This window comes from Pseudomonas sp. AU11447 (assembly GCF_001672555.2).
GTDB lineage: Bacteria > Pseudomonadota > Gammaproteobacteria > Pseudomonadales > Pseudomonadaceae > Pseudomonas > Pseudomonas nitroreducens.
The window spans coordinates 57,194-114,864 of sequence record NZ_LZDG02000024.1 but is presented as its reverse complement, the minus strand read 5'-3'; the positions used below and the strand labels follow the sequence as shown (position 1 = coordinate 114,864).

At 59.3% G+C, this 57,671-nt stretch carries 53 protein-coding genes (2 of these 53 running past the window's edge); 35 read left to right on the top strand and 18 right to left on the bottom strand.

Annotation, left to right across the window (positions count from 1 at the left end; all coding sequences use genetic code 11):
* The 14 genes from lpxB to rpsB form a co-directional block, all read right to left on the bottom strand.
* On the bottom strand, positions 1-1,126 hold the 5' portion of the coding sequence (lpxB, locus tag A6723_RS06205) for a lipid-A-disaccharide synthase (protein WP_054908154.1). Its footprint begins 17 nt before the window's first position; the window shows 1,126 of its 1,143 coding nt (coding positions 1-1,126); it begins with the start codon at positions 1,124-1,126; the stop codon falls past the left edge of the window.
* A gap of 2 nt (positions 1,127-1,128) precedes the next feature.
* Positions 1,129-1,905 (bottom strand): acyl-ACP--UDP-N-acetylglucosamine O-acyltransferase, encoded by a 777-nt coding sequence (gene lpxA / locus A6723_RS06200; RefSeq protein ID WP_024766075.1) that lies wholly within the window; start codon positions 1,903-1,905, stop codon positions 1,129-1,131.
* Entirely contained in the window at positions 1,902-2,342 is a 441-nt protein-coding gene (gene fabZ / locus A6723_RS06195) for a 3-hydroxyacyl-ACP dehydratase FabZ (protein WP_024766076.1), read from the bottom strand. Before fabZ ends, lpxA begins: the two co-directional genes overlap by 4 nt.
* A 48-nt stretch (positions 2,343-2,390) precedes the next feature.
* Entirely contained in the window at positions 2,391-3,452 is a 1,062-nt protein-coding gene (lpxD, locus tag A6723_RS06190; RefSeq protein ID WP_054908334.1) for a UDP-3-O-(3-hydroxymyristoyl)glucosamine N-acyltransferase, read from the bottom strand.
* On the bottom strand, positions 3,452-3,955 hold the full coding sequence (locus A6723_RS06185; protein WP_054908333.1) for an OmpH family outer membrane protein: 504 nt from the start codon (positions 3,953-3,955) through the stop codon (positions 3,452-3,454). The genes lpxD and A6723_RS06185 overlap by 1 nt, the downstream gene beginning before the upstream one ends.
* A 48-nt stretch (positions 3,956-4,003) precedes the next feature.
* The gene (gene bamA, locus A6723_RS06180) at positions 4,004-6,394 is read right to left on the bottom strand and encodes an outer membrane protein assembly factor BamA (protein WP_054908332.1); all 2,391 of its coding nucleotides are present in this window, start codon (positions 6,392-6,394) and stop codon (positions 4,004-4,006) included.
* A 73-nt stretch (positions 6,395-6,467) separates the two neighbouring features.
* Positions 6,468-7,820 carry a sigma E protease regulator RseP gene (gene rseP / locus A6723_RS06175; RefSeq protein ID WP_054908331.1) on the bottom strand — a complete coding sequence of 451 codons (1,353 nt, stop codon included), beginning with the start codon at positions 7,818-7,820 and terminating at the stop codon, positions 6,468-6,470.
* A gap of 16 nt (positions 7,821-7,836) precedes the next feature.
* Positions 7,837-9,027, bottom strand: a complete 1,191-nt coding sequence (ispC, locus tag A6723_RS06170; protein WP_054908330.1) for a 1-deoxy-D-xylulose-5-phosphate reductoisomerase — start codon at positions 9,025-9,027, stop codon at positions 7,837-7,839.
* Entirely contained in the window at positions 9,024-9,839 is an 816-nt protein-coding gene (locus tag A6723_RS06165; protein WP_054908329.1) for a phosphatidate cytidylyltransferase, read from the bottom strand. Before A6723_RS06165 ends, ispC begins: the two co-directional genes overlap by 4 nt.
* Positions 9,833-10,588, bottom strand: a complete 756-nt coding sequence (uppS, locus tag A6723_RS06160) for a polyprenyl diphosphate synthase (RefSeq protein ID WP_054908328.1) — start codon at positions 10,586-10,588, stop codon at positions 9,833-9,835. Before uppS ends, A6723_RS06165 begins: the two co-directional genes overlap by 7 nt.
* A gap of 16 nt (positions 10,589-10,604) precedes the next feature.
* Positions 10,605-11,162, bottom strand: a complete 558-nt coding sequence (gene frr, locus A6723_RS06155) for a ribosome recycling factor (protein WP_045210004.1) — start codon at positions 11,160-11,162, stop codon at positions 10,605-10,607.
* 1 nt (position 11,163) lies between these two features.
* Positions 11,164-11,901, bottom strand: a complete 738-nt coding sequence (gene pyrH / locus A6723_RS06150) for a UMP kinase (RefSeq protein ID WP_017521181.1) — start codon at positions 11,899-11,901, stop codon at positions 11,164-11,166.
* 206 nt (positions 11,902-12,107) lie between these two features.
* Entirely contained in the window at positions 12,108-12,977 is an 870-nt protein-coding gene (gene tsf / locus A6723_RS06145) for a translation elongation factor Ts (protein WP_054908327.1), read from the bottom strand.
* Positions 12,978-13,102: 125 nt separating this feature from the next.
* On the bottom strand, positions 13,103-13,843 hold the full coding sequence (rpsB, locus tag A6723_RS06140) for a 30S ribosomal protein S2 (RefSeq protein WP_054908326.1): 741 nt from the start codon (positions 13,841-13,843) through the stop codon (positions 13,103-13,105).
* Between the two features lie 319 nt (positions 13,844-14,162).
* Here rpsB and map point away from each other — a divergent pair, with 319 nt between their 5' ends.
* The 3 genes from map (at position 14,163) to dapC (ending at position 19,017) form a co-directional block, all read left to right on the top strand.
* Positions 14,163-14,945 carry a type I methionyl aminopeptidase gene (gene map, locus A6723_RS06135; protein ID WP_054908325.1) on the top strand — a complete coding sequence of 261 codons (783 nt, stop codon included), beginning with the start codon at positions 14,163-14,165 and terminating at the stop codon, positions 14,943-14,945.
* Between the two features lie 146 nt (positions 14,946-15,091).
* The gene (locus A6723_RS06130; protein ID WP_054908324.1) at positions 15,092-17,791 is read left to right on the top strand and encodes a [protein-PII] uridylyltransferase; all 2,700 of its coding nucleotides are present in this window, start codon (positions 15,092-15,094) and stop codon (positions 17,789-17,791) included.
* A gap of 29 nt (positions 17,792-17,820) precedes the next feature.
* Positions 17,821-19,017 carry a succinyldiaminopimelate transaminase gene (dapC, locus tag A6723_RS06125; RefSeq protein WP_054908323.1) on the top strand — a complete coding sequence of 399 codons (1,197 nt, stop codon included), beginning with the start codon at positions 17,821-17,823 and terminating at the stop codon, positions 19,015-19,017.
* 60 nt (positions 19,018-19,077) lie between these two features.
* Here dapC and A6723_RS06120 read toward each other — a convergent pair whose 3' ends face one another.
* Positions 19,078-20,739, bottom strand: a complete 1,662-nt coding sequence (locus tag A6723_RS06120) for a Na+/H+ antiporter (RefSeq protein ID WP_054908322.1) — start codon at positions 20,737-20,739, stop codon at positions 19,078-19,080.
* Positions 20,740-20,909: 170 nt separating this feature from the next.
* On the opposite strand from A6723_RS06120, the gene A6723_RS06115 reads away from it, so the two are divergent.
* The 5 genes from A6723_RS06115 (at position 20,910) to A6723_RS06095 (ending at position 24,679) form a co-directional block, all read left to right on the top strand.
* Positions 20,910-21,260: an ArsC family reductase gene (locus tag A6723_RS06115; protein ID WP_024766089.1), complete on the top strand. Its 351-nt coding sequence runs from the start codon at positions 20,910-20,912 to the stop codon at positions 21,258-21,260.
* A gap of 11 nt (positions 21,261-21,271) precedes the next feature.
* Positions 21,272-21,898: a LysE family translocator gene (locus A6723_RS06110; RefSeq protein WP_054908321.1), complete on the top strand. Its 627-nt coding sequence runs from the start codon at positions 21,272-21,274 to the stop codon at positions 21,896-21,898.
* A 42-nt stretch (positions 21,899-21,940) separates the two neighbouring features.
* Positions 21,941-22,975, top strand: coding sequence for a 2,3,4,5-tetrahydropyridine-2,6-dicarboxylate N-succinyltransferase (gene dapD, locus A6723_RS06105; protein WP_045209996.1), 1,035 nt, complete (start codon positions 21,941-21,943; stop codon positions 22,973-22,975).
* 94 nt (positions 22,976-23,069) lie between these two features.
* A complete protein-coding gene (locus A6723_RS06100; RefSeq protein ID WP_054908320.1) occupies positions 23,070-24,275 on the top strand; it encodes an aminotransferase class V-fold PLP-dependent enzyme in 1,206 nt (401 codons plus the stop codon).
* Positions 24,272-24,679, top strand: a complete 408-nt coding sequence (locus A6723_RS06095; protein ID WP_054908319.1) for a SufE family protein — start codon at positions 24,272-24,274, stop codon at positions 24,677-24,679. The genes A6723_RS06100 and A6723_RS06095 overlap by 4 nt, the downstream gene beginning before the upstream one ends.
* Positions 24,680-24,789: 110 nt before the next feature.
* On the opposite strand, the gene tcdA is transcribed toward A6723_RS06095, so the two are convergent.
* Positions 24,790-25,596 carry a tRNA cyclic N6-threonylcarbamoyladenosine(37) synthase TcdA gene (tcdA, locus tag A6723_RS06090; RefSeq protein WP_054908318.1) on the bottom strand — a complete coding sequence of 269 codons (807 nt, stop codon included), beginning with the start codon at positions 25,594-25,596 and terminating at the stop codon, positions 24,790-24,792.
* A gap of 284 nt (positions 25,597-25,880) precedes the next feature.
* Here tcdA and A6723_RS06085 point away from each other — a divergent pair, with 284 nt between their 5' ends.
* The 5 genes from A6723_RS06085 to A6723_RS06065 all read left to right on the top strand — a co-directional run bounded on the left by A6723_RS06085 (position 25,881) and on the right by A6723_RS06065 (position 31,187).
* A complete protein-coding gene (locus A6723_RS06085) occupies positions 25,881-28,478 on the top strand; it encodes a glycosyltransferase (RefSeq protein ID WP_054908317.1) in 2,598 nt (865 codons plus the stop codon).
* Positions 28,479-28,662: 184 nt separating this feature from the next.
* Positions 28,663-29,820 (top strand): succinyl-diaminopimelate desuccinylase, encoded by a 1,158-nt coding sequence (gene dapE / locus A6723_RS06080; RefSeq protein ID WP_175405527.1) that lies wholly within the window; start codon positions 28,663-28,665, stop codon positions 29,818-29,820.
* Positions 29,817-29,996, top strand: coding sequence for a hypothetical protein (locus A6723_RS06075; protein ID WP_024766714.1), 180 nt, complete (start codon positions 29,817-29,819; stop codon positions 29,994-29,996). The genes dapE and A6723_RS06075 overlap by 4 nt, the downstream gene beginning before the upstream one ends.
* Entirely contained in the window at positions 29,996-30,805 is an 810-nt protein-coding gene (locus A6723_RS06070; protein ID WP_054908315.1) for a putative RNA methyltransferase, read from the top strand. The genes A6723_RS06075 and A6723_RS06070 overlap by 1 nt, the downstream gene beginning before the upstream one ends.
* Before the next feature lie 10 nt (positions 30,806-30,815).
* On the top strand, positions 30,816-31,187 hold the full coding sequence (locus A6723_RS06065; RefSeq protein WP_054908314.1) for a hypothetical protein: 372 nt from the start codon (positions 30,816-30,818) through the stop codon (positions 31,185-31,187).
* A 69-nt stretch (positions 31,188-31,256) separates the two neighbouring features.
* Here the strand turns inward: A6723_RS06065 and A6723_RS06060 are convergent, their stop codons facing one another.
* The gene (locus A6723_RS06060) at positions 31,257-31,466 is read right to left on the bottom strand and encodes a cold-shock protein (protein ID WP_015476243.1); all 210 of its coding nucleotides are present in this window, start codon (positions 31,464-31,466) and stop codon (positions 31,257-31,259) included.
* 574 nt (positions 31,467-32,040) lie between these two features.
* Positions 32,041-32,484: a YMGG-like glycine zipper-containing protein gene (locus tag A6723_RS06055; protein WP_024766717.1), complete on the bottom strand. Its 444-nt coding sequence runs from the start codon at positions 32,482-32,484 to the stop codon at positions 32,041-32,043.
* Between the two features lie 170 nt (positions 32,485-32,654).
* Here A6723_RS06055 and plsB point away from each other — a divergent pair, with 170 nt between their 5' ends.
* From plsB to A6723_RS05955, 22 genes are all read left to right on the top strand, one after another.
* Entirely contained in the window at positions 32,655-35,165 is a 2,511-nt protein-coding gene (gene plsB, locus A6723_RS06050; protein ID WP_054908313.1) for a glycerol-3-phosphate 1-O-acyltransferase PlsB, read from the top strand.
* A 91-nt stretch (positions 35,166-35,256) separates the two neighbouring features.
* Positions 35,257-35,703 carry a low molecular weight protein-tyrosine-phosphatase gene (locus tag A6723_RS06045; protein ID WP_054908312.1) on the top strand — a complete coding sequence of 149 codons (447 nt, stop codon included), beginning with the start codon at positions 35,257-35,259 and terminating at the stop codon, positions 35,701-35,703.
* Positions 35,704-35,852: 149 nt separating this feature from the next.
* Positions 35,853-36,905 (top strand): glycosyltransferase family 4 protein, encoded by a 1,053-nt coding sequence (locus A6723_RS06040; protein WP_054908311.1) that lies wholly within the window; start codon positions 35,853-35,855, stop codon positions 36,903-36,905.
* Between the two features lie 307 nt (positions 36,906-37,212).
* A complete protein-coding gene (locus A6723_RS06035) occupies positions 37,213-37,659 on the top strand; it encodes a low molecular weight protein-tyrosine-phosphatase (RefSeq protein ID WP_054908310.1) in 447 nt (148 codons plus the stop codon).
* Positions 37,660-37,682: 23 nt separating this feature from the next.
* Positions 37,683-39,917 carry a polysaccharide biosynthesis tyrosine autokinase gene (locus A6723_RS06030; RefSeq protein WP_054908309.1) on the top strand — a complete coding sequence of 745 codons (2,235 nt, stop codon included), beginning with the start codon at positions 37,683-37,685 and terminating at the stop codon, positions 39,915-39,917.
* 41 nt (positions 39,918-39,958) lie between these two features.
* Positions 39,959-40,456, top strand: coding sequence for a transcription/translation regulatory transformer protein RfaH (gene rfaH, locus A6723_RS06025; protein WP_064979586.1), 498 nt, complete (start codon positions 39,959-39,961; stop codon positions 40,454-40,456).
* Between the two features lie 131 nt (positions 40,457-40,587).
* Positions 40,588-41,853, top strand: a complete 1,266-nt coding sequence (locus A6723_RS06020; protein ID WP_054908308.1) for a lipopolysaccharide biosynthesis protein — start codon at positions 40,588-40,590, stop codon at positions 41,851-41,853.
* 9 nt (positions 41,854-41,862) lie between these two features.
* Positions 41,863-42,861, top strand: coding sequence for a UDP-N-acetylglucosamine 4,6-dehydratase (inverting) (gene pseB, locus A6723_RS06015; protein WP_054908307.1), 999 nt, complete (start codon positions 41,863-41,865; stop codon positions 42,859-42,861).
* A complete protein-coding gene (pseC, locus tag A6723_RS06010; RefSeq protein WP_054908306.1) occupies positions 42,861-44,021 on the top strand; it encodes a UDP-4-amino-4,6-dideoxy-N-acetyl-beta-L-altrosamine transaminase in 1,161 nt (386 codons plus the stop codon). Before pseB ends, pseC begins: the two co-directional genes overlap by 1 nt.
* The gene (gene pseF, locus A6723_RS06005) at positions 44,018-44,722 is read left to right on the top strand and encodes a pseudaminic acid cytidylyltransferase (protein WP_054908305.1); all 705 of its coding nucleotides are present in this window, start codon (positions 44,018-44,020) and stop codon (positions 44,720-44,722) included. Before pseC ends, pseF begins: the two co-directional genes overlap by 4 nt.
* A complete protein-coding gene (gene pseG / locus A6723_RS06000; protein ID WP_054908304.1) occupies positions 44,719-45,819 on the top strand; it encodes a UDP-2,4-diacetamido-2,4,6-trideoxy-beta-L-altropyranose hydrolase in 1,101 nt (366 codons plus the stop codon). Before pseF ends, pseG begins: the two co-directional genes overlap by 4 nt.
* Positions 45,816-46,310, top strand: coding sequence for a UDP-4-amino-4,6-dideoxy-N-acetyl-beta-L-altrosamine N-acetyltransferase (pseH, locus tag A6723_RS05995; protein WP_054908303.1), 495 nt, complete (start codon positions 45,816-45,818; stop codon positions 46,308-46,310). Before pseG ends, pseH begins: the two co-directional genes overlap by 4 nt.
* 15 nt (positions 46,311-46,325) lie before the next feature.
* Positions 46,326-47,393, top strand: a complete 1,068-nt coding sequence (gene pseI / locus A6723_RS05990; protein WP_054908302.1) for a pseudaminic acid synthase — start codon at positions 46,326-46,328, stop codon at positions 47,391-47,393.
* Positions 47,390-48,781 (top strand): hypothetical protein, encoded by a 1,392-nt coding sequence (locus tag A6723_RS31655; protein ID WP_139092911.1) that lies wholly within the window; start codon positions 47,390-47,392, stop codon positions 48,779-48,781. The genes pseI and A6723_RS31655 overlap by 4 nt, the downstream gene beginning before the upstream one ends.
* Entirely contained in the window at positions 48,768-49,454 is a 687-nt protein-coding gene (locus A6723_RS31650; protein WP_064979585.1) for a hypothetical protein, read from the top strand. Before A6723_RS31655 ends, A6723_RS31650 begins: the two co-directional genes overlap by 14 nt.
* Positions 49,441-50,589: an O-antigen ligase family protein gene (locus A6723_RS31645; protein WP_139092910.1), complete on the top strand. Its 1,149-nt coding sequence runs from the start codon at positions 49,441-49,443 to the stop codon at positions 50,587-50,589. Before A6723_RS31650 ends, A6723_RS31645 begins: the two co-directional genes overlap by 14 nt.
* A complete protein-coding gene (locus A6723_RS05980; RefSeq protein ID WP_054908301.1) occupies positions 50,589-51,698 on the top strand; it encodes a glycosyltransferase family 4 protein in 1,110 nt (369 codons plus the stop codon). The genes A6723_RS31645 and A6723_RS05980 overlap by 1 nt, the downstream gene beginning before the upstream one ends.
* Before the next feature lie 40 nt (positions 51,699-51,738).
* Positions 51,739-53,148: a mannose-1-phosphate guanylyltransferase/mannose-6-phosphate isomerase gene (locus tag A6723_RS05975; RefSeq protein ID WP_054908300.1), complete on the top strand. Its 1,410-nt coding sequence runs from the start codon at positions 51,739-51,741 to the stop codon at positions 53,146-53,148.
* Positions 53,149-53,562: 414 nt separating this feature from the next.
* Positions 53,563-54,978, top strand: a complete 1,416-nt coding sequence (locus A6723_RS05970; protein ID WP_054908299.1) for an undecaprenyl-phosphate glucose phosphotransferase — start codon at positions 53,563-53,565, stop codon at positions 54,976-54,978.
* 175 nt (positions 54,979-55,153) lie between these two features.
* Positions 55,154-56,260, top strand: a complete 1,107-nt coding sequence (locus A6723_RS05965; RefSeq protein WP_082450613.1) for a polysaccharide biosynthesis/export family protein — start codon at positions 55,154-55,156, stop codon at positions 56,258-56,260.
* 7 nt (positions 56,261-56,267) lie between these two features.
* A complete protein-coding gene (locus A6723_RS05960; protein ID WP_054908297.1) occupies positions 56,268-56,924 on the top strand; it encodes a YjbF family lipoprotein in 657 nt (218 codons plus the stop codon).
* Positions 56,921-57,671, top strand: the 5' portion of a protein-coding gene (locus tag A6723_RS05955) for a capsule biosynthesis GfcC family protein (RefSeq protein WP_054908296.1). It continues 26 nt past the right edge of the window; the window shows 751 of its 777 coding nt (coding positions 1-751); it begins with the start codon at positions 56,921-56,923; its stop codon lies beyond the right edge, outside the window. Before A6723_RS05960 ends, A6723_RS05955 begins: the two co-directional genes overlap by 4 nt.

Sequence of the window (57,671 nt, the reverse complement as noted above, 5' to 3'; positions counted from 1 at the left end):
GGGCGAGCACCGCCTCGGCGGCCTGCGCTGACGCATCCTGGCGCAGGGCGCGATGGATGGCGTCGAAGGGTTCGGTCTGCACGCTGCCGTCATCGAGCAGCGGCATCAAGGTTGCGGCCAGAGCCTCGGGCGTCGCCGCATCCTGGATCAGTTCCGGCACCAACAGTCGGCCGGCCAGCAGGTTCGGCAGCGAGATGTACGGGCTCTTCACCAGGCGCTTGAGAATGCGGTAGGTCATGGGCGCCACCTTGTAGGCAACGACCATCGGCCGCTTGTACAGCAGCGCTTCCAGCGTGGCAGTACCTGAAGCGATCAGCACAGCATCGCAGGCGGCGAGGGCCTCGTGGGAAGCGCCGTCGAGCAACTGCACCGGCAAGTCGCGGCCGACGAGCATCTCTTCGATCTGCAGGCGACGCTCGGGACTGGCACAGGGCAGCACGAAACGCAGGCCAGGGCGATCCTGGAGCAGGCGCTGGGCAGTATCGAGGAACAGCGCACCGAGCTTGCCGACCTCCCCTCCGCGGCTGCCAGGCAGGAGTGCCACGACGCTGGCGTCCTGCGGCAGGCCAAGGCGCCCGCGCGCACCGGCACGATCAGCCTCCAGCGGGATGGTATTGGCCAGCGGATGGCCGACGAAGCGCACCGGCACCGCATGCTCTTCGTAGAAACGCGCCTCGAAGGGGAAGAGTGCCAGCATCAGGTCGCAGGCTTGCTTGATCTTCAGCACGCGCTTCTGCCGCCAGGCCCAGACCGACGGGCTGACGTAGTGCACCGTGCGGATGCCCGCCTGGCGCAGCTTCAATTCGATGCTCAGGTTGAAGTCCGGCGCATCGATGCCGATGAACACATCCGGCTTCGCCGCGATCAGCATCTGCACCAGGTCCTTGCGCCGGCGCAGCAGTTCGCGCAGGCGTCCGAGGACCTCGAACAGCCCCATGACAGAGAGGCGTTCCATGGGGAAGTGCGACTCCAGCCCTTCGGCCTCCATGCGCGGGCCACCGACACCGATGAACTCGATGTCGGGGTGGCGCTGTCTGAGCGCATGCATGAGGCCGGAGCCGAGGATATCGCCGGACGCCTCGCCCGCGACCAGGGCGACGCGCAGCTTGCGTGCGGTGCTTTGCATGGTCAGCGGGTGATGCCGCGGGTGGAACTCTGGATGGAGTCGCGGAACACCGCGACTTCCGGAAACTGCGCGGAGGCTTCAGCCAGTTCGGCCAGCGCCTCGTCCACCGTCAGGCCCTGGCGGTAGACCACCTTGTAGGCCCGGCGCAGCGCCTGGATCGACTCGGCGCTGAAACCACGACGGCGCAGGCCTTCGAAGTTCATGCTGCGAGCCTCGGCGGGGTTGCCGAAGACTGTGACATAGGCCGGGACGTCCTTGCCGATGGTGGTTCCCATGCCCGAGAAGGCGTGGGCGCCGATACGGCAGAACTGATGCACCAGGGTGTAACCGGAGAGGATTGCCCAGTCATCCACGTGAACATGACCCGCCAGCGCGGTGTTGTTCACCAGGATGCAATGGTTGCCGATCACACTGTCATGGCCGACATGGACGTAGGCCATGAACAGGTTGTGGTCGCCAATGGTGGTTTCCGAGCGGTCCTGGATAGTGCCGCGATGGATGGTGACACCCTCGCGGATCACATTGTGGTCGCCGATCACCAGGCGAGTCGGTTCGCCCTTGTACTTCAGGTCGGGGGTGTCTTCACCCACGCTGGAGAACTGGAAAATCCGATTGTGCTTACCGATCTTCGTGGGGCCTTTGACCACCACATGCGGACCGATCACCGTACCTTCGCCGATCTCCACATCCGGCCCGACCATGGACCAGGGGCCCACTTCTACGTCGTCAGCCAGCTTTGCGCGCGGGTCGATGATGGCGCGAGGATCGATCAAACTCATAGTTTGCGTTCCGCACAGATGATTTCAGCCGAGCATACCGGCTTGCCGTCCACGGTGGCATTGCAGTCGAACTTCCAGATGCCGCGCTTGACGCTGAGGAACTGGGCATTGAGCTGCAATTGATCGCCCGGCAGCACTGGCTGGCGGAAGCGCAGCTTGTCGGAGCCGACGAAGTAGTACAGGGTGCCATCGGCCGGCTTCACGTCGAGCATCTTGAAGCCGAGGATGCCGGCGGCCTGGGCCATGGCCTCGATGATCAGCACGCCCGGCATGATCGGATGCTGCGGGAAGTGGCCATTGAAGAACGGCTCGTTGATGCTGACATTCTTGTAGGCGCGAATGCGCTTGCCTTCGATGTCCAGCTCGACCACCCGATCCACCAGCAGGAAGGGGTAGCGATGAGGCAGGTATTCGCGAATCTCGTTGATGTCCATCATGTTCAGGGGAGCCTGTTCAGAAAAGGGAAACGCCAAAAAATGCGTGGATCACGCATCTGATGGAGCGTCTCCGCTTGGGGTCACGGCGGCCAGACGCTTTTCCAGCTGCTGCAGACGACGGGCCATGTCATCCAGCTGACGAATGCGCGCGGCACTCTTCTTCCATTCAGCCGCAGGCTGCATGGCGGTACCGGAGGAGTAGGAGCCCGGCTCGGTGATTGAGCGGGTCACCATGGTCATCCCGGTGACGAAGACGTTGTCGCAGATCTCGATATGGCCAACGAGGCCGACACCGCCGGCGAGCATGCAGTGCTTGCCGATCTTGGCGCTGCCGGAAATCCCGCAGCAGCCAGCCATGGCGGTGTGATCGCCGATCTGCACGTTGTGGGCGATCATGATCTGGTTGTCCAGCTTCACGCCGTTGCCCACGATGGTGTCGGATAGAGCACCACGATCGATGGTGGTATTGGCGCCGATCTCGACGTCATCACCCAGGGTGACGCCGCCGATCTGCGCGATCTTCTGCCAGACGCCCTGGTGGTTGGCGAAGCCGAAGCCCTCACCACCCAACACCGCACCCGACTGGATCACCACGCGCTTGCCGATGCGCACGTCGTGGTAGAGGGTTACGCGGGGCGCCAGCCAGCCGCCCTCGCCGATCACGCTGCGCGCGCCGACGAAGCAATGGGCACCGATGGTCACGTTGGCGCCGATCTGCGCGCCTGCCTCGACCACGGCATACGGACCGACACTGGCGGAGGCGTCGACCTGCGCACCCTCATCGACCACGGCAGTGGGATGAATGCCAACCGCCGCCTTGGGCTTGCGGTCGAACTGGTGGGACAGACCGGCATACGCCAGGTAGGGGTTGGCAACGACCAGTGCATTACCGGTGAAACCTTCGGCATCGGCCGCCGTCAGCAGGACGGCTCCGGCCTGGCTATCAGGAAGGAACTTGCGGTACTGCGGATTGGCCAGGAAGCTGAGTTGGTCAGCCCCTGCCTCTTGCAAGGTAGCCAACCCGCGAACAACCAAGGCGGGATCGCCGCGCAACTCGGCATCGAGCTGCGCGGCCAGTTCGGCGAGGGTAAAGGACAGCTCGGTCATCATCAGCGCAGTTGGTTCATGCGCTCGATGACTTGGCGGGTGATGTCGTACTGCGGCTTCACGTCGACCACGGCACCACGCTCGACCACGAGGTCAAAACCACCCTTCTTGATGGTTTCCTCAACGGCCTGGTCCAGCTTCGGCTTGAGCTTCTTCAGCATGTCGCGGTCGGCGACAGCCTTGGCTTCGTTCAGCTCCTTGGATTGGAACTGGAAGTCACGGGCCTTCTGCTTGAAGTCGTTCTCGGCCTTGTCACGCTCGGAGGCGGACATTTTGCTGCCACCGTTGACCAGTTTGTCCTGCAGGGACTTGGCATCGGTTTCCAGTGCCTTGAGCTTGGTCAGTTGGGGGCCGAACTTCTTCTCGGCGTCCACGGCGTACTGCTTGGCCGAATCGGACTCGAGGAGTGCCATCTGATAGTTGAGCACCGCGATCTTCATGTCGGCGAACGCGGGGCTCGCTGCCAGGGCGGCGGTGATCAGGACGAACTGGGTCAACTTACGCACAATGCACTCCTGCACAAAGCATGGTTGTCATTACAACGATACGGCCAATTAGAAGGTCTGTCCCAGGGAGAACTGGAAGATCTGGGTTTCGGCGTTGTCCGGCTTCTTGATCGGGGTCGCCAGGCTGAAGCTCAGCGGCCCCAGAGCGGTGATCCAGGTCAGGCCTACACCGGCAGACATCGCCATGTCCTGGAACTTGATGCCATCGCAGCCCTGGGTAGTGGATGTTGGGCAGTCGGTGTCGAAAACGTTACCGATGTCATAGAACAACACGGTGCGCAGTTGGCGCTGATCCTTCACGAAGGGCAGCGGGAACAGCAATTCGGCGCCACCGGTGATCAGGATGTTACCACCGAAGGCTTCCGGATCCTGATCCGGGTCGGTGTAGCGGCCTTTGGAGTCCGGACCGGAAATCACTGCCCCAGTACTTGGATCAGTCACACGGCTGGGTGTGCTGCGCGGACCAAGCGAGCTGTCCTTGAAGCCACGTACCGAGTTGAAGCCACCGGCGTAGTAGTTCTCGTAGAACGGCAGGCGATCGGTGTCGCCGTAGGCGCCGCCATAACCAAGCTCGGTATGGAAGCGCATGGTGTAGTTTTCAGTGAGCGGCGCGAAGATCTGGCCACGGTAGTCGAGCTTGTAGAACGACAGGTCGCTGCCCGGAATGGTGGTTTCCAGCACCAGGCTCTGCGAGTGACCGCGGTTCGCCAGCACACCCTTGTTCAGGGTCGATTCGGACCAGCCGATGGACGCCTTGAAGTTGGTGAAGCTGTCGCCTTCCTTCTCGATGAAATCGAAGATCTCGTCGACGGTATAGGCGCCGGTGTCGATGTCGTCGCGCTGCACGGTCAGGCCGTAGGTCAGGCGCGAGGTCTCGCTGATCGGGTAGCCGATGCTGACGCCGGCACCCAGGCTGTTCACCGAGTAGCTGGAAACGTCAACGTCGAGCTCGTCGTAGTCGGTTTTGCGGTAGAAGGCGTTGTAGCCCAGGCTCACGCCGTCGACGGTCCAGTAGGGGTCGACGAAGCCGAAGTTGTAGCGGGTCTGGTAGTCGGACTTGGTCAGGCCGATGCTGACCTTGTTACCGGTACCCAGGAAGTTGTTCTGGCTGATCGAGCCGCCAAGGATCAAGCCGGCGCTCTGGGCGAAGCCCACGCTGGCGGTGATCGAGCCGGAAGGTTGCTCTTCCACGCTGTAGTTGACATCGACCTGGTCGTCGGTGCCCGGTACCGCCGGGGTCTCGACGTTGACTTCCTTGAAGTAGCCCAGGCGTTCCAGGCGCTGCTTGGACTGGTCGATCAGGTAGGTCGAGGCCCAGCCGCCTTCCATCTGGCGCATTTCGCGACGGAGGACTTCGTCCTCGGTCTTGGTATTGCCACGGAAGTTGATGCGGTTGACGTAGGCGCGCTTGCCCGGGTCGACCACGTAGGTGATCGACACGGTCTTGTTCTCGTCGTTCGGCTCGGGTACGCCGTTGACGTTGGCGAAGGTGTAGCCCTCGTTACCCAGGCGACGGGTGATGAGGTCGGAAGTGGTGGTCATCACCTTGCGGGAGAACACCTGGCCCTTCTTCACCAGCAGCAGCTTCTTCACTTCCTCTTCCGGTACCTTCAGGTCGCCGGAGAGCTTCACGTCGCTGACGGTGTACTTCTCACCTTCGTTGACGTTGACAGTGATGTAGACGTGCTTCTTGTCCGGGGTGATGGACACCTGGGTAGAGGCGATATCCATGTGGATGTAGCCGCGGTCCAGGTAGTAGGAACGCAGGCGCTCCAGGTCGCCGGAGAGCTTCTCGCGGGAGTACTTGTCGTCGTTCTTGAAGAAGGACAGCCAGTTGGTGGTCTTCAGCTCGAACAGGTCGGTCAGGTCCTCTTCGGAGAAGACGGTGTTGCCCACCACGTTGACATGGGCGATGGCCGCCACGGTGCCTTCGTTGATGTTGATCTTCAGCGCGACACGGTTGCGCGGCTGCGGCACCACTTCGGTCTCGATCTCCGCGGAGTAGCGGCCCTGGGCTACGTACTGGCGTTGCAGTTCGTTACGCACGCCTTCGAGGGTGGCGCGCTGGAAGATTTCGCCTTCGGAGAGGCCGGATTGCTTCAGGCCCTTCATCAGGTCTTCGGTGGTGATCGCCTTGTTGCCCTCGATCTCGATGCTGGAGATGGACGGGCGCTCGACCACGTTGACGATCAGCACATTGCCATCACGGCTGAGCTGGATGTCCTGGAAGAAACCGGTCTTGAACAGCGAGCGGGTCGCTTCGACCAGGCGGCGATCATCGATCTGCTCGCCGACGTTCAGCGGCAATGCGGCGAACACGCTGCCGGCAGACACGCGCTGGAGGCCGTTGACCCGGATATCGGAAACAGTGAAGGACTCGGCGTGAACCTGGGCGATCATCAGCGCGGAAAGGGCCGCGGGAAGCAGAAAGCGTTTCATGGAGTCCTTTTATTCCAACTGACAAATAGAGAATCTGCCGCAAAAGGCGGCAGATCCGAAAATCCAATGGCGGTTACAGTCGACTCAGATCGTTGACCAGGGCCAACAACATGACCCCGACTACCAGGCTGATGCCAATCTGCATCCCCCAAGCCTGGACCCGCTCCGACAATGGGCGACCTCGCACCCACTCGACCATGTAGAACAGCAGATGCCCGCCATCGAGGACAGGAATCGGCAACAGGTTGAGAACCCCCAAGCTGATGCTCAGATAGGCGAGGAAATGCAGAAAATCCCCTACGCCGGACTGGGCTGAAGCGCCCGCCACTTTAGCAATGGTTATCGGCCCGCTCAAGTTTTTTACCGAGAGCTGCCCGAGCACCATTTTCTTTAGAGAATCCAGAGTTAGCAGGCTCATGGACCAGGTTCGGGAGAGCGCCTGCCCCACCGCGGCCACCGGCCCGTAACTCACTTCGCGGAGCATTTCCGGCGGCCACTGACCACCGGCGACACCCGCGCCCAGGTAGCCGGTGCGGGCCTTGCCCTCGCCTTTGGCCGCCAGGGTCAGGGCAAGCTCCTGCTTCCGGCCGGCGCGTTCGACCTCCAGGGTCACCTTGCCCTCCGGCATGGCGCGTACACGCGAGACCACTTCTTGCCAATCCGTGACCTGCTGGCCATCAAGAGTGACGATCCGGTCACCGATCTGCAGGCCGGCTGCCTTGGCAGGGCCCTTTTCGTCCAGCTCGGCAATCAGCGGTGCGACAGAGGGTCGCCAGGGCTGGATCCCGAGCCCACCGATGGGATCGGGATTGTCTTCGTTCTTCAGCCAGGAACTGATGCGCACCTGGTGCACTGCGGGAACACTCGAGCCCTTCTCCAGCACCGTGACGCTCAGCTCGCCCGTTTCACCGAGGCGGCGCACCAGTTGCAGGTTGACGCTGCTCCAGCCATCGACGGCTTCGCCGTCCACGGCAACGACTTCCTGGCCGGACGCCAGGCCAGCGACGGCCGCCGGGCTATCCGCCACCACAGAGCCGATGACCGGCTTGATCTGCTGGCTGCCGAGCATGGCCAGCACCCAGAAGAACAGGATGGCGAGTAGGAAATTGGCCACCGGGCCCGCCGCCACGATGGCGATGCGCTGGAACACGGTCTTGCGGTTGAAGGCACGGTCGAGCAGCTCGACGGGAACATCGCCCTCGCGCTCGTCCAGCATCTTCACGTAGCCGCCCAGGGGAATGGCGGCGACAACAAACTCGGTGCCGTGGCGATCATGCCAGCGCACCAGCGGCGTGCCAAAGCCCACGGAGAAGCGCAGGACCTTGACCCCGCAGCGGCGGGCGACCCAGAAGTGTCCGAATTCGTGGAAGGTGACCAATACGCCCAGGGCGACAATCAGTCCCACCACCATATAAAGGGCGCTCATCGCTACCTCCTCGGGCTCAATGCCCGCGCTCCTGCAACCACGCCTGCGCCGCACCGCGTGCACGTCGGTCAGCCACCAGCACCGCATCGAGCGATTCGACCGGTGTGTGCGCCTCGCGGTTCAGCACTTCGTCGATGATAACCGGGATATCCGTGAAGCGGATGCGCCGCTCGAGGAACGCCGCAACGGCCACTTCGTTTGCCGCATTGAGCATCGCCGGCACACTGCCGCCAGCCTCGGCAGCCTGACGCGCCAGGCGCAGGCAGGGGAAACGCTGTTCGTCGGGCGCACTGAAGTCCAGGCGAGCGATGGAGAACAGATCCAGCGGCGAAACACCGGAATCGATCCGCTGCGGCCAGGCCAGCGCATGGGCGATGGGGGTGCGCATGTCCGGATTGCCCAACTGGGCCAGCACCGAGCCGTCAACGTAGTCCACCAGCGAATGAATCACGCTCTGCGGATGGATCACCACCTCGACCTTCGACGGCGCTGCGTCGAACAGCCAGCAGGCCTCGATCAGCTCCAGGCCCTTGTTCATCATGCTGGCCGAGTCGACGGAAATCTTCCGCCCCATCGACCAGTTCGGATGGGCGCAGGCCTGCTCCGGGGAAACATCGAGCAATTGCTCCAGCGGCGTCTCCCGGAACGGACCGCCCGAGGCGGTCAGCAGGATACGGCGAACGCCGACCTGCCCCAGTCCGCGAGCGTAATCCGCCGGCATGCACTGGAAGATCGCATTGTGTTCGCTGTCGATGGGCAGGAGCACCGCACCACTGGCACGCACGGCGTCCATGAACAGGGCACCGGACATCACCAACGCCTCCTTGTTGGCCAGCAATACCCGCTTGCCCGCCTCGACGGCGGCCAGAGTGGGCTTGAGGCCGGCAGCACCGACGATGGCAGCCATCACCGCATCCACTTCAGGATGCGCGGAAACCTCGCAAAGCCCAGCCTCTCCCACCAGCACGCGAGCCTGCAGGCCAGCGGAATTCAGGCGATCCTGAAGGGCCTGCGCCTGCTCCTTCTCCGGCACCACGACAAAGCGCGGACGATGGCGCACACACAGGGCTTCGAGCTCTGCCAGACGGGAAAAGCCGCTGAGGGCGAAGACGCGGTAAAGATCAGGATGACGCCCGATGACGTCGAGGGTACTGAGACCGATCGAGCCCGTCGCCCCCAGCACGGTAATCCACTGCGGATGACTCACGGAGCCCCCCAGCCCACGGCCCACAACAGCGCGGTGAACACCGGAATCGCGGCGGTCAGGCTGTCGATACGGTCCAGCACGCCGCCATGGCCCGGCAGCAGGTTGCTACTGTCCTTGAGGCCTGACTGGCGCTTGAACATGCTCTCGGTGAGGTCGCCGATGACCGACAGGGCTACCACGATGGCCGCACACGGCAGCGCCAGCAGCAGCTCACGGACAGTCCAATCGCGGTAGATGGCGACGACGACGGTGATCGCCAGGCAAAGCGCCATGCCACCGAAGAAGCCTTCCCAGCTCTTGCCCGGGCTGACGCGCGGAGCGAGCTTGCGCTTGCCGAAGGCCTTGCCGGAGAAGTAGGCACCGATGTCGGCGGCCCAGACCAGCACCATCACCGCAACGATCAGCCAGTTGGACAGCGGCCACTGCTTGAGCAGCACCAGGCCCTGCCAGGCCGGCAGCAGGATCAGCAGGCCAATCAGCAGGCGACGCCAGCGGCCGCCCCAGCTTGACGCGCTGTCCGGATAAGTCAGCACCATCACGATCGCCAGCGCCCACCAGAGTAGCGCCAGGACCAGCACGGCGCCTGCCAGTTGCGGAAGCCAGGCCAGCACCAGCATCAACCCGGCAACCACCGCGGCGTAGCCGACGCGGGCGGACTGCTCGTTGTAACCCGCCAGGCGCGCCCACTCCCAGGCTCCCAGACTGACTACCAGGCCAATGAACAGCGAGAACGCCGCACCGTCGAGCAGGAAGAAACCACCCAGCGCGATCGGCAACAGGATCAGCGCCGTGATGATTCGTTGTTTCAACATGAGGGAGGTGCCTCGGCCTCGACCTGCTCACTGGTCTTGCCGAAGCGGCGCTGACGAGAGGCGAAGTCCTGCAACGCAGCCTGCATGGCTTCGTGCTTGAAGTCGGGCCAGTAGAGATCGGAGAAATACAGCTCGGCGTAAGCCAGCTGCCAGAGAAGGAAGTTGCTGATGCGGTGCTCGCCGCCCGTACGGATGCACAAGTCGGGCAACGGCTGGTCGCCGGTGGTCAGGCAACCCTGGATCAATTCCGGGGAAATATCGTCCGGCGTCAGATGACCCGCCTGCACTTCGCGAGCGAGACGCTGGGCGGCCTGGGTGATGTCCCACTGGCCACCATAGTTGGCCGCCACCTGCAGCAACATGCTGGCGCCATTGGCCGTCAGCGCTTCAGCCTCGCGCATCGCCGCCTGCAATTCAGGGGCGAAGCGGCTGCGATCGCCGATGATGCGCAGGCGGATGCCATTGGCGCTGAGCTTGCGAACCTCGCGGCGCAGGGCCATGAGGAACAGCTCCATCAGCGCGCCGACCTCTTCGGCCGGGCGCTGCCAGTTCTCGCTGGAGAAGGCGAACAACGTCAACACTTCGACGCCAGCCTCGGCGCAGGTCTTGATCACCGCACGGACGGCATCCACGCCGGCCTTGTGCCCGGCCACGCCAGGCATCAGGCGCTTCTTCGCCCAGCGATTGTTGCCGTCCATGATGATCGCCACGTGCCGAGGCACGGGCGTCACCTGCTTGGTCTTTTCCATGACGAGAGCCCGGCCGTCAGACGGCCATCAGATCCGCTTCCTTGGCCTCGAGGGCCTTTTCGATCTCGGCGACGAACTTGTCGGTGATCTTCTGCACGTCGTCACCGGCGCGGCGCTCTTCGTCCTCGCTGATTTCCTTCTCTTTCTGCAGGTCTTTCAGTTGGGCCAGCGCATCGCGACGAATGTTACGCACGGAGACGCGAGCCTGCTCGGCCTCGGCACGAGCCTGCTTGGTGAAGCCCTTGCGGGTTTCCTCGGTCAGGGCCGGCATCGGGACGCGAATGGTGGTACCGGCGGTGGCCGGGTTCAGGCCCAGGTCGGAGGTCATGATGGCCTTCTCGACAGCCTGGATCATGCTCTTGTCGAAGACGCTGAGAGCCAGGGTACGGGAGTCTTCTACGGTGACGTTGGCCACCTGGCGCAGCGGCGTGTCGGAACCGTAGTAGGACACCATCACGCTATCCAGGATGCTCGGGTGCGCACGGCCGGTACGAATCTTGGCGAAGGCATGACCCAGGGCTTCCAGGGTTTTGCCCATACGATCCTGTGCTTCCTTCTTGATCTCGTTGATCATCTCAATCCTCCTCGATCAGGGTGCCTTCAGCACCACCTACAACAATATTCAGCAGCGCGCCGGGCTTGTTCATGTTGAACACGCGCAGCGGCATTTTCTGGTCCCGGCACAGGCAGATGGCGGTGAGGTCCATCACACCCAGCTTGCGATCGAGCACTTCATCGTACGTCAGACGTTCGAACTTCTCGGCATTCGGGTCCTTGAACGGGTCGGCAGTGTACACGCCGTCCACCTTGGTCGCCTTGAGTACTACGTCAGCATCTATTTCGATGGCGCGCAGGCAGGCGGCAGAGTCGGTGGTGAAGAACGGGTTGCCGGTACCGGCGGAGAAGATCACCACTTCGCCGCTCTTGAGGTGGCGCATGGCCTTGCGACGATCGTAGTGATCGGTCACGCCGACCATGGAAATGGCGGACATGACGATGGCGGTGATATTGGAACGCTCCAGGGCGTCACGCATGGCCAGGCCGTTCATCACGGTGGCGAGCATGCCCATGTGGTCGCCGGTGACGCGGTCCATGCCCGCCGCGGACAGAGCCGCGCCGCGGAAGAGGTTGCCACCACCGATCACCAGGCCGACCTGCACGCCGATACCGACGAGCTGGCCGATCTCCAGCGCCATGCGGTCCAGCACCTTGGGATCGATGCCGAACTCCTCGGAGCCCATCAGGGCTTCGCCGCTCAATTTAAGAAGAATGCGTTTATAGCGAGGTTGACGAGCGCTCAGCTGCTGAGCCATGACCTTTTTCTCCTGCGGCGATTGAATGCTGTGCGCCTTGTGGGCGCCTTGCGGAAAGCTTGGACCAGCCAGCCTTACGGCGCCTTTAAACCCGCCTGGCGGGCCTGCGCCGTGGAAGCCAGCCCTTTTGGCTTCCCCAGTTTGGCAAAGAGGCCGCGCGCGTTAGCGGGCAGCCTCTTGCGGGGCGACAGTCGTGAGACTGTCTATTACTGCTTGGAAGCGGCTACTTGAGCAGCAACCTCGGCAGCAAAGTCGGCTTCGACTTTCTCGATGCCTTCGCCTACTTCGAAGCGAACGAAGGAAACGATTTCAGCACCGGCTTTCTTGGCTAGGTCACCGACCTTGACTTCCGGATCCTTGACGAACGCCTGCTCGACCAGGCTGGCTTCGGCCAGGAACTTCGAGATACGGCCCTTGACCATGTTCTCGACGATGTTTTCCGGCTTGCCGGCGATCTTGTCGGCGTTCAGAGCGAGGAAGATTTCCTTCTCTTTGGCAACAGCTTCTTCGGAAACCTGCGACGGATCGAGGAACTGCGGGTTGCTGGCAGCGACGTGCATGGCGATATCGCGAGCCAGTTCAGCGTTGCCACCCTTCAGGGTAACCAGAACGCCGATGCGGTGGCCGTGCAGGTAAGCACCCACCACGTCACCTTCTACGCGAGCCAGACGACGGATGTTGACGTTCTCGCCGCACTTGGCAACCAGGGCTTCACGGGCCGGCTCTTGCTCGGCGATCAGCGGGGCAGCGTCGGTCAGTTTCTGAGCAACGGCCTTTTCCAGGCTGGCAGCCACGAAGTTCTTGAAGTCGTCCTGCAGGGCCAGGAAGTCGGTCTGCGAGTTGACTTCGATGATGGTGGCGGACTTGGCATCGTCAGCCACTTTGGCGGCGATGGCACCTTCGGCGGCGATGTTGCCAGCCTTTTTGGCAGCCTTGATGGCGCCGGAAGCGCGCATATCGTCGATGGCTTTTTCGATGTCGCCTTCAGCGGCTACCAGTGCCTTTTTGCACTCCATCATGCCCTGGCCGGTACGCTCACGCAGTTCCTTGACCAGTGCTGCAGTAATTTCTGCCATTTCGAAATCCTCTTGAGTTGCTCTCAAAACCAGATCGCCCGGATACCCGGGCGGAATGTTCGGGGTGGCAAAAAGGGGGCCTAGCCCCCTTCCTGCTCACCGTAGGACGTCTGGACGTCCTGGAATCAGCCTTCGGCGGATTCGGCCGGTGCTTCTTCGACGAACTCGTCAGCAGTCACGCCACCGGCGTTCTTGCCACGCAGTACGGCTTCGGCCATGGAGCCCAGGTACAGCTGTACGGCGCGGATGGCGTCGTCGTTACCCGGGATAACATAGTCAACGCCTTCCGGGCTGCTGTTGGTATCGACGACGCCAATGACCGGGATACCCAGCTTGTTGGCTTCGGTGATAGCAATGCGCTCGTGGTCAACGTCGATAACGAACAGAGCGTCCGGCAGGCCGCCCATGTCCTTGATGCCGCCCAGGCTGCGATCCAGTTTTTCCAGGTCACGGCTGCGCATCAGGGCTTCTTTCTTGGTCAGCTTGGCGAAAGTACCGTCCTGGGACTGAACTTCCAGCTCGCGCAGACGCTTGATCGACTGACGGATGGTCTTGTAGTTGGTGAGCATGCCGCCCAGCCAACGGTGGTCGACGTACGGCATGCCGCAACGGGCAGCTTCTTCACGAACGATCTTGCCAGCGGAACGCTTGGTGCCGACGAACAGGATCTTGTTCTTGCCCTGGGCCAGGCGCTCAACGAAGGTCAGGGCCTCGTTGAACATCGGCAGGGTTTTTTCGAGGTTGATGATGTGGATCTTGTTGCGCGCGCCGAAAATGAACTTGCCCATTTTCGGGTTCCAGTAACGGGTCTGGTGGCCGAAGTGCACACCGGCCTTCAGCATATCGCGCATATTGACTTGGGACATGATAGTTCCTCGATAAGTCGGGTTAGGCCTCCATGCATCCCAACGGCCAACCCTTCGACTGTGTCGCAGGGCACCCAGGCCATCGTGTCGATGCATGTGTGGGTTAATGCCCCGGAATGGCCGTAGCCTCCGGAGCGGGGCGCTTTATACCACAACCTCGCCCAGAACAAAACCCGGGAGGACGCCCGGCACCTCCCCCACCGCCTCGTTCGAGCAGCTCCGTCGGCCGCCCGCGCTTAATAGAAGAGCACCAAATCTGATAGACTTGCGTATTCCTCTTATTTACCCGCGCGTACGCAGCGCCTGATAGAGAAGTCGCATGACCGTCACCATCAAGACGCCCGAAGACATCGAGAAAATGCGCGTCGCCGGCCGCCTGGCCGCCGAAGTGCTGGAAATGATCGGCGAACACGTCAAGCCCGGCGTCACCACCGATGAGCTGGACCGTCTCTGCCACGACTACATCGTCAACGTGCAGAAGGCCATTCCCGCGCCGCTGAACTACAAGGGCTTCCCCAAGTCGATCTGCACCTCGATCAACCACGTGGTGTGCCACGGCATTCCCAACGAGAAGCCGCTCAAGGAAGGCGACATCGTCAACATCGATGTCACCGTCATCAAGGACGGCTACCACGGCGACACCAGCAAGATGTTCTCGGTGGGCAAGACCCCGGAATGGGCTGACCGCCTCTGCCAGATCACCCAGGAATGCCTGTACAAGGGCATTGCGCTGGTCAAACCGGGTGCACGCCTGGGCGACATCGGCGAAGTGATCCAGAAATATGCCGAGAAGAACGGCTTCTCCGTGGTGCGCGAGTATTGCGGCCACGGCATCGGCAAGGTGTTCCATGAGGAGCCGCAGGTGCTGCACTACGGCCGCGCCGGCACCGGCCTGGAACTCAAGGAAGGCATGATCTTCACCATCGAACCGATGATCAACCAGGGCCGCCCGGAAACCCGCCTGCTGGGCGACGGCTGGACCGCCATCACCAAGGACCGCAAGCTGTCCGCGCAGTGGGAGCACACCGTGCTGGTCACCGCCGACGGCTACGAGATCCTGACCCTGCGCAACGACGAAAGCTTCCCGCGCACGCCGGCCTGACCGGAAGCGGTTTGCAATCTCGCCGACGGCTGGGTAGAACATAGAAATCCCGGCCCGGCACAGCTGCCGGGCCTGGCGCCAAGCGCCCAGGCCCGACCGCCCTCTTGCCCCTGCCCTCCCCTAAGCCATTGATCAGGAAGGCCGCCATGCCGCAGGTGGATCCCGAGTTGTTCGACCGTGGGCAGTTCCAGGCGGAACTGGCCCTCAAATCCAGCCCCATCGCCGCCTTCAAGAAGGCCATTCGTCAGGCCAACGACGTGCTGGATAGCCGCTTCAACGGCGGCCGCGATATTCGCCGGCTGATCGAGGACCGCGCCTGGTTCGTCGACCAGATCCTGCAGCAGGCCTGGAATCGCTTCGACTGGGGCGACGACGCCGACATCGCGCTGGTCGCCGTGGGCGGCTATGGCCGCGGCGAGTTGCACCCGCACTCGGACATCGACCTGCTGATCCTGCTGGACAGCGAAGACCAAGAAATCTTCCGCGAGCCCATCGAAGGCTTCCTCACCCTGCTCTGGGACATCGGCCTGGAAGTCGGCCAGAGCGTGCGCTCGGTGGCCGAGTGCGCCGAGGAAGCGCGCGCCGACCTCACCGTGGTCACCAACCTGATGGAGTGCCGGACCATTTCCGGCCCGGACAGCCTGCGCCAGCGCATGCTCGAAGCCACCAGCGCGAAGCAGATGTGGCCCAGCGGCCAGTTCTACCTGGCCAAGCGCAAGGAACAGATTCACCGCCACACCAAATACAACGACACCGAATACAACCTCGAACCCAACGTGAAGGGCTCGCCCGGCGGCCTGCGCGACATCCAGACGCTGCTCTGGGTCGCCCGCCGGCATTTCGGCAGCCTCAACCTGCACGCCCTGGTGCGCGAGGGGTTCCTGGTCGAGAGCGAATGCGCGGTGCTGGCCTCCAGCCAGGAATTCCTCTGGAAGGTCCGCTACGCCCTGCACATGCTCGCCGGCCGCGCCGAGGACCGGCTGCTGTTCGACCATCAGCGGCGCATTGCCGGGATGCTCGGCTATGAAGGCAACGACGCCAAGCTGGCCGTCGAGCGCTTCATGCAGAAGTACTACCGCGTGGTGATGGCGGTGTCCGAGCTGAACGACCTGATCATGCAGCACTTCGAGGAAGTGATACTGCGGGCCGGCGAGAACGGCCAGATCCTGCCGCTCAACAGCCGCTTCCAGCTGCGCGACGGCTACCTGGAAGTCACCCACGCCAACGTCTTCAAGCGCACCCCGTTTGCCCTGCTGGAAATCTTCGTGCTGCTCGCCCAGCACCCCGAGATCAAGGGCGTGCGCGCCGATACGATCCGCCTGCTGCGCGACAGTCGCCACCTGATCGACGACGACTTCCGCCACGACATCCGCAACACCAGCCTGTTCATCGAGCTGTTCAAGTGCAAGGAAGGCATCCACCGCAACCTGCGGCGGATGAACCGCTACGGCATCCTCGGCCGCTACCTGCCGGAGTTCGGCCTCATCGTCGGGCAGATGCAGCACGACCTGTTCCACATCTATACGGTGGATGCGCACACCCTCAACCTGATCAAACACCTGCGCAAGCTGCGTCGCCCGGACATGGCGGAGAAGTACCCGCTGGCCAGCAAGATCATGGAGCGCCTGCCCAAGCCCGAGCTGATCTACATCGCCGGCCTCTACCATGACATCGCCAAGGGCCGTGGCGGCGACCACTCGGAACTGGGCGCGGTCGACGCCGAGCACTTCTGCCAGCGCCACCAATTGCCGCCGTGGGACACCAACCTGGTGTCCTGGCTGGTGCAGAACCACCTGATCATGTCGACCACGGCCCAGCGCAAGGACCTGTCCGACCCGCAGGTGATCTACGATTTCGCCCAGCTGATGGGCAACCAGACCTACCTGGACTACCTCTACGTGCTCACCGTGGCCGACATCAACGCCACCAACCCGACCCTGTGGAACTCCTGGCGCGCCAGCCTGCTGCGCCAGCTCTACACCGAGACCAAGCGCGCCCTGCGCCGCGGCCTGGAGAACCCGGTCGACCGCGAGGAGCAGATTCGCCAGACACAGAGCGCGGCCATCGACATTCTGGTGCGCGGCGGCATCGACCAGGACGACGCCGAGCAGCTCTGGAGCCAGTTGGGCGACGACTACTTCCTGCGCCATACCGCGGCCGACGTCGCCTGGCATACCGAGGCGATCCTCCAGCACCCGGACGACGGCACGCCGCTGGTGCTGATCAAGGAGACCGCCCAGCGCGAATTCGAGGGTGGCACGCAGATCTTCATCTATGCCGGCGACCAGCATGACTTCTTCGCCGTGACCGTGGCCGCGATGGACCAGCTCAACCTGAACATTCAGGACGCGCGAATCATCACCTCCACCAGCCTGTTCACCCTCGACACCTACATAGTGCTCGACGCAGATGGCGGCTCGATCGGCAACAATCCCTCCCGAGTCGAAGAAATTCGCGAGGGGTTGGTCAACGCATTGAAGGATCCGGACGAGTACCCGACCATCATCCAGCGCCGCGTCCCACGCCAGCTCAAGCACTTCGCCTTCAACCCGCAGGTGACCATTTCCACCGACGCGGCGCGTCAGGTCAGCGTGCTCGAAGTGATAGCGCCGGACCGCCCCGGCCTGCTCGCGCGGATCGGCGGGCTGTTCCTGGACTTCGACCTGTCGGTGCAGAACGCCAAGATCGCCACCCTGGGCGAACGCGTGGAAGACGTGTTCTTCGTCACCGATGCGCACAATCAGCCACTCTCCGACCCCGAGCTGTGCAAGCGCATCCAGACCGCCCTGGTCGATATCCTTTCCGACGGCGGCCAGCAGAGCATGCCGGTACGCATCAGCATTTAGTCAGACTTTAGAAAGAAAGAGCCTTGCCCATGAATCCTGCCCTCGACTCGCTCCAGCCCTACCCCTTCGAGAAGCTCCGCGCCCTGCTGGCCGGTGCCCAGCCGCCGGCGGAGCTGAAGCCGATCGCGCTGTCCATCGGCGAACCCAAGCACCGCTCGCCGGAGTTCGTCGCCAAGGCCCTGGCCGATAGCCTCGACCAGTTGGCCGTCTATCCGACCACCCTGGGCATCCCCGCCCTGCGCGAAGCCATTGCCGCCTGGTGCGAGCGCCGCTTCAAGGTACCGGCCGGCTGGCTGGACGCTGCGCGCCACGTGCTGCCGGTGAACGGCACCCGCGAAGCGCTGTTCGCCTTCACCCAGACCGTGGTCGACCGCAACGCCAAGGGCCTGGTGATCAGCCCGAACCCGTTCTACCAGATCTACGAAGGCGCGGCCCTGCTGGCCGGCGCCGAGCCGCACTACCTGCCGTGCCTGGAAGACAACGGCTTCAACCCGGACTTCGAGGCAGTGCCGGCCGATATCTGGGCGCGCTGCCAGATCCTCTTCCTCTGCTCGCCGGGCAACCCCACCGGTGCGCTGGTGCCGCTGGAAACCCTGAAGAAGCTGATCGCCCTGGCCGACGAGCACGACTTCGTGATCGCCGCCGACGAGTGCTACAGCGAGCTGTACTTTGACGAGCAGAACCCGCCGGCGGGCCTGCTGACCGCCTGCGCCGAGCTGGGTCGCGATGACTTCAAGCGCTGCGTGGTGTTCCACAGCCTGTCCAAGCGCTCCAATCTGCCGGGCCTGCGCTCGGGCTTCGTCGCCGGCGATGCCGAGGTGCTGAAGAAATTTCTCCTGTACCGCACCTACCACGGCTGCGCCATGCCGGTTCAGACCCAACTGGCCAGCGTCGCGGCCTGGAAGGACGAAGACCACGTGCGCGCCAACCGCGACCTGTACCGCGAGAAGTTCGATGCCGTGCTGGACATCCTCGGCGGCGTGCTCGACGTGCAGCGCCCGGACGGCAGCTTCTACCTGTGGGCGAAAACGCCGGTAGCCGACACCGAGTTCTGCCGCGGCCTGTTCGACCAACAGCACGTCACCGTGGTGCCGGGTTCGTATCTGTCGCGCGAAGTGAACGGCGAGAATCCTGGCGCCAACCGCGTGCGCATGGCGCTGGTGGCTCCGCTGGCCGAGTGCGTGGAAGCAGCCGAGCGGATCAAGCAGTACGTAAAGAGCCTCTGAGGTTTTACACCCTTTAGGACCGAGAGGACGCCTAGTCCTCTCGGTCCTACAAGAGCACCATTACACCCAGCGCCCCGCCTTGCTGGTCACCCAGGCTTCCTGGCTGTCCAGCTCACCCAGCACCTCGCGCATGGTCTCGTCATCGATTTCATGCTCACGCCGCATGCGGTAAAGCTCCAGGCGCTGCGCGCGCAGCGCCTTGATACGCAGCGCCTGATCGGCCAGTTCCAGGCTGCGAGCGCGCTCGCGGGCCTCCTGGGAGTCCGGCGCCGGGTCCAGTTCGTGGCGATACTCGGCCATCAGTCGCGCCTTCACCTCAGTCAGGCGCGCCGCTTCGTCGGCATCCGCGCCGTCGCGAGTAGGCATTTCCTCGCCTTCCAGCATGTGGATGGCCGCCGCCGCGGTCTTGCGCCACACCGACTGCACTTCGCGCTCGCGTTGGTCATTGCTGGCTGCCGGCAATCCGCGCAGAAGAATCGGCAGGCCGATGGTGGCGGCGATCAGCGACACCAGGATCACCCCAGTAGCGATGAAGATGATCAGGTCGCGCTGCGGGAAAGCCGAGCCATCGAGCAACAGCAGCGGTACCGAGAGCACGCCGGCCAGCGTCACCGCCCCGCGCACGCCGCCCAGCGCCGAGATTGCCGACAACCGCAGCACCGGCTCGCCCGAACGACCGCCCAGCTCTATCCCCCACCACTGCTCGAAGCGCACCGACACCTTCCAGTAGCACCAGACCCAGCCGAAACGCAGCAGGATCAGCACGGCGAACACCGCCAGCACGTAGAACAGCAGCAGCGACGAGCGCCACATCACGTCATCGGCATGGTGGGAGACCGATTTCAGGATGTCCGGCAACTGCAGGCCCAGCAGCAGGAACACCACGCCGTTGAAGGCGAACTCGAGCATCGACCAGACGCTGCGGTTGAGCAGGCGCGTGTTGGTCTGCCGCGGCAGCAGGTCGGCCCAGCTCTGCATCATGCCGGCCGCCACCGCCGCCAGGATGCCGGAAACCCCCAGCTCCTCGGCGATCATGTAGCAGGCGAAGGGCAACAGCAGCATCAGCACCACGTGGGTCGCCGGATCATCCCAGCCGCGACGGATCATCCAGGCGCGAATGCGCCCCAGCAGCCAGCTGATGAACACCCCGCAGGCCAGCCCGCCAACCGCCACCAGCAGGAAGCTCAGGCTGGCATCCATCAGCGAGAAGGTACCGGTCATGGCAGCAGCGATGGCGAACTTGAAGGCGACCAGGCCGGAGGCGTCGTTCATCAGCGCCTCGCCCTGCAACACGTGCATCAGGCGCCTGGGAAGGCGGTCCTGGGCGATGGCCGAAACCGCCAGCGCATCGGTCGGCGACAGCACCGCCGCCAGGGCGAAGGCGGCAGCCCAGGGTATCTCGGGAATCAGCAGGTGGATGAAGACGCCGCCGCCGAGCACGGTGAACAGCACCAGGGCGAAGGCCAGGGTGAGGATCGGCCAGCGCATCTTCCAGAACTCGCCCTTGGGCATACGCCAGCCATCGGCGAACAGCAGCGGCGGGATGAACAGGAACATGAACAGTTCGGGATCGAGCGCCACGTGCAGCCCCAGGCTCGGCCAGGCGAGCATGGCGCCGGCGACGATCTGGATCAGCGGCAGGGGCAGCGGGATCAGTTGAGCGGCGAGCCGGGTTCCCCCCACGACCAGCAGCAGGATCAACACGGTGTAAACGGTTTGCATCGTCGAACTCCAACACAGCCATCCATTGAAACACCCATCGCGGAGCGGATCAGCCACGCTTCGGGCAAAAAACTGTTGCAAAACGCCGGCCTCCCGGCGGCGTCCCGCAAGGCGCTGGGAAATGGCATAATCCCGCGCCTGAAAAAAGCATCGAAAAGGAGTAGCGCCCCGTGAGCGAGCGGACGCTGTATGGAATCAAAGCCTGCGACACCATGAAGAAGGCCCGTACCTGGCTGGAAGAACATGGCGTCGACTACGCCTTCCACGACTACAAGACTAGCGGAATAGACCGCGCGCACCTGGAGCAATGGTGCAACGAGCATGGCTGGGAGACTGTCCTGAACCGTGCCGGCACCACGTTCCGCAAGCTCGACGACGCGCAGAAGGCCGATATCGACCAGGCCAAGGCCATCGAACTGATGGTGGCGCAGCCGTCGATGATCAAGCGCCCGGTGCTGGACCTGGGTGATCGCACCCTGGTCGGCTTCAAGCCCGACCTCTACGCCGCCGCCCTGGCCTGAGTCGCAGGACGATGAGCATCGCCTGGGCCCTGTTCCTCCCCGCCTGCTTCGCCCTGAACCTGGCGCCGGGACCGAACAACCTGCTGTCGCTGAACAATGCCGCGCGCTTCGGCCTGCTGCGCGCCACCCTCGCCGGTGGCGGACGGCTGCTCGCCTTCGCCGGCATGCTGGCCCTGGCCGCCTCCGGCCTGGCGCTGGTACTGCAAGCCTCGGCCTGGCTGTTCCTGGCGATCAAGCTGGTGGGCGCCGGTTACCTGCTGTGGCTGGCCGTGCAACTGTGGCGCGCGCCGACAGCGAGCCTGTCCGTCGATGGCGCCCCGGCTACCGCCACCAGCCTGTGGCGCCTGGCCCGCCAGGAGTTCTGGGTGGCCGCCGGCAACCCCAAGGCGATCCTCATCTTCACCGCTTTCCTGCCGCAGTTCGTCGATCCGCGTCAGGCCGTGGGCGCCCAGTTCGCCCAACTCGGCGCTGCCTTCCTGCTGCTGGAATGGCTGGCCATCGCCCTTTACGGGCTCGCCGGGGTCCGCCTCGGCAAGCTGCTCGCCGGCGCACGCGCACGGCGCCTGTTCAACCGTGGTTGTGCCGCGCTGCTGGGCAGCGCCGGGCTGGGCCTGCTGCTCAGTCGCCGTCCGGCCTGACCGAATTCATTCTTCGAGAATCTCTTTCAAGGAATCCCCCTCATGTCGAAATCCCTGTTCAGCATCGCTTTCGGTGTCGGCACCCAGAACCGCCAGGGCAACTGGCTGGAAGTCTTCTACGCGCAGCCGCTGCTCAACCCCAGCGCCGAACTGGTCGCAGCCATCAGCCCGCTGCTGAACTATGAAGGCGGCAACCAGGCGATTGCCTTCACCGCCCACCAGGCCTACCAGTTGGCCGACGCCGTTGAGACCGTCGACGCTGCCCAGGCCGCGCTGCTCAACCGCCTGGCCGAAAGCCAGAAGCCGCTGGTTGCCACCCTGCTGGCCGAAGACGCCGCCCCCAGCTCCACCCCGGAGGCGTACCTCAAGCTGCACCTGCTGTCCCATCGCCTGGTCAAGCCGCACGGCCTGAACCTGACCGGCATCTTCCCGCTGCTGCCGAACGTGGCCTGGACCAACCAGGGCGCCGTCGACCTGGCCGAACTGGCCGAACTGCAACTGGAAGCGCGCCTGAAGGGCAAGCTGCTGGAAGTCTTCTCGGTGGACAAGTTCCCGAAGATGACCGACTACGTGGTCCCGGCCGGCGTGCGCATCGCCGACACCGCCCGCGTACGCCTGGGCGCCTACATCGGTGAAGGCACCACCGTGATGCACGAAGGCTTCGTCAACTTCAACGCCGGCACCCAGGGCCCGGGCATGATCGAAGGCCGCGTCTCCGCTGGCGTGTTCGTCGGCAAGGGCTCGGACCTGGGCGGCGGCTGCTCCACCATGGGCACCCTGTCCGGCGGCGGCAACATCGTCATCAGCGTCGGCGAAGGCTGCCTGATCGGCGCCAACGCCGGCATCGGCATCCCGCTGGGCGACCGCAACATCGTCGAAGCCGGCCTGTACGTCACCGCTGGCACCAAGATCGCCGTACTGGACGACCAGAACGCCCTGGTGAAAGTGGTCAAGGGCCGCGACCTGGCCGGCCAGGCCGACCTGCTGTTCCGCCGCAACTCCCAGACCGGTGCTGTCGAGTGCAAGACCAACAAGACTGCAATCGAGCTGAACGAAGCGCTGCACGCGCACAACTAAGCTGGGCGCCCCGCTGATGCGGGGTACGCACTAAGCTTGGAGAAGCGGGGGCTGCGGCCCCCGTTTTACTTTTTCCGCAACCGGCCGCACGCCCATGTCCATTCCCTCGCCCTGGCGCTCCGACTTCCCGGCCCTCGCCGCCTTCGAGGCCGAAGGCCAGACCTACCTCGACAGCGCCGCCACCGCGCAGAAGCCGCGCGCCATGATCGACGCCCTCGCCGGCTACTACGGCAGTGGCGCCGCCAACGTACACCGCGCCCAGCACCTGCCCGGCGAGCGCGCCACCCGCGCCTTCGAAGCGACCCGCAGCCTGGCCGCCAGTTGGCTCAATGGCGGCAGCCCGGCGCAGATCATCTTCACCCGTGGCGCCACCGAAGCCCTGAACCTGCTGGCCTACGGACTGGAGGCAGACTTCCACAGCGGTGACGAGATCGTCGTCAGCGCCCTGGAGCACCACGCCAACCTGCTGCCCTGGCAGCAACTGGCCAAGCGTCGCGGCTTGAAACTGGTGATCCTGCCGCTGGACAGTGACGGCCGCATCGACCTGAACCGCGCCGCCAGCCTGATCGGCCCGCGCACGCGCCTGCTTGCCGTCAGCCAGCTGTCCAACGTGCTTGGCACCTGGCAACCGCTGCCGGAGCTGTTGCAGATGGCTCGGCAGCACGGCGCGTTGACCGTGGTGGATGGCGCCCAGGGCGTTGTCCACGGCCGGCACAACCTGTCGGCACTCGGCTGTGATTTCTATGTCTGCTCCAGCCACAAACTTTACGGCCCGGAAGGCCTCGGCCTGCTCTGGGGCCGCCCGGAGTCGCTGGAGCGACTGGCGCACTGGCAATTCGGCGGCGAGATGGTGCGCGTCGCGGACTACTTCGACGCACAGTTCCACAGCGCCCCGATGGGCTTCGAGGCCGGCACCCCGCCCATCGGCCCGGTGATCGCCCTGGGCGCCACGCTGCAGTGGCTGGCCGCCCAGGACAGCGCCGAAGCCAGCGCCCACGAGGATTTCCTCCACGCCCGCCTGCTCGCCGGCCTGCGCGCCCGTGATGGCGTGCGCGTGCTGGGCGAACCGGAAGTGGCGCTGGCCAGTTTCGTGGTCGAGGGCGTGCATGTGGCCGACCTCGGCCATCTGCTCACCGAACAGGGCATTGCCGTGCGCGCCGGGCACCACTGCGCCATGCCGCTGATGAAGACCCTCGACGTGGCCGGTGCCCTGCGGGTCTCCCTTGGCCTCTACAACGACAGTGCCGACCTGGAGCGTTTCTTCACCGCGCTGGACAGCGCCCTGGAGTTGCTGCGATGAGCCTGCCCGCCGCGGCCGCCGAGGCACTGAAGGCCTTCACCGCCTTGCAGGGCTGGGAGCAACGGGCACGCCTGCTGATGCAATGGGGCGAACGCCTGGAGCCGTTGAGCGAAACCGAGCGCAGTGACGAGCACCGCGTGCAGGGCTGCGAGAGCAATGTCTGGCTGCTGGCTGACTCGCGGGATGGCCGCTGGCATTTCCGCGCCTACAGCGATGCGCGCCTGCTGCGCGGGTTGCTGGCGTTGCTGCTGGTACGGGTGGAAGGCTTGCCGGTGGACGAGCTGTCTGCCATCGACCTGCCCGACTGGTTCAATCAGCTGGGCCTGGGCCGGCAACTCTCGCCGTCGCGCAGTAACGGACTCAACGCAGTCCTGAAGCGCATGCAGGAACTGGTCAGCGACTGAGCACCTGTTTTCGTAGGAGCGAGCTTGCTCGCGAACCCGCCCGACACCGTGGCATCCAGCCGAAGCGTTCGCGAGCAATGGCTAGGCGCCCCTCGGTCCTACAAAAGCGCCTAGCCTGCGGAACGCTCCGAAGGCCGCCGCGCCCCGGCGACGATCTTGTCCACTGCCCGCGCCGCCGCGACCATGCCGAAGGTCGCCGTGACCATCATCACCGCGCCGAAACCGCCGGCGCAGTCCAGCTTCACGCCCTCGCCGACGAAACTCTTGGACTGGCACACCGTGCCGTCCGGCTTGGGATAGCGCAGCTGCTCAGTGGAAAACACGCACTGCACGCTGTAGTGCCGGCCCGGCGTGCGCGAGAAGTTGTAGTCGCGGCGCAGCATGGAACGGACCTTGGCGGCCAGCGGGTCGTTGAACGTCTTGTTCAGGTCGGCGACCTGGATCTGCGTCGGATCGACCTGCCCGCCCGCGCCACCGGTGGTGATGATCTGCAGCTTGCGGCGCTTGCACCAGGCGATCAGCGCGGCCTTGGCGGCGACGCTGTCGATGCAGTCGATCACGCAATCCAGCTCCGCGGTGATGTAGTCCGCCATGGTTTCACGGGTAACGAAATCGGCTACAGCGTGTACGACGATGCCGGGATTGATTGCCTTCAGGCGCTCGGCCATGACCTCGACCTTGGGCTTGCCCACGGCGCCGTCCAGCGCATGCACCTGGCGATTGGTGTTGGTGACGCAGACGTCATCGAGATCGAACAGGGAAATCTCACCCACGCCGCTGCGCGCCAGGGCCTCGGCCGCCCAGGAGCCCACGCCGCCGATCCCGACCACCGCCACATGGCTGGCCGCCAGACGCTCCAGGCCCTCACGGCCGTAAAGCCGCGCGATTCCGCCGAAACGCTGTTCATCCAGTTGCATCGCCCACACCTCATCTCGAAACGGCCGGCATTCTATAACGACCGGTCACCTATAACGACCGGCCTTGGCAGGCTTGCAACAAAGCCGGATTGCCGCAGTCTCAGCCACGCGCCTGCCACACATTCTAAACTGTCGGAAAATGCCCACGCTCGCCGTCTCGGCGGACGGTGCCGGCAACCTGTACAGCCCCCGGAGTGCGGGGTAGGATGCGCCCCGACCGAAGAGTCTCCCGCGGAGACTGTCCCGGCCCCTCCCCGTTCCACCCTTTGGAACCCGATCGCACCATGTCTTCACGCAAGTTCGGCCTCAACCTGGTGGTTTTCGTCGCCCTCGCGGCACTCTTCACCGGCTTCTGGGCTCTCTACAACCGCCCGGTCAGCGTTCCCGACTGGCCGGAAAGCATTTCCGGATTCTCCTTCTCGCCCTTTCGCCTGAACCAGAATCCGCAGAAGGACCAGTTCCCCAGCGACGATGAGATCCGCTCGGACCTGGAACTGGTCTCCAAGAACACCGACAACATCCGCACCTACTCGGTGAAGGGATCACTGGCCGACATCCCGCGCCTGGCGGAAGAGCTCGGTATGCGTGTCAGCCTCGGTATCTGGATCGGCCCGGACGAGGCCGAGAACGAGGCCGAAATCGAGCGCGGCATCGAGATCGCCAACAACTCGCGCAGTGTCGTGCGGGTCATCGTCGGCAACGAGGCGCTGTTCCGCCGCGAGGTCACCGTCGAGCAACTCACCGCCTACCTGGACCGAGTGCGCAAGGCGGTGAAGGTACCGGTGACGACTGCCGAGCAATGGCACATCTACGAGAAATACCCGGAGATGGCCAAGCACGTCGACCTGATCGCCGCCCACGTGCTGCCGTACTGGGAATACACGCCGATGGACAACGCCGTGCCGTTCGTCCTCGAGCGCGCCAAGGAGCTGCGCGCCAAGTTCCCGCGCAAGCCGCTGCTGCTGGCCGAAGTCGGCTGGCCGAGCAACGGCCGCATGCGCGGCGGCGCCGACGCCACCCAGGCGGACCAGGCCATCTACCTGCGCACGCTGACCAATGCGCTGAACAAGCGGGGCTACAACTACTTCGTCGTCGAGGCCTTCGACCAGCCCTGGAAAGTCGGCGACGAAGGCTCGGTGGGTGCCTACTGGGGCGTGTATAACGCCCAGCGCCAGCCCAAGTTCAACTTCACCGGGCCGGTGGTGAACATCCCGCAATGGCGCGCCCTGGCGGTCGCCTCGGTGGTGATGGCGCTGCTTGCCCTGACGCTGCTGATGATCGACGGCAGCGCCCTGCGCCAGCGCGGGCGGACCTTCCTCACCGTGGTCGCCTTTGCTGGCGGCTCGGTGCTGGTGTGGATCGCCTACGACTACAGCCAGCAATACAGCACCTGGTTCAGCCTGACCGTCGGCGGCCTGCTGGGCATCGGCGCGCTGGGCGTCTTCATCGTCCTGCTCACCGAGGCCCACGAACTGGCCGAGACCGTGTGGGTGCGCAAGCGCCGCCGGCCGTTCGACCCGGTGCTGACCGATACCGGCTATCGGCCCAAGGTCTCGGTGCACGTGCCCTGCTACAACGAACCGCCGGAGATGATGAAGAAGACCCTGGATGCGCTCTCCAGGCTCGACTATCCGGACTTCGAAGTCCTGATCATCGACAACAACACCAAGGACCCGGCGGTCTGGGAACCGGTGCGCGACTACTGCGAAGTCCTCGGCCCGCGCTTCCGCTTCTTCCACGTCGCGCCCCTGGCCGGCTTCAAGGGCGGCGCGCTGAACTACATCCTGCCGCACACCGCACCGGACGTCGAAGTGGTAGCGGTGATCGACGCCGACTACTGCGTCGAGCCGAACTGGCTCAAGCAGATGGTGCCGCATTTCAGCGATCCGAAGATCGCCGTGGTGCAGTCCCCGCAGGACTACCACGACGGCGAGGAAAACGTCTTCAAGAAGCTCTGCTACGCCGAGTACAAGGGCTTCTTCCACATCGGCATGGTCACCCGCAACGATCGCGACGCGATCATCCAGCACGGCACCATGACCATGATCCGCCGGACCGTGATGGACGAACTCAAGTGGGCCGACTGGACCATCTGCGAAGACGCCGAGCTGGGCCTGCGGGTGTTCGAGAAAGGCTATTCGGCCGCCTACTCGCACCAGAGCTTCGGCAAGGGCGTGATGCCCGACACCTTCATCGACTACAAGAAGCAGCGCTTCCGCTGGGCCTATGGCGCGATCCAGATCATGAAGGGCCACGCCCGCGCGCTGTTCCAGGGCAAGGACAGCAAGCTGACCCTCGGCCAGCGCTACCACTTCATCGCCGGCTGGCTGCCGTGGATCGCCGACGGCATGAACATCTTCTTCACCGTCGGCGCGCTGCTCTGGTCCTCGGCGATGATCATCGTGCCCAAGCGGGTCGACCCGCCACTGCTGATCTTCGCCATCCCGCCGCTGGCGCTGTTCTTCTTCAAGTTCGGCAAGATCATGTTCCTCTACCGCCGCGCCGTGGGCGTGGACCTGCTGCGCTCGTTCCAGGCGGCGGTGGCGGGCCTCGCGCTGTCGCACACCATCGCCAAGGCGGTGCTCTACGGGGCGTTCACCAAGACCATCCCGTTCTTCCGCACACCGAAGATGGCCTCCAACCACGGCCTGCTGGTGGCATTGGCAGAGGCGCGCGAGGAGGTCTTCATCATGCTGCTGCTGTGGGGCGCCGCACTGGGCATCGTGCTGGTGCAGGGCGTACCGAGCCGCGACATGATGTTCTGGGTGGCCATGCTGCTGGTGCAGTCGCTGCCCTACCTCGCCGCACTGGTAATGGCGCTGCTGTCCGCCGCGCCCAAGGCCCAGGAGGCGCCCGCAGCGGACGTCGCGCCGGCCAACTGATGCAGCCCCTGTAGGAGCGAGCTTGCTCGCGAACAGACCTGGCGCCTTGGCATCAGGCAAAAGCGTTCGCGAGCAAGCTCGCTCCTACAAGATGAACCGTACCGCTGATCCACTCCCGAGAACGCCGGCCAAACGCCGGCGTTTTTGCTTTAAGATGGGCGCCTTTTTCCGTTCCACCCCCAGGATGCCCTCAATGTCCCTCTCGCCGACACTGGCCCTCGCCTGCGAGCTGATTCGCCGTCCCTCCGTCACACCGATCGATGCCGACTGCCAGCAGCTGATGATGCAACGCCTGGACGCCTGCGGTTTCGCCCTGGAGCCCATGCGCATCGAGGATGTGGATAACTTCTGGGCCCTGCGCCAGGGTCGCGACGGCGCCAATGGCCCGGTGCTGTGCTTCGCCGGCCATACCGACGTCGTCCCCACCGGCCCCGAGCAGGCCTGGCAGCACCAGCCGTTCGACGCCCTGATCGACGCCGACGGCATGCTCTGCGGCCGTGGCGCGGCGGACATGAAAGGCAGCCTGGCGTCGATGATCATCGCCACCGAGCGCTTCGTCGCCGACCACCCCGACCACCGCGGCAGCATCGCCTACCTGATCACCAGCGACGAGGAAGGCCCCGCCCATCACGGCACCAAGGCCGTGGTCGAGCGCCTCAAGGCCCGCAACGAGCGCCTGGACTGGTGCATCGTCGGCGAGCCGTCGAGCACCACCCTGGTGGGCGACATCGTCAAGAACGGTCGCCGCGGCTCCCTCGGCGCCACCCTGAGCGTGCGCGGCAAGCAGGGCCACGTGGCCTACCCGCACCTGGCAAAGAACCCGATCCACCTCGCCGCCCCGGCCCTCGCCGAACTCGCCGCCGAGCACTGGGACAACGGCAACGACTACTTCCCACCGACCAGTTTCCAGATCTCCAACATCAACGGCGGCACCGGCGCGACCAACGTGATTCCGGGCGACCTGAAGGTGATCTTCAACTTCCGCTTCTCCACCGAATCCACCGTGGAAGGCCTGCAGCAGCGCGTCGCGGCAATCCTCGACAAGCACGGCCTGGAATGGCACATCGACTGGGCGCTGTCCGGCCTGCCCTTCCTCACCCAGCCGGGCGAGCTGCTCGATGGCGTGGCGGCGGCGATCCGCGCGGTCACCGGCCGCGAGACCACGCCGTCGACCTCCGGCGGCACCTCTGATGGCCGCTTCATCGCCACCATGGGCACCCAGGTGGTCGAACTCGGCCCTGTCAACGCCACCATTCACCAGGTGGACGAACGTGTACTGGCCAGCGACCTCGATGTGCTGACCGAAATCTATTACCAGACCCTGGTGCGACTGCTGGCATGACTGGACCGAACAAAGGCTTTTGCCTGGGCGCCATCCAGCCCGACACCCCGCCGCCCGCGCCAGCTGCCGAGCGCCGCTATTCCTTGCGCGTGTACCAGATTGCCCAGCGCCGCCGCTCGCTGCCCACCGTGCTGCGCAACGACCTGCCGCAGCCGCTGGGACCGGGGAAAAAGTGATGCTGATCTGTCCGCTGTGCCACGAGGCACTCACCGAAGTCGACAACGGCGTGGCCTGCCCCGCCGGGCACCGCTTCGACCGCGCACGCCAGGGCTACCTGAACCTGCTGCCGGTACAGCACAAGAAGAGCCTCGATCCAGGCGATAACGCCGCCATGGTCGAGGCGCGCCGCTACTTCCTCGGCGCCGGCCACTACGCCCCGCTGGCCGGGCGCCTGGCCGAACTGGCTGCCGAGCGTGCTCCAGGGCGCTGGCTGGATATCGGTTGCGGCGAGGGTTACTACACCGCACAGCTGGGCGAAGCCCTGCCGCAGGCCGACGGCTACGCGCTGGATATCTCCCGCGAGGCCGTCAAACGCGCCTGCAAGCGCGCCCCGCAACTGACTTGGATGGTCGCCAGCATGGCCCGCGTGCCGCTGGCCGATGCTTCCTGCCAGTTGCTGGCCAGCGTATTCAGCCCGATCGACTGGAAGGAAGCCGCGCGCCTGCTGACTCCCGGCGGCGGTGTGCTGCGCCTGGGCCCGGCACGCGACCACCTGCTGGAACTGCGCGAACGCCTGTACGACGAAGTGCGCGAATACGTCGAAGACAAGCACCTCGCCGATCTACCTGAAGAACTGAAGCTGGCGCACACCGAACAACTGAGCTTCAAGCTGCCGCTGGAAACCCGCGAAGCCCGCGAGCACTTGCTGGCGATGACGCCCCACGGCTGGCGGGTCAACGCCGAGCGACGCGAACGCATCCTCGCCGAGCCCTTCGAGGTGACGGTCGCGGTACGCTACGATTGGCTGCAACGCCAAGAACCCTGACGAGGACGCCATGCGCCAACCGGATATCGAGATCTACATCAAGGATGCCGACCAGGCCGCCGTCAGCGCCTGGCTGGAGAAGGCACTTGGCCCTTGCAGCGAATGGCGCAAACAGGGCGAAACCCTCAAGTGCACCGCCGGTGGCATCCCTGCGACCTGGCTGCCAAAAGCCGTGGGCAAGTGGAACAGCTTGTTCCTGGACAGTGACAGCACCCCCTGGGACGACGACGCCGCCTGCGCCCGCGATGCCTGCGCCGCGCTGGACGTGGAAGTGCGCTGCGCACCGGGCAGCTGGAGCGAGGATCAGGGCGAGGAAGACGCGGATCGCTGGCTGAAAGTGACCGCCGCGGGCGTCGAGGAAATCACCTGGCGCACGGGCTGAACCCTGGCTTGCACAAGGCGTTAAAAACAAAGGCCCGTCCAATGGACGGGCCTTTGCTTTTTCGGGGGCTCAGACCTTGGCGACGTCTTCCGCCTGGAGGCCTTTCTGACCCTGGATCACCGAGAACTCCACTTTCTGGCCTTCGACCAGGGAGCGGTGACCATCGCCACGAATGGCACGGTAGTGAACGAAAACGTCCGGACCGCTATCGCGTTGAATGAATCCATAACCTTTGGCGTCATTGAACCACTTGACGGTTCCGACCTCACGATCAGCCATTACCACACTCTCCAACTTGCCTATTATTTTTGGATGGCCCCCGGGAATGAGGACTTCGGCAGTCGCCGGCTGAACGCTTTCCTTATCATCCAACCCGCACCGAATGGCACGTAGGAAGGTAATTCGAATAACGCCGACGGGCGACAGCGCTCCCGAGTATATAAATCAAAAGTTACAGCTGAAAAGCACTTTTTCATCCCCTCCGCGCCCCTATGACCAAACAGGACAAAGTGCCATTTTTCGGGGCCTGCAGGGCCATTTTGGTGCTCGTTACCACGCGTAACGAAAGTGTTTCGAACGTGGACCTTTTCGCACTTTCACGCAATTGCGGCGGGTAGTTTCGTTCCCGCTCGTCCGCTTGAGCGAGCTTCCGAAAAATCTTTCAGACAACGAATCAGGCGGCTTTCCAGTTGCCTCTGCGACGATATGCCCGACTATTCCGCTGCTGAATAGGCGTTCCGTTCTTCATCCAAGTCGATGGGAGATATCCCGGATAATTCCGCTTCCCACAGCAAACTGCGGACAGGCTGTGCACCATCGCGGTTCTTTTATCTCGACAACCCACCGCCGCAATTCAGGGACTGACCTGATAACCCCGGCCCTGCATACAACCGCCATAGGCGCTGGCACTAGCCGAACTCTGGGTACGCCGATCCTGCCGACGCTCCTGGCGCTGCCGCATGCCACCGACAGCCGCACCGGCAGCCGCCACTTCGCCGGCACGGTTCTGCCGGTACTGCTGTTTGGCATCATCGCTGGCGCGGTCGTAGAGTTCGTCGTGCTGCTGCCCGCGCACTTCTGCGCCGACGGCTCCGGCCGCCGCGCCCTTCGCCGCGCCGCGAACCCGTCCGCCGACATGCGGATCGGAACTGGAACTGCTGGCCGCCGCCGCGTTGCAATCGGCCATATCCTGCTGCATCTGCTGGCTGCTCTGCCCTTTGAGCGGAACCACTGTCTGGGCCTGGGCAGGTAGCGCGGCGCAAAACGCCAGCAGGCATCCCAAGGTAAGCGCACGCATCGCGGAACCTCCCTAGAAGTTCATCCCTCAAAGGGCAGGATAGCCGCTACCCACGGGGCATCCGTGCAACTCCGACCAAGCGCTCGCGGCTTTGCTGGCGGGGGCCTAATCCGGCAAACTAGCCGGTCTGAGCAATCGCTCGTTTTATCTCTGCCAGCCATAGGGCCTGTATGCCTCGTTACCCGTTCCGCCGCTTCGGTTTCGGTGCCCTGCGCCGCCTGCTTTACCTCTGGGTGCGCTCGGAAACCATCAACCAGTCGTCCTTCAGCCTGAAGATCGACCGCAGCAAACCGGTCCTCTACGTCCTGCAACAGCCTTCGGTGAGCGACCTCGCCGTGGTGGATACCGAATGCCGCAAGGCCGGCCTGCCGCGCCCGGTCATGCCGGTGGCAGTGGGTGAATCCATCGAACCCGCCGCCTTCTTCTACCTGACGCCCGAGCCCGACTGGCTGGGTCGCCAGGACAAACGCGGCGCCCCGCCAGCGCTGGTGCGCATGCTCGGCGCCATCGGCCAGAACGGCATCGACGATGCACAGATCGTCCCGGTCAGCGTGTTCTGGGGCCAATCGCCGGACAGCGAAAAGAGCGCATGGAAGCTGCTGTTCGCCGACAACTGGGCCGTCACCGGCCGACTGCGCAAGCTGGCGCGCATCCTTATCCTCGGCCGCAAGACCCGCGTGCAGTTCTCCGCCCCCATCCATCTGCGCGAGCTGGTAGAGCAGAACAAGGGCCACGAACGCACCCTGCGCATGGTCCAGCGCATCCTGCGCGTGCACTTCCGCAACCAGAAGACCGCAGTGATCGGCCCTGACCTCTCCCACCGCCGAAACCTGGTCAAGGGCCTGTTGCGTGCGCCGCTGGTGCGCCAGGCGATCCAGGAAGAATGCGAAACCCAGAAGATTTCCCAGGAGAAGGCTGAAGCCGCCGCCCTGCGTTATGCCAACGAGATCGCCGCCGATGTCTCCTACCCGGTGATCCGCTTCCTCGAAGTGACCCTGACCTGGTTCTGGAACAAGCTCTACGAGGGCGTGAAGGTCAACCACATCGAGCGCGTCCAGGAAGTCGCCCAGGGTCACGAGATCGTCTACGTGCCCTGCCATCGCAGCCACATCGACTACCTGCTGCTGTCCTACCTGCTGTTCCGCAACGGCCTGACCCCGCCGCACATCGCCGCCGGCATCAACCTGAACATGCCGGTGGTGGGCTCTATCCTGCGTCGCGGCGGGGCCTTCTTCATGCGCCGCAGCTTCAAGGGCAACCAGCTTTACACCGCGGTGTTCAACGAATACCTGCACACCCTGTTCAGCCGTGGGTTCTCCACCGAGTACTTCGTCGAAGGCGGCCGCTCCCGCACCGGGCGCATGCTGCATCCACGCACCGGCATGCTGGCGATCACCCTGCGCAGCTTCCTGCGCGACTCGCGCCGGCCCATCGTCTTCGTCCCCGTGTACATCGGCTACGAACGCGTGCTCGAAGGCCGCACCTACTTGGGTGAACTGCGTGGCGCGGCGAAGAAGAAGGAGTCGATCTTCGACATCTTCAAGGTGATCGGCGCGCTCAAGCAGCGCTTCGGCCAGGTGTGGGTGAACTTCGGCGAACCGATTCACCTCGACGACTTCCTCGACCAGCAGCAACCCGATTGGCGCGAGCAGGAACTGGGCCCGGAATACCGCCCGGCCTGGCTCTCGGAAACCACCAACCACCTGGCCCGCGACGTCGCCCGCCATCTCAACGATGCTGCCGCGATCAACCCGGTAAACCTGGTGGCGCTGGCGCTGCTCTCCACTACCCGCCTGGCCCTGGACGAAACCGCCCTGGCGCGGGTGATCGACCTCTACCTCGACCTGCTGCGCATGGTGCCCTACTCGCCCAGCGCCACGCTCCCCGAGGGCGACGGCCAGCAGTTGATCGAGTACGTGAAGAGCATGAACCTGCTCAGCGAGCAGAAGGACGCCCTGGGTCGCATCTGCTATCTCGACGAGCAGAACGCGGTACTGATGACCTACTACCGCAACAACGTCCTGCACATCTTTGCCCTGCCGGCGCTGATCGCCAGCTTCTTCCAGAACAGCGGCCGAATCAGCCGGGAACAGCTCCTGCGCTACACCCGCGCGCTGTACCCGTACCTGCAGGCCGAGCTGTTCATCCGTTGGAGCCTGGATGAGCTGGACGCGGTAGTCGACCAGTGGCTGCAGGCCATGGTCGCCAGCGAACTGCTCAAACAGGAGAACGACACCTTCATCCGCCCGGCCCCCAGCTCGCGCCAGTATGTGCTGCTGACCCTGCTGGCCCGCGCCATCGCCCAGACCCTGCAGCGCTTCTACATGTCCATTTCGCTGGTGCTGAACGCCGGGCAGAAGCAGCTCACCGCCGAGGAACTGGAAAACCTCTGCACAGTGATGGCCCAGCGCCTGTCGGTCCTCCACGGCCTCAATGCCCCGGAGTTCTTCGACAAGAGCCTGTTCCGCCACTTCATCCAGACCCTGCTGGACGAAGGCGTGCTGCGCAAGGACGAGAACGGCAAGCTGAGCTACCACGAACTGCTCGGCGAACTGGCCGAAGGCGCCGCCAAACGTGTGCTGCCGGCGGAGATTCGCCTGTCCATTCGCCAGGTTGCGCTGGAACGCCCGCCCCAGGAAGAAACCGCGCCCACCGAGCAGCCGCCCGCCAGCCAGAGCTGAGCCCTGCAGCCCCTCTGACGGCGGCTTGACGCCCCTGCACCACGACCGATAGATTTCTGACGATTATCGGTCGCGGTCAGGGACGCTCCACGTGTTCAACAGGATTCTGATCGTCTGCATCGGCAACATCTGCCGAAGCCCCATCGCCGAACACCTGCTCCGCGAATCCCTGCAGGGCACCGACATCGCCGTGGCCTCCGCCGGGCTCAGCGCGCTGGTCGGACACCCCATCGACAACACCGCCCTCGCCATCCTCCGCCGCCACGGCCACCACCCCCAACCTCACCGTGCCCGCCAACTCGACGCCGAGATGATCCATGAGGCCAATCTCATCCTGGTCATGGAACAATCGCAGATCGACAGCGTGATTCGCCTGGCGCCTGAGGCCCGCGGCAAAACCTTCCTATTGGGCAAATGGCAGACCGATCAGGAGATCCCGGACCCTTACCGCAAAGGCCCTGAAGCCTTCGAACGTGCGTATTCGCTGATCGAGTCGGCGGTCACCCCGTGGATCGGCCGCGTGCTATTTCGCCGGTAATTTGGCGCTCCATTCGACTTCCGATAAAAGCGTCAGAAATCCTTACATTGCACTGCTGAAAAAGGCTACGCTCTAGCCCAGCAAGACCATATTCAGCTGTTTGGTCTCCCAGTTACGACGAGTAATTTTCCAGGGGCCTACATCGCTTTATGAAGATCCTGCACATCACCGAGTCCTTCGGCGGCGGCGTCACCTCGGCCATCAACTCCTACATCCTCAACTCCCAGCAGCATGAGCACTACCTGCTGGCCTCGGTGCGCAAGGGCGATACCACCGGTGAGGAAAGTCAGGGCCTGTTCAAGCACATGGAACTGGTGCCGCGCCGGCTTTCCAGCCTGGCGCGGGTGAAGCCCTACATCGATCGCATACAGCCGGACGTCATCCACCTGCACAGCACCTATGCTGGCGCGCTGATCCGCGCATTGCCGTTCATCCCGGCGCAGAAGATCGTCTACACCCCGCACGGTTTCGCCTTCCTGCGTGGCGATCATCCCATGATGCTGAAGGCCTACCGCGCCATCGAGTCGCTGCTGGCAAGGCGCACCGCAGTGATAGCCGGCTGCGGCATGGATGAGCAACGCATTGCCGGGGAACTGATCGAACCGGGGCATACCCTGGGGCTGGTCAATGTCTGCGACGAACTGCCGGAGGTACCGACAGTTCGCAGCCTCACCAGCAAGCCGGTGGTCGGCATGGTCGGGCGTATCAGCCGGCAGAAGGGCCATGACTACTTCCGCGCCGTGGCCGAAAGTTGCCGGGACGTCGCCCACTTCAAATGGATTGGCGGAGGCGACGCCCAGGTCATGGCGGAGATGGTTCAGGCCGGCATCGAAGTGACCGGGTGGCGTCAGCGCGACGAAGTCATCGCCCATATGAAGGGGCTCGACCTCTACTTCCACACCGCCGCCTGGGATGGCTTTCCCATCTCGGTACTGGAGGCGGCAAAGCTCGATCTCCCTATCGCGTTGCGACGCATCGGCCCGTTCGTTGCCGAAGGTTTGGCCACCGCACTTGATCTAACAGAGGCAAAACGGCAAGTCATCGGCTTCACCCAACGCGACCCGGCCGTTCTGGCACAGCTATCGCGCAACAGCCATTGCATCCAGCGCCAGCACTCCGGCGAGCAACTGCAATCATCGCTGGAAAACCTGTACTCCCGCTTCAACCCAGCGCGCGCCGTCGACCGGCTTGCTACTGGCTGAGTCCCGGCCCTGCAAATGCCCGGGCAAGCGTTAGTTTGCCCGGGCAGAAGCCCCCGCGAAACGCCCCTCAATACCGCCCCGTAGACCCTCGCCTGACGCCCGCAACCGTCCACCATCTGGCCGGATAGTGTTATTTCGCCACATTCAAAGCTTGTGGGAGTTCATCCCGGAGGCAGCGCAGCATCCATCTCCTCCGCCACCGGAATATTCCGAAACCCACCAATCGGCCGGAAAGCGCATTGAATCACCCTGCCACGCGGCTTAATTTCGCCAGCCTTAGGCATCCACCACAAAGGCGGAATTCAGCGTGTTCAATCAGGTGCTCATCGTTTGCGTCGGCAACATCTGCCGCAGCCCCACTGCAGAGCACCTGCTGCGCCAAGCTCTTCCTGGTCGCAACATACAGGTTGGTTCGGCCGGCCTAGCAGCGCTGGTCAACCAGCCGATCGAGCAACACGCCCTCGCAACACTCTCGCAGCATGGCCAACAACCCGCGTTGCATCGCGCCCGCCAACTGACCCCGAAGATTCTTAAGGACGCCGATCTGGTTCTGGTCATGGAGCGCAACCACCTGCGCGACATCAACCAGCTATCTCCGCAGTCCCGAGGCAAGACCTTCCTGCTCGGCAAATGGCAGCGCGACCGGGAAATTCCAGATCCGTACAGACAAGGTGAAGCTGCCTTCGAGCATGCCTATGCCTTGATCGATGAGGCAGTCGCCACATGGTCCCGATATCTCCGCACCACTCGATAAGCGTTCATCGCGAAGTACCCTTCATGCAGCAAGCGCAATCCTTTACGCCACAAGCGTCCGCCGACGACGACGAAATCGACCTGCTCCGGCTGTTCGGCGTCCTGATTGATCACAAATGGATGATCACGGGCATCACTGCCGGATTTTTGCTGGCAGGCATTGCCTATGCCGTGCTCGCTACCCCTGTCTACCGCGCCTCGGCGACCATTCAGGTGGAGCAGAAATCGCCAGGAATTCCTGGATTGACCGAGATGAGCGATCTCCTCGGCGGCTCGCAATCCCAGGCTGTGACCGAGATCCAGCTACTGACCTCGCGTAGCGTGATCGGCAAGGCCGTGGACAATCTGCACCTGGACATTGATGCCAGCCCGTCGTTGTTTCCGCTGATCGGCAGCTTTTTCCAGCGCCGCTACCAGCCTGACAATCCCGGCGACATCGCCCCGGCCCCGCTGGGAATGAGCCGCTTTGCCTGGGGCGGCGAGTTGCTGGAAATCTTCCAGCTGGAGGTCCCCGATAGCCTGCTCGAAAAGAATCTGACGCTGGTTGCCGAAGAGGCTGGAGGTTTCCAGCTGCTGGATGACGACGACAACGTGCTAATCGAAGGTTCCGTCGGCCAGGCCTATGACGAACGAGGCATCAAGCTACAGATCAAAACCCTGCACGCCAATGCCGGGACTCGCTTCCACGTCACCAAACACCGTCGGCTGAGCACGATTCTCGACTACCAGGACGCACTCAAGGTGGCCGAGACCGGCAAGGATTCCGGCATCATCGATCTGACGCTGGACGACAATGACGCGCCCAGAGCACTCGCCGTACTGAACGAGATCAGCCAGCAGTACGTTCGACAAAACGTCCAGCGCGCCTCCGCCGAGGCGGCTTCCAGTCTGGAGTTCCTGCGCGGGCAACTGCCCGAGGTCCGTCACGATCTGGAAACTGCCGAGAACGCATTGAGCAGCTACCAGACCAAGGCCAAGTCGGCCGACATCAGCCTTGAAACCAAGGCGCTGCTCGACCAGAGCGTCGCCCTGGACACCAGCATTTCCGAGCTGAAGCTGCAGCAGGCTGAGATGGACCGCAAGTTCACCCGCCAGCATCCTGCCTATCAGGCGCTGGCCAGGCAGATCGGTGAGCTCACAGCCAAGCAGAACGGCCTTGCCAAGCGCGTCGAGGGCCTACCGGAAACGCAGCAGGACCTGTTGCGCCTGACCCGGGACGTCGAGGTCAGCACTACCATCTATACGCAGCTGCTGAACAAGAGCCAGGAGCTGGATGTTGTGCGGGCGGGCTCCGTCGGCAATGTGCGTGTCATCGACACTGCAGATGTCGACGTCACCAAACCGGTGAAACCCAAAAAGCCGCTGATCGTCGCCATCGCCACCCTGCTCGGCCTGTTCTTCGCCGTCGCTCTGGTACTGCTACGCAAAGCGCTGAATCGGGGCATCGAAACCGCAGACGCCATCGAGCAACTGGGACTGCCGGTCTACGCCTCAGTCCCCTTTAGCGCTCTACACAAAGCCGATGAAGATCAACTAGGGGAAGGCAAGAAAGACGGCCGTGCGGTTGCTCCGTTGCTTGCAACGAGCCATCCCACGGACCTCGCCATTGAGTCGCTGCGCAGCCTGCGCACCAGCCTCCACTTCGCCATGCTGGAGTCGGGTGACAATCGGCTGATGATCTCTGGCCCGAGCCCCGATGTCGGAAAATCCTTTGTCAGTTCAAACCTTGCCGCCGTAATCGCCCAGACCGGCCAACGCGTACTCCTGATAGACGTGGATATGCGCAAGGGCTACCTGCACAAGACGCTCGGCGTTAACGACAAGGTCGGCCTGTCGGATCTGCTCATCCAGCGCTGCAGCTTCCAGCAGGCGGTGCAACGGACCAAGGTGGAAAACCTCCACTTCATCTCCCGTGGGGAGATTCCACCGAACCCTTCCGAATTGCTGATGCATCCGAACTTCACCAGCTTGCTGGAGACAGCCAGCAGCGAGTTCGACCTGATCATCCTGGATACCCCTCCCCTACTGGCCGTTACCGATGCCGCCATCGTCGGCCACCAGGCAGGCACCAGCCTGATCGTCACCCGCTTCGGCCGCAATGCCCCGCGTGAGATCGAACTGACCATCCGCCGATTTGCGCAAAACGGCATCCAGCTCAAGGGCGCCATCTTCAACGGCGTCGAACGCCGTGCGGCTGATTACTACGGTAATGGGGCCTACAGCAATTATCAGTATGAGTACCTCTCGGATAAGTCCTGAAGCTTTCCCGAAAGCGATACCCCTGATCAGGGGAGTGAAATATGCAAGTTACAAATGAAAAACGCTGGTACCTGGTGCAGTGCAAACCCAAGCAGGACTTTCGTGCACTCAAGCATTTGCAACGCCAAGGTTACGAGTGCCTGCTACCGAAACGCCAGATTGAACGACTACGCAACGGCCAGTGGAATCACCAGGAAGAGCCCCTGTTCCCCGGCTACCTATTCATTGAACTGGATACATTGCAAGACAATTGGATGCCAATTCGCTCAACAAGAGGCGTTAGTCAGATCGTCCGATTCGGATCCAACCCTCTGCCAGTTCCCAGTCACGTCATTGATAGCCTGCGACTTCAGAAAAATCCAGAAGAGCATGAATTCAAGCCAGGAGAAAGAGTCATGGTTGACTGGTCAGGAACCCAGGGTATGGAAGCGATCTTCCTGGCAAAAGATGGTACTGAGAGAGTATTGCTTCTACTCAAATTGCTGCAGCGGGAAGTTCAAGTCAGCGTTTCAACCCACAGCTTGGTCAAGGCTGGCTAGTGGCAGAACCCTTGACTAATACGTGATATCGACGCTTCACCTGTTCCCGCACAGATAGACAATCAAAATATCCCTGCGTCTCAGGAGTTAAACGAAAAATCCTGGGGCGGTAGCGTGCCTGGATAATCCAAATGCCGAAAATCGCTCTTTCCAGGTTAAGCAATATCGTCCTTCGCGGTATGACCTTAGCAAGCAAATTCCTCCTGATTTTCTTTCTCGCCCGTTATCTACCTGCCAGTGAACTTGGCTTATACGGACTCCTAACAGCCACGATTGCTTATGCGTTGTACCTTGTCGGCCTGGATTTTTATATCTATACGACCCGAGAAATTACAAAAATTGGCGGATGGCACTTCGGCGGCTTGCTGAAGAACCAGATAACCATGACGGGCGCCCTATACGCAGTATCTCTTCCACTGCTATTCCTAATATTTATCACAAAGCTGCTCCCATGGGAAGTATCTATCTGGTTCTTTGTACTCCTTGTTCTGGAGCATATAAATCAGGAGATTGGCAGGCTATTAATAGCCCTCTCGCAACAACATGCGGCCAGTCTCAATCTCTTTCTTCGTAGCGGATCCTGGCCGTTGGCAGCCATCCTGCTTATGAGCTTATATCCAGGTTTAAAAAGCCTCGAATATGTACTGCTACTCTGGGTAATTGGAGATCTCCTGGCAATAACGCTCAGCATCCTCAAACTGCGGAAACTTGAAATAATCGGATGGCATGAGAAGGTCGATTGGAAATGGATCCTCACAGGGATAAAGATCGCCATCCCATTTCTGGCTGCCACTCTAGCTATTCGAGGGATTTTTACGTTCGATCGTTACTGGATCAAGGAGCTTTCAAACATTGAAATTGTCGGCGCCTACGTTTTATCCATGGGCCTAAGCAACGCGGTAATTTCTTTTCTCGACGCTGGAGTTTTCTCCTTCATATATCCGACCCTCATAAAATCCCACAACGAAAGAAACTCTATTCTATTCCGCAGCCAAGCTCGGAGCCTTTTCATTCAAACCGCTTTATTTCTATGCATCCTGACAATCGGGGCAGTTACACTCATCACCCCAGCACTTAGCTTTATTGGAAAACCAATTTACTCTGAAAATAGTAACTTGTTCTACTGGTCATTATTCAGTGTGATTTTATATTCACTTGGCATGATCCCTCATTACTGCCTTTACGCCCAAGGGAAGGACCGAGCGATCATTCTAAGTCACCTTCTTGGCTTGGCAGTGTTCCTTTTTAGCACCTGGATGCTTTCCTCAGCTATCTCCTACATGGCGATCCCAATCAGCCTTTGCATAGCCTTCCTGGTGATTCTGGCCACGAAAGCGCTGGCATTTTTCCTACTCACGCCTCCCGACTGCAACCCATTTATTTCTCCTCAAAACTAGGTGATACCAATGCTTACTAACAAGACCATCCTAATTACTGGCGGTACTGGTTCATTCGGAAACACCTTCGTCCCGATGACGCTGGCTAAATACTCACCAAAAAAAATAATCATCTTCTCGCGCGATGAAATGAAACAGTGGGAGATGGCAAAAAAATTCCAAGGAGACAATCGCGTCCGCTTCTTCATCGGCGATGTTCGTGACAAAGAACGCCTCTACCGCGCGCTCGATGGAGTGGATTATGTCGTCCATGCAGCAGCGACAAAGATCGTCCCCACTGCTGAATACAACCCGTTCGAGTGCATCAAGACCAACGTAATGGGCGCCATGAACCTTATCGATGTCTGCATCGACAAGGGCGTAAAACGCGTTGTCGCGCTCTCGACAGACAAGGCCAGCAGCCCCATCAACCTCTACGGTGCCACCAAGCTTGCCTCGGACAAACTTTTCGTCGCCGGTAATTCGTACTCCGGTGGGCATGACACTCGCTTCTCCGTCGTTCGTTACGGCAACGTCATGGGTTCCCGAGGTTCGGTGATCCCCTTTTTCATGAGCATCAAGGACAAGGGAGTCCTTCCGATCACCGATGAACGCATGACTCGCTTCATGATTTCCCTCGAGGAAGGCGTTGAGCTTGTCTGGCATGCGTTCGATGACATGGAAGGCGGCGAAATCTATGTGAAAAAGATCCCTTCTATGAAAGTGACCGATCTGGCTCGCGTGGTCTCGCCGCAATCGCGTCAGGAAACTGTGGGAATTCGCCCGGGTGAGAAATTGCACGAGCAAATGATCAGCGCCGAAGACGCTCTTTACACCTACGAGTATCCCGAGCACTTCAAGATCCTGCCGACCATCAACAATTGGGCAACCTGCGCAAAGCGCATCAAGGATGGCGTCAAGGTTCCCGAAGGTTTCGTTTACGCCAGCGATAACAATGCCGAGTGGATGAGTGATGACGCGCTCAGTACCTGGATCGATCGTAACTTCGACAAGATCGGGAGCATCTGATGATCCCTTATGGCCGCCAGGAGATTCTCCAGACTGATATCGACGCCGTGCTGGAGGTCCTGGGTTCAGACTTCCTTACGCAAGGTCCGATGGTTCCTCGCTTCGAGCAACACGTCGCTGGGCATGTTGGTGCGCGCCATGCTCTTGCGGTCAATAGCGCCACCTCGGCCTTGCACATTGCTTGCCTTGCGTTAGGCCTGGGAGCAGGAGACACGCTCTGGACTACGCCGGTCACCTTCGTTGCTTCCGCAAACTGCGCTCTCTACTGCGGAGCAGAAGTCGATTTCGTCGATATCGACCCCAAGACGTACAACCTCTGCCCCCAAGCACTGGCGGGCAAGCTGGAGCGAGCCGAGGCCAGCGGCAAGCTGCCCAAAGTGCTGGTCGCGGTACACCTGTGCGGCCAACCCTGCGACATGGCGGCTATCCATGGGTTGGCGCAACGCTATGGATTCAAAGTCATCGAAGATGCCTCCCACGCCATTGGCGGTAAATATCGCGGTGAATTCATCGGCAACGGCCGCTACAGCGACATTACGGTCTTCAGCTTCCACCCCGTGAAGATCATCACCACAGCGGAAGGTGGCATGGCTTTGACCAATGACGCCCACCTTGCGCAACGAATGGCGCTGCTACGCAGCCACGGTATAACCCGCGAGCCCTCGCAAATGACCCATGAGCCGGATGGCCCCTGGTACTACCAGCAAATAGAACTGGGCTTCAACTACCGCATGACAGAGCTGCAGGCAGCGCTGGGGATAAGCCAGATGCAGCGGCTGGACGCCTATGTAGCTCGCCGCCATCTGCTTGCGCTGCGCTACGACAAGTTGCTTGCTTCAATTCCGGTCACAACACCCTGGCAGCACCCGGAGAGCTACTCAGGTTTGCACCTGTACGTTATCCGCCTTCAACTGGATAAAAGCGCACGCAGCCATCTCGAGGTATTCCAGCAGCTGCGCGCGGCCGGTATCGGTGTGAACCTGCACTACATTCCCGTTCATACACAGCCGTACTACCAAAGCCTCGGATTCAAGAAAGGTGACTATCCGCACGCCGAGCAGTATTACCAGGAAGCGATCAGCCTGCCCATGTACCAATCGCTCAGCGCCGAACAGCAGGATCAGGTCGTCACAGCACTGGGCCAGGCTATCAGCGCATGAAGCTGGCAGTCATTCCTGCACGAGGGGGCAGCAAAAGGATTCCGCGCAAGAACATCAAGCTGTTCTCCGGAAAGCCGATGATCGCCTGGTCCATCGAGGCAGCGCTGCAAAGCCGCTGCTTCGATGAAATAGTCGTATCTACAGACGATCCAGAGATCGCGGAGGTTGCCCGGCAAGCGGGGGCAGAAGTGCCTTTTCAGCGCCCTCAATCGCTATCAGATGATCACACCGGAACCATCCCTGTCATTCAGCACGCCATCGATTGGTACCTGGAACGCGATCAGGCAATCAGCCAAGTCTGCTGCATCTATGCAACAGCCCCTTTTATACAGCCAGGCGATCTGCGTGCCGGCCAAGCAAAGCTGGCGACCCAGCAAGCCGGCTATGTCTTCGCCGCAACAAGTTTTCCATTCCCCATTCAGCGAGCATTCAGCCTGAATGAGAACGGCCAAATCACCATGTTCCATCCGGAGCACTTCAATACACGCTCCCAGGATCTGGAGGATGCCTACCACGACGCTGGTCAGTTCTATTGGGGTACCCCGGAAGCCTGGCTCACTGGGAATCCGATTTTCGGCAGCGCCTCAAGCACGGTGATCCTTCCAAGGCATAGGGTTCAGGACATAGACACGCTGGAAGACTGGCAGCGGGCCGAATGGATGTTAAAGGCAATGCAGGCGGAAGCAGGCCCGGCCGAATGAAAATCGTCTTCCGTGTTGACGCCTCCTTGAGGATTGGCACCGGCCATGTCATGCGCTGCCTCACACTTGCCGATGCGCTAAAAGCGAATGGAGCGCAGTGCCACTTCATATCCCGAGAGCATCCAGGGAACCTGAACGCGCTGATACAGCAGCGGGAGCACACACTAGGCACTCTTCCTTATTCTCCAACTGAATACAGCGAAGAGGAAAACGCCCCGCCCCACGCAAGCTGGCTTGAAACTTCCTGGGAGGAAGACGCAATCCAAACGGCAGAACAGTTAGTCGGAGCGCGGGCAGACTGGTTGATACTGGACCATTACGCGCTGGATTACCGGTGGGAAAAACTGCTCGCCGAGAAGACGCGCCACATAATGGTTATCGACGACCTTGCCGATCGATTGCATGCCTGCGACCTGCTCCTCGACCAAAATCTTGGAAGAAGCGCCGATGATTACGCGCGCAGAGTTCCTGCTGCCTGTCGATTACTGCTGGGACCACAGTTTGCCTTGCTGCGCCCAGAGTTTGCCCAACTCAGGGACAGAAGCCTCCAACGCCGCCAAAAAGTCCAGGCTCGCAGTCTGCTGATCAGTATGGGAGGCGGGGATACACCGAACGCCACAACGAGAATCATGCACAGTTTGCGTGGCGTGCTGGATAGCCAATGGACCTTGCAAGTCGTAATGGGGGCCAATGCTCTCAGAACAGCAGAAGTAGATGCCGTGGCACGGAGCATGCCCTGCCCGACAAGCGTACTGGTGAACACTCCCCATATGGCAAAGCTGATGGTCGAGGCCGACATCGCAATCGGAGCAGCTGGCTCAACCTCCTGGGAACGGTGCTGTCTCGGCCTCCCCTCCATCATGCTGGTAATGGCAGACAATCAAGAGCGTATCGCCACGCAGCTTCAGCAGGTTGGCGCAGCAGCTCTCATCCAGTCGATAGACAGTATCGAAACGCAACTTCCCCTCGCCCTGCAAAGCCTCTGCGCCCCGTCGCAATTGCACCTAATGGCATTGGCTGCCGCAGACGTCACCGATGGCAAGGGAACAGAGCGAGTAATTGAGCTTCTGACCCAGCATCCAGGAGTTTCCCTTTGAGCAGGCTTAGAAAGCTAACGGAAGCTGATCTGCCTTTACTGCTCAGTTGGCGTAATGACCCAACGATCAGCAGGTACATGTTCAACAAGAAGCCCATTTCTCTGGAAGAACACCGCCAGTGGTACCTCCGCGTAGCTCATAACGAGGCTTACACCCTATTGATCTTTGAGCAAGACGGCGTGGCGCTGGGACATATGAACTTCACGCAAAATACCGACACCGCTATCGCGGAATGGGGATTCTATATCTCCCCCGATGCAGCCAGAGGAGCCGGCTCTACGATGGGTGCTTGCGCGCTTGAGCTCGCATTTGAAGAACTGCATTTTCACAAAGTCAGTGCACAAGTACTGAACTACAACGAACGATCCCTGCACATGCACCATAAGCTCGGCTTCAAGCAGGAAGACGTGCTGCGCTCCCATCACTTCGATGGCGAGAGCTACCACGACATCCATTGCTTCGGCCTACTCGCCGATGAGAGGCGTAACTGAATCTGGAACTTAGCCATGACGACCTTACCTAGTATCTCTATTGCAGGGCGGCGCATTGCCGAAGACTGCCCTCCTTACATTATTGCCGAGCTCTCCGCCAATCATAACGGTCGATTAGAGACGGCACTTCGGATAATAGAAGAAGCACACAAGGCTGGTGCAGATGCCATCAAACTTCAGACCTATACAGCAGACACCATCACGCTGAACTGCGACTCGGAAGAGTTCCAGATTCATGGCGGCCTATGGGATGGGAAAACACTCTATCAACTCTACCAAGAAGCACAGATGCCCTGGGAATGGCATAAGCCGCTCTTCGAGCACGCGCATAAGGTAGGCATAACCATCTTCAGCTCTCCCTTTGACAACACCGCCGTCGATCTGCTCGAAAGTCTTAATTCCCCGGCTTACAAGATCGCCTCTTTTGAAGCAGTGGACTTGCCACTCATCAAATACGTAGCCAGCACAGGTAAGCCCATGATCATCTCGACGGGGATGGCTGATGTCGATGAGATTGGGGAGGCGATTGAAGCGGCGCGGGAAGGGGGCTGCAGGGAACTCGCTATCTTGCGATGCGTTAGCGGCTATCCAGCGCCAGCAGAGGAATACAATCTGCATACAATAACGGATATGAAAAAACGATTCGGACTGGTAACCGGCCTATCTGATCATACATTAAGCAATATAACCGCTATAACCAGTGTTGCCTTAGGTGCATCGATCATCGAGAAGCACTTCACTCTCAATAGAAACGGCGGAGGTCCGGACGACAGCTTTTCAATCGAACCGGGAGAGCTAGCAATGCTCAAACAGGACTGCAACGCCGCAAGGGCAGCCTTAGGAGGCTTACATTACGGATGTAAATCAAGTGAAATGAAAAGTATTAATTTCCGAAGATCTCTATACTTCATAAAAGATGTAAAAAAAGGGGAAATAATTACCAGTGAACACGTAAGAAGCGTTAGACCTGGGCATGGCCTCCCCCCTAATCTTTTAAACAAAATAATAGGAAAGCCTGCAAATAGAAACATAAAACAAAACACACCAACAACACTCCTCGACACAATTGAGGAAAATAAATGAATATTTGCTTTATTGCCTGCTTTGAAAAAACTATTTTCTTTAAGAAAATAGCAGACGCAATACTAGAAAGATCACCAGAAATATCAATATCCTGGATATCAACATCTCCAAAATGGACAAAATTTCTAGCACATAACGGGACGCCAGAAGAAAAAATAACGACACTATACAAAAGCAAAAAGTCCACACCAGAAGAAAAAGACAAAGCAGTTACCCTAATAAGAAAGATAGAGGAGTCCAACAAGAAGTGCATAAACTTTGCAATCCAATCCGATAGAGTAGTGAAACACTGGAAAAAGAACGATATAGAAAATTACATAACAAATTGCATAACAACAATAGACGGAGATATAGAGAACAGAAAAATAGACATTATATTCGGAGAAGCCACAGCACTACATGAAGTTCTTGCCGCACTAATTTGCAAATCCCTAGATATAAAATTCTTAAAGCCCCACACAGTTAGAATACCAAGTGATCGATTTGCGTTTTTTGAGGGTTATCTTGAGGAAAAAATACACTCTCGCATGAAAAATGACGAAGAAGATATTTTAACTTTAGCAAGAGATACAATAGAAAGAATAAAAAAACAAAATTTAAAGCCAAATTATTTTTACAAAAACAACAAACCACCTAGCTTCTTAGACATAAGCCTCATCAAGAGGGTACTAAAAAAATTACCACAGATGATAATAGAGCAAAAACATAATGGCGCAGAGAAAAGCCTATACCATCATATTTTTATAGAGAAAAAATACCTTACCCCATTCAGAGCAAAGCGAAAAAGTTACCTTAGACTATTTTCCCACCCAAAATCTAACGAAAAACACATCCTATTCACACTACACAAGCAACCAGAAGCATCAATAGATGTGTTGTGCACTGAGCATTCCAACCAAATAGAATTAATAAGAAGAATATCACTAAACACCCCAAGAGATTACAAAATATATGTAAAGGAACACTCCAACGCAATTGGAGAACGGCCAAATAACTTTCTTAACAAGATAAATAAAATACCAAACGTTAGACTAATTTCCCCACACGCGGACTCACACGAACTTATTCGAAATGCAAATCTTACTATAACAATTTCAGGAACAGTAGCGTATGAAGCAGCTATATTTGAGAAGCCGTCGGCAACATTATCCCCACTATTCTTTAATAAATTCGAATCATGCCGATACATAGAGAGGACTTCAGACATATATGACATTCTTAACGAAAAACACCACCCAACACCGCCATTAGAAACACTAGCAACTCTGCTAAAAGACTCTTACTCCGGAATTATTAGCGACCCGGTAAGCTTCCCCGAATGCATAGACGATAAAAACATAGCAAAGGTAACAAGTGCCTTTATGGACTGCATATATGGAACCCCCTAAAAAACTATTAATTACATGTGACTCTCACGGTACAAATTGGGGATGTATCGGATACGCTGAACTTATAAGAAAATCACTAGAAGACAAAAACTGGGAAGTCACAACTCTAGCATTCCCTGGTCTTAGCTTAAGGAAAGCAGCACCTTCTATAATTGCATCCCTAGAAACAAAATATGATGCTGTAATTATTGGTCTTGGCAATCCAGACATCCATCCAAGGATCCCAAAAAAAATAATAGCGTCACTAAAAAAAATTGGAATACGGAATATTAGAGACTCATATTTTTCAGTACCTCCATTCTTGTCACTCAGCTACTTTGCCAGACTCCCATTATTTATATTAAGACTAATCCTAATTAGATTCTACAAAGAAACATACCTTTCACAGAATGAAATAAAGAGAGTCCTTTCAAAAATAATAGATGTATCATTAAAAAAATCCAAAAAAACCATAATAATTCCGACATTTAAGATAAATGAAAAAGTATACGGAACAGACCATAACACCAGATCCACAGACATAAATAACTATCTTATAAATAACTATACGGAACACATTGTAAATCCACAAAAAAAAGCAAATTACAATATAGACTTCTTTCATTTCAAACAGAACTTCCAGGACAACCTTTGCTGTGTGATATTAAAAAAAATACACCATGCGCAAAATTAGAACCTCAATACTTAAATCATACATAAGCATAATCCTCCTCCTATCACTATTTATTGGATATGGATTTTTCTCTGACACAAAAAAAATACTAATACCGTTGGGGATACTGTTCCTGGGAGCCGCTTTCATTTCGAATACAAACAAGCCAAACATCTATGCAACATTAAAAAGCAGAGAGCTTATATCATTCACCTGCACAACAACATTATTTATCGAACTAGTTATAGGACAATTACTCTGGGAGCGAAACTCAAACTCACTACTTTTAGTTGCGCCATTAGCAATATTATTTTCATACAAATTAATTGACCCATCGCAATTTAAAAAAATCCTGTACTACACAACTATAGTAATAGTTATTCTGGCAGCATATGAGCATTTAACATCAAGCTACCTTTATATAAAATCAATTGAGGTCGGCGACGAGAGCTTTGAGCTTAGCCAGGAGATGTTTTCGGGTGCATCTAATTTATTTAGAGCAAAGTCAATATTCTTGGGCCCCCTAACCTTTTCAGCTTATCTAATCTGCACAGCAATTATATTAAGAGAAAATAAGATTGCACTTGCTTTCTGTTTAGTCGGAGCCCTACTTTCATCATCCCGATCCGCAATAATAATAACAATACTATTGTCAGCTCTGACAATGCTACAAAAATCGCCACGCAAGTTAATTATCAATGCCGCAATCGTTACTTCAGTTTCAACAATTGCCTTATTTGTATTAATTAAAATCTATCCACCCTATATAGATCGTCTATTAGAAGCCTTGGATTTTAGTGGCGGATCTGCTACAAACTCATATCGTCAAATGTTTTGGGTGGCAGCTCTCAAAGAGCTGCAGGCTTATGATATAAGACAGTTGATACTTGGGAATAACGGAGCTTTTAGGGCGACTTATAAAAACAACGCTGAAAGTGGATGGCTAACATTAGCACTGGACTTTGGAGTCTTGGGGTTAGCGGCTTATATATTACCCTTAATAGAAAGAATATACTTCTTAAAATCCAATATCGACAAGCTATCACTAACTCTACTTCTTATTGCCAATTCTGTATTCACACTATGCTATGGCGTAACGGGATGCTTTATGTATTGGATTACATTGTGGAGTTTTCAAGGAGATAGACACACTTAATGAAAATAGCATTAGTTCATGACTGGCTGGTAACAATAGGTGGAGCAGAACGTGTGCTTGGCTGCATTCTAGATATATATCCAGACGCAGACATATACACAATCATTGACACTTTAGACAATAGCGAAAGAAAGTTAATTCACGGAAAAAAATGTACTACCACATTTATCCAGAATCTACCCAGAGCGAGAACTAAATATAGAAACTATCTTCCACTAATGCCTATAGCCATAGAACAACTAAATCTCTCAAAATATGATCTTGTAATTAGTAGCAGCCACGCCGTTGCTAAAGGCGTAATCACCGGACCTGACCAACTTCATATATGCTACTGCCACTCCCCAATTAGATATGCTTGGGATATGCAGTTCCAATACCTCGAAGAGTCCAACTTGTCTCGAGGAATAAAAAGTATAATAGCGCGTATTTTTCTCTACAAGATAAGAGGCTGGGACTACAGAACAGCTAACGGGGTTGATCACTTCATTTCAAACAGCAACTACATATCTCGCAGAATAAAGAAAATATACGGGAGAGAGTCCACCACAATATATCCAAATGTAGCAGTAGACAGCTTTAAAGAAACCAGTGCAAAAGAAGATTTTTATCTAACCGCGTCACGAATGGTTCCGTATAAAAAGATCGATTTAATCGTAAAGGCCTTTGCTAAAACCCCAAACAGAAAGCTGGTAGTAATAGGCGATGGCCCCCAGATTGAAAAGGTAAAGAAATTTGCAACTCCCAATATTCGCATATTAGGACATCAACCTTTCGAAGTTCTTAGAGATCATATGCAAAGAGCCAAAGCTTTTATCTTTGCGGCAGAGGAGGATTTTGGGATAGCAGTTGTTGAGGCCCAGGCCTGCGGCACCCCTGTTATCGCATATGCAAAAGGCGGGGCCCTAGAAACAGTTATAGAAGGTAAAACTGGAATATTTTTCCACAGTCAAAGAGAGGAATCTATAAATGATGCAGTTGATAAATTTGAAAGAAACTCAGCCTTCAACTCTATCGATATAAGACAGCACGCAGAACAATTTTCCACCGAAAGATTTAAAGCTCAATTCATGAGTTTTGTTTCAAATGCAATTCAAAAAAGAACAGAATAACTTGCACTTCCCAGCAACCAATAATTGAATAAATCAAATCATGATTACCCCTATTATATTGGCCGGCGGCACTGGTTCTCGGCTATGGCCCCTTTCTCGACAATTGAATCCCAAGCAGTTTCTTCGCTTAACTGATAATAAACTTTCCATGCTGCAAAAAACAATTGAGCGTTTGGATGGACTAGATATTGCTAACCCTACACTGATCTGTAACGAACAGCATCGATTCCTCGTTGCAGAACAGCTCCGTCAATTAGATATCACCAGCGCCACAATCCTTCTAGAGCCGGTTGGGAGAAATACGGCTCCTGCAATTGCCCTAGCTGCACTTCAAATTACTCAAGACAAAGAAGATGCCATTATGCTGGTACTAGCGGCAGACCATTTGATTAAAGACAATGATGCCTTCCGCTCGGGTATACATACTGCAGTTCAATTAGCGAACGAAGGAAAACTAGTAACTTTTGGAATAGTTCCTACACATGCCGAAACTGGTTATGGCTACATTGAAAAAGGCAGCGAACTGCCAAATGGAGGCTATATTGTTCGCCGTTTTGTCGAGAAGCCAGATATTGGAGTCGCTCGCGACTATGTTACTAGCGGTAATTACTGCTGGAACAGTGGGATGTTCATGTTTCGTGCAAGCCGTTATCTGGAGGAGCTCAAACAACATCAGCCAATTATTTTTTCCGTTTGCGAAGATTCCCTTAAAAACGCAAAGAACGAATTTAATTTTATTAGGGTAGATCACGATATATTTCTTTCTTGTCCGAACGACTCTATAGACTATGCAGTAATGGAGAAAACTTCCGACGCGGTTATGGTGCCACTTGATGCAGGCTGGAATGATATTGGCTCGTGGTCAGCAGTCTGGGAGATCAATACGAAGGACGCCAATGATAACGTTTTCATTGGCGATGTGATGGCGCAAGGAACTCATAACACCTACATACAAGCAGACAGTCGATTGGTGGCTGCCTTGGGTGTAAATAATCTGGTCATTATTGAAACTAAAGATGCCGTACTCGTAACTCATAGAGACAATGCTCAGGAAGTGAAGATTTTCGTCGACCAGATGAAACTAGATAAAAGAATTGAGCATATTCATCACAGGGAAGTCTATCGTCCATGGGGAGTATATGACTCTATCGACAATGGCCCGCGCTACCAAGTAAAGCGGATAACGGTAAATCCAGGTGGAAAACTCTCCGTGCAAATGCATCATCACCGAGCAGAGCACTGGATTGTTGTCAGTGGCACTGCAAAAGTCACTAACGGCGAGCAGACTTACCTAGTAACTGAAAACCAATCAACTTACATCCCGATTGGCCAGGTTCACGCCCTTGAGAATCCAGGAGTTATTCCTCTCGAACTAATTGAGGTGCAATCTGGAACCTATCTCGGCGAAGACGATATTGTTCGCTTCGAGGACAAATACGGGCGTAGCTGATAGATTTTTTCTGTTTTTCCTTTTCAGCCTAAACTCAGATATTAACTATACATTACATATACACCAAAATCTTACAACGAGAAGCACACCCTTATAGCGCACATAGACTTTACTGTCTAATTTTTCCAATAAGTAATTTCCAATTTTAAATAAATTCGAGACAACTTAGCTCCTGGAAAAACTCTCAACTCCAATTTCAGAAATTTATTTCCTTACCAGGTTTTCCGGAAATTCACCTTGCGAAGCTCTAGGTTAATTAGCGAAGACGCATGATTCAGGATATTAATTTCATAGGTTTTTTTAGACCCCTCAACATCACTTGATTCCCGCCTTCACTTAATTTTATTTCTGTCGTCACGGAAGAATTGTGGCGCTGATTTCAGGATGCTTTCTAGCACCAGAGAGAACCTATAAATGAACCGCTTGGATCGCGGAATTCTCCGCCCCCATCAAGCCACTATTTCCGTGCTGCAGAAGCTGTTTGATCTCGGTGTAATCTGTCTCGGCATGGGCGCGGTTATCGCCGCCGATAGGGTGCACTGGGATTATTCAGCAGTCATTGCAACTCTATTTGCCTTGGTGATCTTCCATCTGCTCAGCGACTTCGGGCAACTCTATGTCTCATGGCGTGGTGAACGAACTCGCGAAGAGTTGCGTAAGGTCGGTAGTATCTGGGCGATTAGTTTTACCGGGGTCGCCGTTACCGACTACCTTAGCCCAGAAATAACCGTACTCAGTGGTACAGGGCAGATTCAGTGGTTCTCCCTGGTACTTGCTGGATTGTGCGGTTATCGCGTACTTTTGCGATCGGGTTTGCATGCCCTGCGCCGAAGAGGTTTTAACGCGCGATCCGTTGCCATTGCCGGCGCAGGAGTGTTGGGGCAGCGCCTTGCAACTAACATTGCTAGCGCCCCCTGGATGGGGCTGGAGCTGACTGGATTCTTCGATGACACGTTTCATGCCCCGATTAGCTTGGGCAATGGCGATATAAAACTGCCTATTTCTGGCACGTTGGATTACCTAGTCGAACAGGCTCGCGCGGGCAAATTGGATCGCGTCTACATCACGCTCCCCATGCGCAGCGAAACGCGAATCCGATGGCTGGTGGAGCGACTGAGCGATACCACCGTATCCGTCTATATCGTTCCCGATGTTTTCGTTTTCGACTTGCTTCATGCTCGTTCGCAGAATATCGACGGCATCCCCACCATCAGTATCTTCGACAGTCCCATGGTAGGCGCGAGTGCTCTAGTCAAGCGCCTCGAAGATATCGTCCTCTCGTCGCTGATCCTCTGTCTGATTGCCATCCCCATGCTATTCATATCGGCGGCCATAAAATTCACATCCTCCGGCCCGGTATTTTTTCGCCAGAAGCGCTACGGCATTGACGGCCGCTCCATTGAAGTGTGGAAGTTTCGCAGCATGCGGGTAATGGAGGACGGCGAGAAAGTCACCCAGGCAACCCGCAACGATAGCCGCATAACCCCGTTAGGAGCCTTCCTGCGGCGGACCTCTCTGGATGAGCTGCCACAATTTATCAACGTGTTCTTGGGCGATATGTCCATCGTCGGGCCTCGCCCGCATGCCATCGCGCATAACGAGGAATATCGTGGGCAAATCAGTAGCTACATGCTGCGCCACAAAGTAAAGCCGGGCATCACCGGCTGGGCCCAGGTAAATGGCTGGAGAGGCGAAACGGATACGCTGGAAAAAATGCAGAAGCGTGTCGAGTTCGACCTGGCCTACATCAATAACTGGTCGCTCTGGTGGGATCTGAAGATCGTATTCCTGACGCTGTTCAAGGGCTTCGTCCACAAGAACGCCTACTGATTGTTGCCTTTTTCACTTCAAGAATTTACTGCCTCTCCCCACCAGCCAATTCCTACATCCGCTATCCATCCCCGTTGCTAACCTGCGCAGCCTTTCGGCCAGAACCTTGCGCTTTGGAATACCTGCGCAGAAACAGTCCGCGCCCTCCCGTTCACCTCCTTTGTGTAGCCACCCCATGATTCGTCCCTTGTCCCTTGCTGTCCTGTCTGCCCTCGCGCTTCAGGGATGCATGTTCTCCCCCGGCCAGAATCTGGATACCGCAAGACTGATGCAGGAGGACTCGGCTGAGTCCAGCCGCGTCCAGTTGGTGCAGATCACGCCCAAACTGCTCACGGTTGCAACCGCCACCCAGCAAGAGGACGCCGTTCCCGAGAAGCTCGCCAGCTTCCGGCCGGAGAGTTACCGGATCGGTGCCGGTGACCTTCTGTACATCACGGTATGGGACCATCCCGAACTGACTTCGCCCGCCGGGCAGCAGCAGCAAACCGATGCTAACGGTCGCCTGGTACGGCCAGACGGCACGCTCTTCTATCCCTACGTTGGCACCCTGCGCGTTTCGGGCAGGACGATCGAGGACGTGCGCAAGACCATTACCAACGCCTTGGCTGCCTATGTCGAAGCACCGCAGGTGGACATTGCCGTTCTGCGCTTTGCCAGCCAGCGAGTGATACTCAACGGCGCGTTCATCAAAGCAGGCCCGCAGGCGATCACCACCACTCCGCTGGCGCTGATGGAAGCCATTGGCGCCGCTGAACTGGATACCGCCAATGCCGACCTTTCCGGTCTTACGCTGCAGCGCGACAACCAGGTCTTCCATCTGAACCTGGATGCGCTGAACACTGCTCAAGGCGCGGACCTGTACAACCTGTACCTGAAGGACGGCGACCGCATCTACCTGCCCTATAACGACCGCAAGAAGGTCTATCTGATGGGTGAAGTCAACGCTCCGCGCGCACTGACCTTCAAGACCCGAGAGATGAACCTGGCTGATGCACTGGGCAGCGTTGGCGGCCTGAACCAGACCACAGCCAATGGCAAGGCCGTGTATGTCATTCGCGGTGTCGAGGATCTGGAGACGCAACGCGCCACGGTCTTCCAACTCGACGCGAACTCACCTACCGCCTTCATCCTCGCCCAACAATTCCAGTTGCAACCGCAGGATGTCGTCTATGTCGGCCCGGCCGGTGTGACTCGCTGGAACCGCCTGATCAGCCAATTGCTGCCGTCCGCCGGCATTCTCGGCACCGGTTCGACCATTCAACGCAACCTCAACAACAACTGAGCACTCCATGAATGCCTATCGCTTGCTCGCGTTGATGGTGCTCGCCTGCGCCTTGTCCGCCTGCAACCCACTGATGCAGGCCTCGCTGAGTACTCTGGGCGCCAGCTTCAGCAGCCCCGCTCCGCTTGAGCTGACACGCGCTCAAGTCAATTCTCTCCCCTACTACCAGATCGAGATCACCACCCAGTACGGCTCGGCGGTGATGGCGCTGGTACGCACACAAGGCGACCTGCAGTATTGGCAGGCTTCGTCGCGCCAGTTGCTGCTCCTGCAGGATGGCGTGGTGGTGCGCACACTGGGTTTCCCGGACGACTTGCTGGGAACCCGCCTCGCGCCGGGCTCACCCTTCGTCAAAGGGCTACAACATCTCGCCGAAGGCCAGGCAAGCCAGCGCTGGATCGATCTCGGGCCCGGTTACCTGCTGGATGTTCCACTCACGGGCAGGCTGCGTCGCGTCGGCCTCGAAACCGTACACATCCTCGATCAGGACCACCGGCTACTGCGAATTGACGAGCGCCTGAGCGCGCCGATCAAGGGCATGGCAGCCACCAACAGCTATTGGGTCGACCCGAACGACGGCTTCATCCTGCAAAGCCGCCAGCAGGTCACTCCCAGCCTCAACGTCACCATTACCCAGTTGCGCCCGCTTCGGAGCCAGCCATGAAGATCATTCGGCTTGCCCTGCTCGCGGCCAGCTTCGCTGCCTGCACAACCGCCCATGCGGTAACACGGATCGAAGTACTTGGAGAGTTGCCCTCCCCGGGAGTCCGGGAAATCGATGAAGGCCTTCGTCTAGGTGTGCTGCTGCAACAACTTCAGGTCAATCCCCAGAGCTATTGGCTAGGTGCGTCCTGGCAACGTCAAAGCCTGATGCAGGAGCAACGCCGGCTGAAGGCTGGCGTCCTGTTCGACCTGAGCCAGGTACAACACCTTGCACGGCTGCAGGACAAACCCGGCCTCGCGAACACCGCCCGGCGGCTCAGCGAGCAGGTGATAGCCCTGCCCGTCACCGGTCGGCGGACCTACCACCTCGACCCGCTGCAAGTAGAGCTCAACGCCGAACACTCGCCAAAGCTCCAGGGCGGAGATCGCCTGATCCTCCCGCAACGGCCGGCCACTGTGCGGATCATCGGCGCAGTCTCGAACGACTGCGAACTGCCCTTCGTACCACTGCAACCGGCCTATCGCTATGTGCCGCAGTGCTCCGTACTCGATGACGCAGACCCGGATTACCTCTATCAGATCCAGCCTGACGGCCAGGTTACCCGGCTTGGGATTGCCCTATGGAACCGCGAGGAGCAAGCGGCCCCCCCCGCGCCCGGTGCCGTGCTACTGGTGCCGCTGGATGCCCAGGAGGTCAAGGACAGCGCACCAGATTTGAACCGCGAACTGGCCGACTTCCTGGCCACCC

Coding starts and splice junctions, on each gene's coding strand:
- lpxA (WP_024766075.1), bottom strand. CDS start 1,905: ATGAGTTTGATCGATCCTCGCGCCATCATCGACCCGCGCGCAAAGCTG.
- fabZ (WP_024766076.1), bottom strand. CDS start 2,342: ATGATGGACATCAACGAGATTCGCGAATACCTGCCTCATCGCTACCCC.
- lpxD (WP_054908334.1), bottom strand. CDS start 3,452: ATGATGACCGAGCTGTCCTTTACCCTCGCCGAACTGGCCGCGCAGCTC.
- bamA (WP_054908332.1), bottom strand. CDS start 6,394: ATGAAACGCTTTCTGCTTCCCGCGGCCCTTTCCGCGCTGATGATCGCC.
- rseP (WP_054908331.1), bottom strand. CDS start 7,820: ATGAGCGCCCTTTATATGGTGGTGGGACTGATTGTCGCCCTGGGCGTA.
- A6723_RS06165 (WP_054908329.1), bottom strand. CDS start 9,839: ATGTTGAAACAACGAATCATCACGGCGCTGATCCTGTTGCCGATCGCG.
- uppS (WP_054908328.1), bottom strand. CDS start 10,588: ATGGAAAAGACCAAGCAGGTGACGCCCGTGCCTCGGCACGTGGCGATC.
- frr (WP_045210004.1), bottom strand. CDS start 11,162: ATGATCAACGAGATCAAGAAGGAAGCACAGGATCGTATGGGCAAAACC.
- pyrH (WP_017521181.1), bottom strand. CDS start 11,901: ATGGCTCAGCAGCTGAGCGCTCGTCAACCTCGCTATAAACGCATTCTT.
- tsf (WP_054908327.1), bottom strand. CDS start 12,977: ATGGCAGAAATTACTGCAGCACTGGTCAAGGAACTGCGTGAGCGTACC.
- rpsB (WP_054908326.1), bottom strand. CDS start 13,843: ATGTCCCAAGTCAATATGCGCGATATGCTGAAGGCCGGTGTGCACTTC.
- map (WP_054908325.1), top strand. CDS start 14,163: ATGACCGTCACCATCAAGACGCCCGAAGACATCGAGAAAATGCGCGTC.
- A6723_RS06130 (WP_054908324.1), top strand. CDS start 15,092: ATGCCGCAGGTGGATCCCGAGTTGTTCGACCGTGGGCAGTTCCAGGCG.
- dapC (WP_054908323.1), top strand. CDS start 17,821: ATGAATCCTGCCCTCGACTCGCTCCAGCCCTACCCCTTCGAGAAGCTC.
- A6723_RS06120 (WP_054908322.1), bottom strand. CDS start 20,739: ATGCAAACCGTTTACACCGTGTTGATCCTGCTGCTGGTCGTGGGGGGA.
- A6723_RS06110 (WP_054908321.1), top strand. CDS start 21,272: ATGAGCATCGCCTGGGCCCTGTTCCTCCCCGCCTGCTTCGCCCTGAAC.
- dapD (WP_045209996.1), top strand. CDS start 21,941: ATGTCGAAATCCCTGTTCAGCATCGCTTTCGGTGTCGGCACCCAGAAC.
- A6723_RS06100 (WP_054908320.1), top strand. CDS start 23,070: ATGTCCATTCCCTCGCCCTGGCGCTCCGACTTCCCGGCCCTCGCCGCC.
- A6723_RS06095 (WP_054908319.1), top strand. CDS start 24,272: ATGAGCCTGCCCGCCGCGGCCGCCGAGGCACTGAAGGCCTTCACCGCC.
- tcdA (WP_054908318.1), bottom strand. CDS start 25,596: ATGCAACTGGATGAACAGCGTTTCGGCGGAATCGCGCGGCTTTACGGC.
- A6723_RS06085 (WP_054908317.1), top strand. CDS start 25,881: ATGTCTTCACGCAAGTTCGGCCTCAACCTGGTGGTTTTCGTCGCCCTC.
- dapE (WP_175405527.1), top strand. CDS start 28,663: ATGCCCTCAATGTCCCTCTCGCCGACACTGGCCCTCGCCTGCGAGCTG.
- A6723_RS06075 (WP_024766714.1), top strand. CDS start 29,817: ATGACTGGACCGAACAAAGGCTTTTGCCTGGGCGCCATCCAGCCCGAC.
- A6723_RS06070 (WP_054908315.1), top strand. CDS start 29,996: ATGCTGATCTGTCCGCTGTGCCACGAGGCACTCACCGAAGTCGACAAC.
- A6723_RS06065 (WP_054908314.1), top strand. CDS start 30,816: ATGCGCCAACCGGATATCGAGATCTACATCAAGGATGCCGACCAGGCC.
- A6723_RS06060 (WP_015476243.1), bottom strand. CDS start 31,466: ATGGCTGATCGTGAGGTCGGAACCGTCAAGTGGTTCAATGACGCCAAA.
- A6723_RS06055 (WP_024766717.1), bottom strand. CDS start 32,484: ATGCGTGCGCTTACCTTGGGATGCCTGCTGGCGTTTTGCGCCGCGCTA.
- plsB (WP_054908313.1), top strand. CDS start 32,655: ATGCCTCGTTACCCGTTCCGCCGCTTCGGTTTCGGTGCCCTGCGCCGC.
- A6723_RS06040 (WP_054908311.1), top strand. CDS start 35,853: ATGAAGATCCTGCACATCACCGAGTCCTTCGGCGGCGGCGTCACCTCG.
- A6723_RS06030 (WP_054908309.1), top strand. CDS start 37,683: ATGCAGCAAGCGCAATCCTTTACGCCACAAGCGTCCGCCGACGACGAC.
- rfaH (WP_064979586.1), top strand. CDS start 39,959: ATGCAAGTTACAAATGAAAAACGCTGGTACCTGGTGCAGTGCAAACCC.
- A6723_RS06020 (WP_054908308.1), top strand. CDS start 40,588: ATGCCGAAAATCGCTCTTTCCAGGTTAAGCAATATCGTCCTTCGCGGT.
- pseB (WP_054908307.1), top strand. CDS start 41,863: ATGCTTACTAACAAGACCATCCTAATTACTGGCGGTACTGGTTCATTC.
- pseC (WP_054908306.1), top strand. CDS start 42,861: ATGATCCCTTATGGCCGCCAGGAGATTCTCCAGACTGATATCGACGCC.
- pseF (WP_054908305.1), top strand. CDS start 44,018: ATGAAGCTGGCAGTCATTCCTGCACGAGGGGGCAGCAAAAGGATTCCG.
- pseG (WP_054908304.1), top strand. CDS start 44,719: ATGAAAATCGTCTTCCGTGTTGACGCCTCCTTGAGGATTGGCACCGGC.
- pseI (WP_054908302.1), top strand. CDS start 46,326: ATGACGACCTTACCTAGTATCTCTATTGCAGGGCGGCGCATTGCCGAA.
- A6723_RS31655 (WP_139092911.1), top strand. CDS start 47,390: ATGAATATTTGCTTTATTGCCTGCTTTGAAAAAACTATTTTCTTTAAG.
- A6723_RS31650 (WP_064979585.1), top strand. CDS start 48,768: ATGGAACCCCCTAAAAAACTATTAATTACATGTGACTCTCACGGTACA.
- A6723_RS31645 (WP_139092910.1), top strand. CDS start 49,441: ATGCGCAAAATTAGAACCTCAATACTTAAATCATACATAAGCATAATC.
- A6723_RS05980 (WP_054908301.1), top strand. CDS start 50,589: ATGAAAATAGCATTAGTTCATGACTGGCTGGTAACAATAGGTGGAGCA.
- A6723_RS05975 (WP_054908300.1), top strand. CDS start 51,739: ATGATTACCCCTATTATATTGGCCGGCGGCACTGGTTCTCGGCTATGG.
- A6723_RS05970 (WP_054908299.1), top strand. CDS start 53,563: ATGAACCGCTTGGATCGCGGAATTCTCCGCCCCCATCAAGCCACTATT.
- A6723_RS05965 (WP_082450613.1), top strand. CDS start 55,154: ATGATTCGTCCCTTGTCCCTTGCTGTCCTGTCTGCCCTCGCGCTTCAG.
- A6723_RS05960 (WP_054908297.1), top strand. CDS start 56,268: ATGAATGCCTATCGCTTGCTCGCGTTGATGGTGCTCGCCTGCGCCTTG.